Below are 57,671 nucleotides of genomic sequence, written 5' to 3' on the forward strand. Positions count from 1 at the left end.
GGGGTCCGCACCGACGTGCTGCTGGCCCTCCTGGCCCGCGCGCCCCAGGACCGCCCGCTGGTGTGGATCACCCGCCCCGGCGAGCTCGTGACCCAGGACGACGACGCGTGCTGGGTGGCGGCGACCCGGGCGGCCGCCGGCGAGCTGGGCCGCCGCGTCGAGCTGGTGCTGGTCGGCCGGCACGGCTGGCGCGACCCCCGCTCCGGCCTCTCGCGCACCTGGAAGCGGCTGCGGCCGCGCTAGTCCCAGGTGTGCACGGGCTCGTTGGTGTGCATCCGCTCGCGGTACTCCAGCACCGTCGCGCGCAGGGCGTCGTAGCGGTCCTGGTCGCCCCGGCGGCGCATCCGCTGCACGAACCACTCGGCGCCGTTGACACCGGTCAGGCAGCGCTGCTCGATGATGCCGAGCAGCCGGTCGCGCACGTCGGCCTCGACGCCCCACGACTCCAGCCCCTCGTGGGCCATCGGCAGCAGCCGGCGCAGCACCAGCTCGGTAGCCGGGACCTGGCCCACCCCGGGCCAGTAGACCTGGGCGTCGATGCCCTGCTGCGCGGCGACGTGGAGGTTCTCCTCGGCGGCGCTGAAGGACATCTGCGACCACAGCGGGCGCGGCGAGTCGACCAGGGCGCGCACCAGGCCGTAGTAGAAGGCGGCGTTGGCCACCGTGTCGACCACGGTCGGGCCGGCGGCCAGGAGCCGGTTCTCGACCCGCAGGTGGGGCACGTCGTCGACCACGTCGTAGACCGGCCGGTTCCAGCGGTAGACCGTGCCGTTGTGCAGCCGCAGCTCGGACAGCGCCGGGGTGCCACCGGCCTCCAGCACCTCCAGCGGGTCCTCGTCGTCGGTGACCGGCAGCAGCGCCGGGAAGTAGCGCACGTTCTCCTCGAAGAGGTCGAAGACCGAGGTGATCCACCGCTCCCCGAACCACACCCGCGGACGCACGCCCTGGGCCTTGAGCTCCTCGCTGCGGGTCTCGGTGGCCTGCTCGAAGAGCGGGATGCGGGTCTCGCGCCACAGCTCGCGGCCCAGCAGGTACGGCGAGTTGGCCGCCAGCGCCAGCTGCGGCGCCGCGATCGCCTGCGAGGCGTTCCAGTACGCCGCGAACTGGTCGGGCGAGGTCTGCACGTGGAACTGGGTGCTGGTGCACGCCGCCTCGGGCACGATCGAGTCGGCGGTGGTCTCCAGCGACTCCTCCCCCGAGATCGAGATGGAGATGTCCTCCCCGCGGGCGTCGAGGATCTGGTCGCTGAGCAGCGCGTAGCGCGGGTTGGCGCTGAGGGTCTGGCGGGTCATGTGGCCGTCGGCCAGGGTCGGCAGGATGCCGATCATCAACAGGTGCGCGCCGACCTCCGAGGCCTTGGCCTCCGCGTCGTCGAGGTCGCGGCGCAGCTCGTCCTCGAACTGCGTCAGCCCGCCCTCGCGCAGCCGGGCCGGGGGCACGTTGATCTCGATGTTGTACTGGCCCAGCTCGGTCTGGAAGTCGGGGTCGGCGATGCGCTCGAGCACGTCGGCGTTCTTGAGCGCCGGGTCGCCGCGCTCGTCGATGAGGTTGAGCTCGACCTCGAGCCCGGTCATCGGGTCGTCGGTGTCGAACGCCGCCTCGCGCAGCATCCTGGCGAACACGTCGAGGCAGCGCCGCACCTTCGCCCGGTGCCGCGTGCGGTCCGCGCGGCTGAACTCCTGAGCCTCGACCTCTTCACCCATGCCTCGACCCTAGGCCCACCCGCGGCCCCGGGGCACCCTCCCTCAGGCGGGCCCTCAGGCGGGGCGCCCGGCCGGCGCCCACGCCCCCGGCGGCACCGCCCGCTCCAGCAGCTGGGCCACGTAGCCGCCGAGCACGTGGTCGGGGTCGACGGCCAGGCACCGGTCGACGGCGCACCAGGCCAGCGCGCCGCTGCCCGAGAGCCAGGCCGCGAAGCCCAGCACCGCCGCCGCGCCGGGGAGCCGCTCGTCGGGGGTGCGGCGCACCACCTGCGACCACAGGTCGACGTGCAGCACCGCGTCGGCACGCGTCATCGAGAGCCACGCCACGTCGCGCACCCGCGGGTCGACCAGCGCCTGCAGCAGGCCGGCCAGCTCGACGGGCCCGGGCTCGCGCCCGGTCGCCAGGCAGTCGGCCAGCAACGCGGAGACCTCGTCGGCGCCCAGGGCGGGCGTGCGTGCCAGGACCCGCGCCACCTCTGCGCGCCGCCCCGGGTCGGGGTCGAGGCTCGCGGCGAGCTCGTCGCGCGAGCGGTGGGTCACCCGGCCGTCGAGCACCGCCTGCGCGCGCAGCGGGTGGGCGCTGACGTCGTACGGCGTGCCGGTGCCGGGGCCGATGGCCGGCCAGTGCCGGCTGCCGTCGGCGCGGATGGTCTCGAGCACCTCGATGCCCGCGGCACCGAACGCGTCGACGAGGCTGCGCGCGCTGCGCCGCGCGGCATGGGCGTCGTGGGAGTAGAGGACCAGCAGCACCCGCGACACCCGGTGGTGCACGGCGGGCTCGACCAGCAGCCTGCTGATCGCCGCCACCTCGGCGTCGGTGGCGCCCGGCGGCGGCAGGTCCAGCCGGGCCTGGAACTGGTGCTCGGAGCCGAAGGTCAGCATCACCACGCAGTCCTCGGGCTCGAAGCCGAGCACGACCGGCACCAGGGCCAGGACGTCGACGGGGGCGCGGGCCACGAAGGTCCGGGTGGGCATCTCTGGAGTCGTCATGCCACGAGGCTGTCCGCGGAGCCGCGCCTCCGCACGGGCCCGCGGTCCGGCTGGGGACGGTCCGCCCGCAGCCACCGCCTGTGCACGACCGGCGGCCCGGCGCAGGTAGCGTGCCGGAGTGCGTTCCCAGGCCTCGGTCCTCCACCTGGACCTCGACGCCTTCTTCGCCGCCGTCGAGCAGCGCGACAAGCCCTCGCTGCGCGGCAAGCCCGTCGTCGTCGGCGGCGTCGGCGGGCGCGGCGTGGTCGCCACCGCGTCGTACGAGGCGCGGGTGCACGGGGTGCGCTCGGCCATGTCGACGCGCGAGGCCCGCTCGCGCTGCCCCCACGCGGCGTTCCTCTCGGGTCGCTTCCACGCCTACCGCGAGGCCAGCGGCGTGGTGATGGGCCTGCTGCGCGAGGTCTCCCCGCTGGTCGAGCCGCTCTCGCTCGACGAGGCGTTCGTCGACCTCGAGCAGGCCGGGCTGCCCGACCTGGAGGTCGCCACCGTCACCGACTTCGCCCAGGACCTGCGCCGTCGCGTGCACGAGGCCACCGACGGGCTGACCGCCTCGGTGGGGGTGGCCACCAGCAAGCTGCTCGCCAAGATCGCCAGCGACCTCGACAAGCCCGACGGGCTGGTCGTGGTCGCCCCGGGCACCGAGCAGGAGCTGCTGCGCCCGATGCGGGCCACGATCATCCCCGGCGTCGGCCCCGCGACCGCCGAGCGGCTGCGGCGCGCGGGCATCACCACGGTCGCCGACCTCGAGGAGGCCGGTCTCGACGAGCTGGTGCGCCTGCTGGGCCGGGCCCACGGCGGCGGGCTGCACCTGCTCTCCCGCGCCCGCGACGACCGCCCGGTGGTCGCCGAGCGCGAGGCCAAGTCGGTCAGCGTCGAGGGCACCTACGACACCGACCTGTCCGACCTGCGCCTCATCGAGGGGCTGCTGGCGCGCCAAGCCGGCGAGGTGGCCACCCGGCTGCGGGCCGCCGGGCTCTCGGGGCGCACGGTGACCATCAAGGTCCGCTTCCACGACTTCACCACCCTGAGCCGCTCCACGACCCTCGCCTCCCCCACCGACCACGGCCCGACGGTGGCGCGCAGCGCCCGGGCGCTGCTGGCCGAGCTGGTCGCCGGGCCCGACACCGGGCCGCAGGTGCGCGCCGGCGTGCGGCTGCTGGGCGTGGGCGTCTCGGGCCTGGCCGACTGGGTGCAGGAGGACCTCTTCGCCGACGCCGAGGACGACGGCGCCGAGGAGGAGGACGAGGAGCTGCCCGAGCCGCCGCGCGCGCGCCACCTCGGCGCCTGGGCGCCCGGCATGGACGTCGTGCACGCCGAGCTGGGCCGAGGCTGGGTGTGGGGCGCGGGACGGGGCGTGGTGACCGTGCGCTTCGAGACCCGCGAGACACCCGCCGGCCCCGTGCGCTCCTTCCCCGACGACGACCCGGCGCTGAGGGCCTGGACACCACCCGTGCCCGAGGAGCCGGCGCAGGACCCGCTCAGCGGGCCCGCGTGAACCGCACCGGCTCCCCCGGTCGCAGCTGGGCGCACTGCCACAGGTCGGCCGCCTCGACGACCGCCACCACCGGGTAGCCACCCGTCGGCGGGTGGTCGGCCAGGAAGACCACCGGCAGCCCGCTCGGCGGCACCTGCACCGCCCCCAGCACCATCCCCTCGCTGGGCAGCTCGCCCGCACCGGCCAGCCCGAGCGGGGGCCCCTCGAGCCGCAGCCCCACCCGGTTCGACTCCGCGCCGACGACGTACGACGTCGCGCACAGCCCGGCGAGCCCGCGCGGGCCGAGGCGCTCGGGGCGTGGGCCGGGGTGCACCCGCAGCAGGCCGGTGGGCCGCCCGGTCGGGGACGCGGCGGGCGCCTCGAGGGGGGCGGGCGGGGCCGTGGGCGTCCCCAGCGCGAGCACCTGGCCCTCGGCCAGCACCGGCGGCCCGACCCCGGCCAGGGTGTCGGTGGCGCGCGAGCCCAGCACCGGCGTGACGTCGAGGCCGCCGGCGAGCGCGACGTAGCTGCGCACCCCGGCGCCCGGGGCGCCCAGCCGCAGCACCGCTCCCGCGGGCACGAGCTCGGCGCGGCCCAGCCCGACCGCCCGGCCGTCGACGCCCACCGGGGCCGCCGCCCCCGTCACCGCCACCCAGGTGGCGGCGGTCGGACGCAGCGCCAGCCCACCCAGGGTCACCTCGAGCAGGGCGTGGCCGGGCGGGTTGCCGACCAGCCGGTTCGCCAGCGCGGCGGCGGGCCGGTCGAGCGGCCCGGCGCGTGGCACCCCCAGGTGCTCCGACCCCGCGCGCCCCTGGTCCTGCACCGTGCACAGCGGCCCGGTGGCCAGCACCTCGACCGACCGGGCGCTCACGACGGCTCCGCCACGACGAACCGGACCCGGGTGCCGGGGGCGAGCAGCGCGGGCGGGTCGCGCTCGACGTCCCACAGGCGGGCCTCGGTGCGGCCCAGCAGCCGCCACCCGCCCGGGGAGGCACTGGGGTAGACCCCGCACCAGGAGTCGGCCACGGCGACCGAGCCGGCCGGGACCCGCGGTCGCGCCGAGTCCAGGCGCGGCACCGCCCACTCCTCGGGCAGGCCCGAGAGGTAGGCGAAGCCGGGGGCGAAGCCGCAGAAGACGCTGACCAGCTCCAGACCGGTGTGTCGGGCCACCGCCTCGTCGCGCGAGAGCCCCCACCGGGCGGCGACGTCGTCGAGGTCGAGGCCGTCGTAGACGACCGGGACCTCGATGGTCGGGCCGTCCGCCGGGCTCGACGCCGGATCCTCGGGGTCGGGGCGCCACGCCTCGAGCAGCGCCGCTGTGGCGGCGACGTCGGCGGGGTCGAGCCCGTCGAGCAGCACCGTGCGCGCCGCGGGCACCACCTCGACAGCCCGTACGCCGCTCCCCCGCACCCAGGTCGCCAGGGCGAGGGCGGTCGGGGCGTCGGCGACCTCGGCCAGCAGCGCCGTGGGCCCGAAGGGTCGCACCCGTGCCCCGCCCAGCCCGCTCACCACCCGCTCACAGCCCGCTCACAACCCGCGCAGCGTCCAGCCGGCGTCCTCGAGCGCGGCCCGCACCGCCCGGGCGTGCTCGACGGCCCCGGGGCTGTCGCCGTGCACGCACAGCGAGGCCAGCTCGACCACCCCGCCGGGGGGCTCGCGCAGCAGCCGCAGCGCCTGCGCGGCCACCTCCTCGGGGCCCTCCAGCAGCGCCCCCGGCTCGCTGCGGTCGACCAGCCGCCCGTCGGCGGCGTACCCGCGGTCGGGGAAGCCCTCGTGGCGCACCGTGCGGCCCCGGCCGGCGGCGAGGTCGAGCAGGACCCCGGGCATGCCGAGCACCGGGAGGTCGCCGGAGCCCTCGAGCACCGCCTGCGCCTGCTCGGGGTCGTCCATGGTGCGGTGGTAGAGCGCGCCGTGCGGCTTGAGGTAGCGCACCGTCGTCCCCGCGGCCGACGCGATCTCGGCCAGGGTGCCGACCTGGTCGGCGACCTGCTCGCGCAGCAGGTCGGCCGCGACGTCGAGGGGACGACGACCGAAGTGCTCGCGGTCGGCGTACGAGACCTGCGCACCGACCGAGACCCCGCGCCGGGCGGCCTCCTCGCAGACCGCGCGCATGATCGCCGGCGAGCCCGCGTGGTAGCCGCAGGCCAGGTTCGCCGAGGTCACCACGCCCAACAGCACGACGTCGTCGGTGACCTCCTCGCCCAGGTCGGCGTTCAGGTCGACGTACCGCATGTGCGGACGCTATCGCCCCGCCTCTAGGTTGGCAGCCATGTCCTCCTCCACTCCTGAGCACCCGCCGGTCGCCCCGCCCGTCGCCGAGCGCCGCCCGACGCAGCGCGAGATCCACGGCCGCACCCGTCACGACGACTACGAGTGGCTGCGCGAGAAGGACTCCCCCGAGGTCCGCGCCCACCTCGAGGCCGAGAACGCCTGGACCGAGGCGCGCACCGCCCACCTCGCCGACCTGCGCACCCGGATCTTCGAGGAGATCCGGGCCCGCACCCGCGAGACCGACCTGTCGGTGCCCACCCGCAACCGCGACCACTGGTACTACGGGCGCTCCTTCGAGGGCCGCGAGTACGGCGCGACCTGCCGGGTGCCGGTCTCCGGGCCCGACGACTGGACCCCGCCCACCCCCGCCGAGGACTGCGCCCCCGACCAGCCGGCGCTGCCCGGCGAGGAGGTGCTGCTCGACCTCGACGCCCTGGCCGAGGGCCACGAGTTCTTCTCCCTGGGCGGGGCCAGCATCAGCCCCGACGCCACGCTGCTGGCCTACAGCGTCGACGTGGTCGGCGACGAGCGCTACACCGCGCGCATCAAGGACCTCGCCAGCGGCGAGCTGCTGCCCGACGTGATCGAGGGCGTCATCCACGGCACCACCTGGGACCGCGCCGGCGAGAACCTGTACTACGCCACCGTCGACGAGTCGTGGCGCGCCGACAAGATCTGGCGCCACCGGCTCGGCACCGGGCAGTCCGAGGACGAGCTGGTGCACCACGAGCAGGACGGCCGCTTCTTCGTCGGGGTGGGCCGCACCCGCTCCGACCGGTTCCTGGTCGTGGCCTCCGGCAGCAAGACCACCTCGGAGTACCGCTTCCTCGACGCCGACGCCCCCGAGGCCGGCTGGCAGGTCTTCGCCGAGCGGGTCGAGGACGTCGAGTACTCGCTCGAGCACGCCGTCATCGCCGGCGAGGACCGGTTCCTGGTGCTGCACAACGCCACCGGCCCGGACTTCGAGATCGCCAGCGCGCCCGTCGCCCCCACCCCGGCCTCCGGCTGGACGCCCCTGGTGGCGCACGCCCCGAGCGTGCGCCTCGAGGAGGTCGACGCGTTCGCCGGTCACCTGGTGGTCCACCAGCGCAGCCAGGGCCTCACCCAGCTGCGCATCATCGAGCTCGGCCCCGAGGGCGTCGGCGACGACTACCTCGTGCCCTTCGACGCGCCCGTCTACACCGTCGGCGCGGGCGGCAACCTGACCTTCGACCAGCCGACCGTGCGCCTGGGCTTCACCTCGATGGCGGTGCCCTCGTCGGTCTACGACTACGACGTGCGCAGCCGTGAGCTGACGCTGCTGCGCCGCACGCCCGTGCTGGGCGGCTACGACCCGGCCGACTACGAGGAGCACCGGCTGTGGGCCACCGCCGAGGACGGCGAGCAGGTGCCGATCTCGATCGTGGCGCGGCGCGGCTCGCGGGAGGACGACGGCGGCGGCACCCGACCGGTCCCGACGCTGCTCTACGGCTACGGCTCCTACGAGGCCTCGATCGACCCCTACTTCTCTATCGCCCGGCTCTCGCTGCTCGACCGGGGCGCGGCCTTCGCGATCGCGCACGTGCGCGGCGGCGGCGAGATGGGCCGGCGCTGGTACGACGACGGGAAGATGGCCAAGAAGCAGAACACCTTCTCCGACTTCGTCGCCTGCGCGCGCCACCTCGTCGCGACCGGCTGGTCGCGCCCCGAGACGCTGGTCGCCGAGGGCGGCAGCGCCGGCGGGATGTTGATGGGCGCGGTGGCCAACCAGGCCCCCGAGCTGTTCACCGGCATCGTGGCCCAGGTGCCGTTCGTTGACGCGCTCACCACGATGCTCGACGCCAGCCTGCCGCTGACGGTCACCGAGTACGACGAGTGGGGCAACCCCGAGGCCGACCCCGAGGTCTACGACTACATGGCCACCTACGCGCCGTACGACAACGTGACCGAGCAGGACTACCCCGCGATCCTCGCCGAGACCTCGCTCAACGACACCCGGGTGCTCTACGTCGAGCCGGCCAAGTGGGTGGCCCGGCTGCGCGCCACCGCGCCCGACCACCGTCCCGACGTGCTGCTGCGCACCGAGATGTCGGCGGGCCACGGCGGCGTCTCGGGGCGCTACAAGTCCTGGCACGACCGGGCGTTCGCGCTGGCCTGGATGCTCGACCGGATGGGGCTGGCCGACGCCTGAGGTGCGGTGCGGTGTGACCTCGCTCCCCCTCCGGGGTGAGAGCCATCCGTCGCAGGGTGGGCACCGAACAACCAGCGAGGCAGCGAGGCCCTGAGAAGTCCCTGAGAGTTGATGATTCATGCAACTCCGGGGTCGGGCCGGACGTCCTTGATGGTGAAGGCTCCACGGCGGAGCGGGAATCCGCACCGCCGCCGGAGCGTTGAGACGACGTGGGAGCGCGAGAGCGACCACGTGACTGAGGAGGGGTTCCATGGCCACCCGCACCGCCACCCGTACCGCACCCAGCGCCGGACGCGAGATCGAGGGACGCGACAGCGTCGGTCTCTACCTCGACGAGATCGCTCGCAACCCGCTGCTCGACGCGGCGGCCGAGGTCGAGCTCTCGCAGACCATCGAGGCGGGCCTCTACGCCCAGGCCCTCCTCGACGAGGGCCGGGTCGGGCGCCGCAAGGGCGGTGCCCCCGGCCGGGCCACCCAGGAGGAGCTTGAGTGGCTCGCCGAGCAGGGCCAGCAGGCGGTGCAGACGTTCATCACCGCCAACCTGCGCCTCGTCGTCTCCATCGCGCGCAAGTACGGCCGGGCGCAGATGCCGATGCTGGACCTGATCCAGGAGGGCAACACCGGCCTGATCCGTGCGGTCGAGAAGTTCGACTACACCAAGGGCTACAAGTTCTCCACCTACGCCACCTGGTGGGTGCGCCAGGCCATCACCCGCGGCATCGCCCAGCAGGCGCGCGTGGTGCGGCTGCCCGTGCACGTGGTCGAGGAGCTCAACCAGGTCGGCGGCGCCCGCCGCACCCTGGAGCGCCAGCTGGGCCGCGACCCCGAGCCGGCCGAGATCGCCCTCGAGCTCGGCATGGACGTCGACCGGGTGCTCGACCTGCTGTCGTGGGGCCGCGAGCACGTCTCGCTCGACACCCCCGTCGACGAGGACGGCGACACCTCGCTGGGTGACCTGATGGCCCAGGAGACCTCCCCCGGCCCCGACCTCAACGTCATCGACGTCGAGTCCCGCGACCGTCTCAACGCCCTGGTGGGCCACCTCGACGACCGTGCGGCCGACATCATCCGCTCGCGCTACGGCCTCAGCGACGGCCGTCAGCACAAGCTGGCCGACATCGGCGCCAAGCACGGCATCTCCGCCGAGCGGGTGCGCCAGCTCGAGCGCGAGGCGCTGCAGAAGCTGCGCCGCTTCGCCGACCCCGACCTGGCGGCCTGAGCCGCCGGGACGGACCAGCACGACCCGTCGGCCGGGAGGATCGGCCTACGGGGCGGCGTACGCCGCGACCTCCAGCGCCTGGGCGGCCTCAGCCGCCCGGGCGCTGACGTCGTCGGGGACCTGCTCGGCCTCGGCGGTGCGCGCCTGCCACATCTGCAGCGCCACGACGCGGGCGGCGGCCTCCTCGATGCGCTCGGGTGCGACCTCGCCGTCCCTGATCGCCTTCGTGACCCGGGCGTGCGTACGGCGCGTGTCGGCGGGCATCAGCAGCAGGTCGGCGCCGGCGACGAGCGCCTTGACGGCCAGGTCGGGGATGCCGACGACCGCGCCCATGCCCAGCGAGTCCGTGATCGCGACGCCCTCGAAGCCGACCTCCTCGCGCAGGTGCTCGTAGACCTCGGGGGCGATGCTCGAGGGGGTGCCCGGGGCGAGCGCCTCGACGTCGAGGTGGCCCATCATCACCGACGGCGCCCCGGCCTTGGTGGCGGCGCGGAAGGGCATCAGGTCGCGCTTCTCGAGCTCGGCCGCCGGGGTGTCGAGCTCCGGGAGCGTCAGGTGGCTGTCGGCCGTGGCGCCGCCGTGACCGGGGTAGTGCTTGGTCGTCGACACCGTGCCGGAGCGGTCGAACCCGTCGACCGCGGCCGCGGTGGCCTTGGCGGCCAGGCGGGGGTCGCTCGAGGGCGAGCGGCTGCCGATGGTGGGGTCCGCCGCGCCGATCGTGACGTCCGCGACCGGGGCGTAGACCCAGGTGAAGCCGAGGTCGCGCAGCTCGAGACCGGTCGTGTACGCCGCGTCGCGCACCGCCAGCCTGCCGCTGCGCCCGCCGCCGTCGACGGCCTCGCCGGCAGCGCGGAAGGCCGGGAACTCGGTGGCGATCCCACGCAGGTGGGAGACGCTGCCGCCCTCCTGGTCGACGCCGATGACGGCCGGGAAGTCGCGGCCGCTGTCGGCGACGGCCTGCGAGACCGCCGCGGTCGTGGCGCGCACCTGGGCCTCGTCGACGACGTTGTCACCGGTGACGCACACCCCGGAGAGGTGCAGGTCGGAGACCAGCTCGGCCGGGATCGCCGGGTCGGTGCCGGCGTAGCGGCCCACGATCACCTGGCCGGCGAGCTCCTCGGGGCTCATCGCGGTGACGACCTCGCGCGCCTCGGCGAGCTCGCCCTCGGTGGGACCCCAGGTGGTGGGGGTGTCGGGGTCGACCGGCTCGGCGTCCTGCGTCGCCTCGGTCTCGTCGGTGGCGCTGGGCGCGTTCTCGTCGGCGGCCGCCCCGGTGGTCAGCCCGGTGGTCGGTTCGTCGTCGACCCCCGAGCAGCCGGTGACCAGCAGCCCCAGGCTGAGCGCTGCCGCGGCGAGGGCTCCGGGGCGCCTCACGCCCGCACCGCCAGCTCGTCGTGGACGGCGCGCACCCGGGCGCGCAGCTCGTCGAGGGTGCCGGTGTTCTCGATGACGTGGGTCGCCACGGCGAGGCGCTGCTCGCGGGTCGCCTGCGCGGCGATGCGCGACTCGGCGTCCTCGAGGGTCCAGCCGCGCTGCTCGAGCATCCGCTCCACCTGCGTCTCGGTGGGGGCGTCGACCACGATGACGGCGTCGAAGCCGTCGGCGCGTCCCGACTCGGCGAGCAGCGGGATGTCGTGGACCACCAGGGCCCCCTCGGGTGCGGTCGCCTCCAGCTCGGCGTACCGCTCGAAGACCAGCGGGTGCACGATCGCCTCGAGGCGCTTGCGGGCCGACTCGTCGCCGAAGACGAGGCGCCCCATCGCCGGGCGGTCGAGGTCGCCCTCGGGGGTCAGCAGCTCGTCGCCGAACTCCTCGACGACCGCGGCCAGGCCTGGCGTGCCCCGCTCGACGACCTCGCGGGCGAGCGCGTCGGCATCGATCACGACGGCTCCCAGCTCTGCCAGCATGTTCGCGACGGTGCTCTTGCCCGACGCGACTCCCCCCGTGAGACCAACGCGCATGGGCGCCACGGTAGCCGGGGACGCCTCGAGCGCCGCATCTGGCAGGGGCCCACAATTTGCCGAGCCCGCGGGTGCGGGACCTTCCTGCCCCACCGTGCCGTTGGGAGGATCGAGGTCGGACCACCACCAGCCAGGGGGGCGCCATGACCACCACCACGAGCACCAGCACCGCCATCGCCGCACCGCCGGAGCGTGTGTGGCGGCTGCTGACCGACACCGACTGGTGGAACCGCGCCGACAACGGGGTGGTCGACGTCGCCGGCGCCATCGCGCAGGGGCAGAAGATCAAGCTGGTCTCCGAGCTCGACCCGAAGCGGGGCTTCAAGCTCCAGGTCGCCGAGATGGACGAGCCCCACCACATGGTGTGGACGGGCGGGATGCCGCTGGGGCTGTGCACCGGCCGCCGCTCCTTCAGGCTCGAGGCCACCAACGCGGGATGCACCTTCAGCATGGCCGAGGACTTCACCGGCCCGCTGTCGCCGCTCATCGTCCGGGCGCTGCCCGACTTCCAGGGGTCCTTCGACCAGTTCGCCGCTGCGCTGAAGGCCGACAGCGAGGCGTGACCCCGCTCGGTCAGCGCCAGGGGCGGTAGACGACCTCGTAGGTGTCGCCGACCTCGCGCTCGAGCCATGCGACCAGCCCCCGGGCTCTCGCGTCGAGCTCGGCCAGGGCCTCGTCCTCCCCGCGCACGGTCGTGCGGTGGTCGACGACGCGGCCCATCGCCTGCCCCCAGGCCGCCAGGTCGGCGACCAGCGTGCTGCTCAGGCCCAAGGCCCTCCGCAACCACGACTCGTCCTCGGGGAGCAGTCCCTCCTCGTCCCAGAGCGGGACGCCCACCCAGTAGTCCCACATGAAGCGGATGGTGCGGCCCGCGACCTCGACGTCGTCGTACTCGCTCACCGTCGCAGTCTCGCACCGCCCGGCCCCGCACGCTCGGGCCAGCGGTGCCTCGGCAACCAGGCACGGGCGACGGTTGGTTGTTGGGCCACCGCTCGCTCGGCGGCACCGACGTCTGGTCGGCAGCGGGAGGCGCTGATGACCCCAGGAGGAGAGCGGGATTCAGACGTAGGTGTACGTGCCCGGCTCCTCAGGTCGACCGCCGTGCCTCCTACGATGCGCGAACACCCCGGCAGTGGGAGTGCGAAGCGTCTCGCCGCACTCCAGGCAGACGTAGTCGTTGACCCCGACCCGGTGGAGACCTTCGAGGCAACGGTTGGACGGGCAGTCCAGGTTGCTGCACCACTCGACTCGATCGAAGCAACCCCCCTCGTCGGTGGGGAGGCCGTCGGAGTCGTACCGCTCAGGGGCCGCGGGTTCGAGTCCGGAGACGACCTGGCTGCCGCAGGCTTCGCAGGGCCGCGCATCGACGCGCCGGTCCTCTTCCTCGACTGACATGTCGCCGACGATCCCATGGGTCGGTCATGTCGTCGCTAAGCGGCAGGTGCGGACGGTCGTCGGGCGCTCGCGGTCCGTCCTGGTGCTGGCCGGCTGCCTCGGTCCAGCTGCCAGCGCGGACTTCTACCTCAGCGGGGACATGACGCAGCGTTACCCCAGGCCGACCCCCGGGTGCGACGGACCAGTCCCAGGCAAGCGTGTCCGCTTCTGCTGACTACCTGCGGGGGCGTCTCACCTGTCAGTGGTCGAATGAGGACGGTTCATCAGTCGCCAGCACGGAGTTGCCACTCCACGCGCGGGGCTTAACCACGGCAGACCTGTCACCTGCTCGTGCAGCAGTCCCGTGCCCTGCTCGTGGTGTCCCCGCTCTACGGCTCCGCGCGTAATGCATGTGCGGCCAGCGGCCACCAATGGCGGTCACGCAACTCCGCTTCAGCTTCAGCCGCGTCGAGCCACCTTCCCCGTGCGTCTCGACGGGTGGGCGCAGGGTAGTGCCAGACCACGAAGTAGGCGTGCGGCGCAGGCCACGGATAGCCCTCTGGCGCTCCAGCCACGTCGTTGCGCACGTACCCCAGCAACCGCGCGGGGTGGCCAGCGCTGGCCAGTGTCTGGCGCAGCAGGTCGTCGATCTGTTCCTTCCACGCCCCATCGCCGACTGCACGCGTTGGGATGTCAAGCCCTCTGCCGTCGGGGCGCGGCTCCACGAGGATGCTCGTCCCACATGTCACCAGTAGGCGAACCAGACAGATGGGCGAAGGAGGGACGGCGGGCACTCCGGCCAGAACGACGTCCGCTCGACCCTGAACCGGTAGCCATGCAGCCCCCTGATGGCTGACGAGTACCCGCTCCGAGATCGACACCGCGCATACGTAGCGCCCAGTCCGGACGGATCACCGCCAGGCGACCTGAGCTCGGCAGGACCGCGCGCTAGGCGGCAAGAGCGGACGGATGCTCGCGCGTCAGTCCGATAGTGCGTTTCGCGCGGTCACGGTCGGACGAAGACGCCCATGCGTCCGGCGGGGCGGAAGCCGTTCCTTTCGTAGAAGGCTGACGCGTCGCTGTCACGGGCGGTTAGGAGGTACCAGTGCCGAACGCCTTCAAGGTGCTTGGCGAGAGCACCCAGCAGCCGGGTGCCGTGGCCTTCGCGTTGCCTGCTCGGGCGAACGCACATCTCCTTGAGCAGGAAGTGGTCGTCGACTCCCGAACGTTCCAGGTGACCGACCGCGAAGCCGAGCAGTTCCCCGTCGGAGTCTCGCGAAAAGACCCCGTGGGCGCGGGGAGTAGCGAGGAAGTCGCCGAGCCGTTGAGCGGCATCCTCCGCTTTCCACGACTCGTTCCAGGGCGGGGCATTGAAGATGTCGACGTAGAGGGCGACACAAGCGCCAAGCGCGTCGGTCGACAGAGTGGTGATCACGCTGAACCATGTCACGACGCACGGACGGGCCGCATCCGCTCTTCGGCGGGACGGTGCTCTGTCAGCGGCGGAAGCGGTCGCTCGCCGGATGGTGTTTCATGAGCACCATGTCTCGGGAAAGCACTCGGTTGCTGTACCTCGCCCGCCATGCGGAGCCCGATGCGCACGATGCCGGACTGACCTCGATCGGTTCGGTACAGGCACAGCACCTGGGCCAGCGGCTCGCACCGCTGTCGGTGGGCCGCATCACCCACGGACCGCTCCCGCGCGCGGCCGAGACGGCGCGGATCGTGGCGGAACAGTTCGAGCAGAGTCCCGCACTCGTGGACGATGATTGCGTGGGCGACTACTTCCCCCACCTGCCCCGACGTGAAGAGATTCCGGACGCGTGGGCTGACACCGTCATGTCGTTCTTGGGGGAGGTGTCCGAAGATGAGGCATCCCGTGGCGCGGCTCTAGGAGCAGACGCGATTGACCTCTGGGCTGGTCCCGCTGTCGATGGTCGAGCACCTGTGGACGTCGTCATCACGCACGCGTTCACGATCGGGTGGCTCGTGGCACACGCCTTGGCCGCCCCGACCTGGCGCTGGTTCCCTCCGATGCAGTGTCATGCCGGACTAACGGTGATCAGGTACGAGGTCGGTTCCCCGCCGTCCGTCGTTTTCGCTAACGACATGGCGCACCTCCCTGCTGACCTCCAGTGGACCGGGTTCCCCGACCACCTGCGTCTCTGAGGTCCCGCACGCTCATCGGTTGAGCCGCGCACCATCACCGGCATGAGCGGAAGCCTTCCAGAGGCGGGCGCTTGTCCCCGAGTCCGACTCCCCCCGCCCCGCGAGCGGTCCAACACCTGATCCACAGGGTCGAACAAGTGTTCGACAATTCGGCCTCCGCGTGGGAGAATGGTGGCCATGAGGCCGCTCCAGCACCCCACCAGCGACCGGGCCCCCAGCCCGGGTGTCGGGGTGCCCGCCGACCTCTCCTCAGCCCCTGAGCTGGGCCCGGTGGCGCAGGCCGTGCACGCCGCTCGTGCGGCGATGGCGGCGGCACGCGACGGGGATCTGCGTCGGCAGCCGGTCGATGACCTCGCCGTGCTGGTCCAAGCCCTCTCGGGCCTGGAGGCGGAGGCGTCCGCGCTGCTGGGTGAGGTGCTCGGGGAGGCCGAACGACGCCAGGTCGCCGACGCCGAGGCCGCCACCGGCACCGATGCCTGGGCCGCCGCCCTGACCGGCCAGTCCCGCGAGGTCCTCGCCGGTGGCGCCCGGGTCGCGGAGCTGCTCCGCAGCAAGTACCACCACGCCCGTGCGGCGTACGCGACCGGCGCGATCACCACCCGCCAGGTCCGCATCATCGTCGCCGCCGCCGAACAAGCACCCCTCGAAACCACCCCCGAGCAGCTCGCCGCCGCCGAGGAGATCCTGGTCAACAAAGCCACCGGCATCGGCACCCGCACCGGGCGCCCGATGAACCCCAAACGCCTCCGCCAAGCCGCCCGGCGGATGCTCGATGTCGTCGACCGCGACCTCGCCGACAAGCACGAAGCGATCATGCTCGGGCGCGAATCCAGGCGCGCGAAGCACGAGACCTACCTCGCCCTGCACGACAACGGCGACGGCACCTACTCCGGCAAGTTCACCATCCCCGAGCTCCACGGCTCCCTGCTCCGCACCGCCATCGAGACCCTGTCGGCACCCCGCCGCCTCAACAAGGCGCGCACCAGCCCGGAGGGTGAGAACATTTCCGGCTACGACGAGTCCGCTCCCACCGGCCCCGACCACGGCCTGTCCGGCTGGGAGATCCACGGCAACGCCCTGTGCGAGCTCATCGAGCACCTGCCCACCGACGGCTGGAACGGCGCCAACGCCCTCACCCTGCTGGTCACCATGACCGCCGAAGACCTCACCCGCGACCTCGCCGCCACCGGCGACCTCGACCCCGCCACCTGGCCCGACTGGCACGGCCCCCACGAGACCGGCACCGCCCGCCTCGACACCGGCACCCGCACCGCCGCCGGCGACCTGCGCCGCCTGGCCTGCGAAGCAGGACTCGTCCCCGCCGTCCTCAACGCCCAGTCAGTCCCGCTCGACCTTGGCCGCACCCGACGGCTCCACACCCATCATCAACGCAAAGCGTTGTTCCTGCTCTACGACACCTGCGCGATCGGGACCTGCGAGAGACCCTTCGCCTGGACCGAGACCCACCACCTCACCCCCTGGGCCCACCACGGCGACACCGACCTCGACGACGCACTCCCCCTCTGCTCCTGGCACCACCACCGAGCCCACGACCCCCGGTGGCACCTCACCCAGCACCCACTCCGAGGCTGGGAGCTGAAGGCACGCCGGACCAACCGGCACTGAGCCGACCCCGGCGCGCCCGCCTACGATCGGCGCATGCCCACCTCCCTGCCCGAGGGCTCCCGCGTCGCCCTGCTGGTGCCCGGCTCGATGCTGCTGCTCGAGTCGGTGATGGCGCTGCTGGCCCGCGGGGTGCTGCCGGTGCCCCTCGACCCGCGGCTGACGGCGTACGAGCGAGGGCGGATCCTGGCCGGGCTGGAACCCACGCTGGTCGTGGACGAGGAGGACGACCTGGTCGCGCTGCTCGACCAGGTGCGCCCCGAGGGACCGATGAGCGGCTGGCGGCCCCGGGCGCGGCCGGTGCACGTGACCAGTGGCACCACCGGCACGCCCAAGGGCGTCAGCAGCGGGCTGCTCACCCCCGCCGACGCCGCAGCGCTGGTCGAGGAGGAGCGCGACCTGTGGGGCTTCCGCCCCGACGACGTGCACCTGGTCCTCAGCCCGCTGTACCACTCCGCGCCCCTGCGCTTCGCGATGGGGACGGTGCTCGCCGGCGGCCGCGTGGTGCTGCCCGGCCCCTTCGACCCGGCGACGGTCACCGACACGATCCGCACCGAACGGCCGACCACGACCTTCTGCGTGCCCACCCACCTCCAGCGCCTCTTCGCGCACTGGGACGAGGTCGGCACCCCCGACCTGAGCAGCTTCCGGGTCCTCGCCCACGCCGGCGCCCCCTGCCCCGTCGCGACCAAGCAGCGCCTGCTCGAGACCTTCCCACCCGGCAGCACCTGGGAGTTCTACGGCTCCACCGAGGGCCAGTTCACCGCCTGTCGCAGCGAGGAGTGGCTGGAGCGCCCCGGCACCGTAGGACGGGCCCGGCCCGGCCGCACCCTGCACCTCGACGACGACGGGACCATCTGGTGCACCGTGCCGCCCCATGCCCGGTTCGAGTACCTGGGTGCGCCCGACAAGACCGCCGCCGCCTGGCGCGAGGGAGCCGACGGCCCCGCGTTCAGCGTCGGTGACGTCGGGCGGATGGACGCCGACGGCTACCTCTACCTCGACGGGCGGCGCACCGACCTGATCATCACCGGCGGGGTCAACGTCTACCCCCTCGAGGTCGAGCACGCCCTGCGCGAGCACCCCGCCGTCGAGGACGTCGCGGTGTACGGCGTCCCCGACGCCGACTGGGGGCATCGCGTCTGCGCCGCCGTCGTCGGCACCGCCACCCCCGACGAGCTCGACACCTGGGCGCGCGAACGGTTGGCGCCGCCCAAGCGGCCCAAGACCTGGACCAGCGTGACCGACCTGCCGCGCACCGCCACCGGCAAGGTCCGGCGCGACGAGCTGGCGCCTCACCACCAGGGGTGAGCCTGCGTCCCTTTACCCGGGTGTGAGGTGGGCGGAGCACTCTCGGGAGGACAGATGACCAGCACCGTCCAGGACACCACCGACACGCCGACCCGTTCGGCTCAGCACACCTGGGGTGTGCGGGGGTTGGGGGTGTTGATCGCCGCCGCGGTCTACCTCGCCCTCGGCGGCGCCGACCTCTCGCAGGACGGGCGCGTGGTCGCCGCCGTGGGCGCGCTGATGGCGACCTGGTGGATGACCGAGGCCATCCCGCTGGCGGCCACGGCGCTGCTGCCGATCGCGCTGCTGCCGGCGCTCACCGACGACCTGGCCGTGCCCGACGCGACGGCGCCGTACGCCGACCCCATCGTCTTCCTCTTCCTCGGCGGCTTCCTCATCGCCATCGCCATGCAGAAGTGGGACCTGCACCGGCGCATCGCGCTGCTCACGCTGCGCCGGGTCGGCACCCATCCCCGCCGGATCATCCTCGGGATGATGATCGCCACCGCGTTCCTCTCGATGTGGGTCTCCAACACCGCGACCACGCTGATGATGCTGCCGATCGCGCTCTCGGTGCTCGCCCTGGTCGTCGAGAACAGCTCCGGCAGCGACCAGCGCACCGACGAGGCCGAGCTGACCGAACGCCTCGGCGGGCGCGAGACCATGCGCGAGGTCATCGACGACCCCGACGTGCGGCTCTTCGGTGTGGCCCTGCTGCTCTCGGTGGCGTGGGCCGCCTCCATCGGCGGGCTCGGCACTCTGCTCGGTTCCCCGCCCAACGCGATCGTGGCCGGCTACCTCTCCAGCGAGCTCGGCCGCGACATCGGCTTCGCCGAGTGGATGATGCTCGGGCTGCCGTTGGTGGTGGTGTTCCTGGCCATCGCCTGGCTGCTCGTCACCCGGGTCATCTTCCGCTTCCGCCTCGACTCCATCCCCGGCGGTCGCGAGCTCATCGACTCCCAGATCGCCGACCTCGGCCCGGCCAGCCGGGGCGAGAAGGTGGTGCTGGCCGTCTTCGCGACCGCCGCCTTCTTCTGGGTGGTGCCGGGCGTGCTGGCCAGCATCGGCGACCTAGGCGAACGAGCGCCCTGGCTCGACGGCTTCGACGACACCGCCATCGCGATCACCGCCGGCCTGGTCATGTTCCTCATCCCCGGCGACGACCGGGGCCGGATGACCCTGGAGTGGCACGACGCCGAGAAGGGCCTGCCCTGGGGCGTGCTGCTGCTCTTCGGCGGCGGCCTGAGCCTGGCCGGTGCCGTGGCCGCGACCGGCCTGGACGCCTGGTTCGGCGAGCAGGTCGGTGCCCTGGGCGCGCTTCCGATCGTGCTGCTGCTGGCGGCGGTCGTGACCCTGGTGCTGCTGCTGACCGAGGTCACCAGCAACACCGCCACCGCCGCGACCTTCATCCCGGTGCTCGGCGGCGTCGCCGCCGGCCTGGGCGTCGACCCCGTGACCCTGCTGATCCCCGCCGCGCTCGCCGCCACCTGCGCCTTCATGCTGCCGGTCGGCACGCCGCCCAACGCCATCGTCTTCGGCACCGGCGCGGTGCGGATCGCCGACATGGCCCGCGGTGGCGCGGTGCTCAACGTGCTCGGCGTCGTGCTGATCACGCTCTTCACCGTGCTGATCGGCCCGTTCGCCCTGGACCTGGTGCTGTGACCCGCCGGCTCAGCAGGCGAACTGGCGCCGGTACTGCTGCGGGCTGATCCCCCGGACCCGCCCGAACTGCTGGCGCAGGGTCGCGGCGTTGCCGAAGCCCACCCGCGTGGCGATCTGCTCGACGGCCAGGTCGCTGCGCTCGAGCAGCTCCTCGGCCGCCGCGACCCGCTGGTGGGTCACCCAGCTGTGCGGGGTCGTGCCGGTCTCCTCGCGGAAGCGGCGCGCGAACGTGCGCGGCGACATCAGCGCCCGGCGGGCCAGCGCCTCGACACCCAGGTCCTCCTCCAGGTGCTCGACGATCCAGGTCAGCAGCGGACCCAGGGTCTCGGCGTCGCAGTCGGGCACCGCGCGCGCGATGAACTGCGCCTGACCGCCGTCGCGCTGCGGGGGCACCACCATCCGCCGGGCCACCGCCCCGGCCACCCGGGCGCCGTGCTCCTGGCGCCACAGGTGCAGGCAGGCGTCGATTCCGGCCGCGGTGCCCGCACTGGTCACCACCTGGCCCGTGTCGACGTACAGGACCTCGGGGACCACCCGGGCCAGCGGGAAGCGCTGCTCCAGCTCGGCGGTGTGGCGCCAGTGCGTGGTGCACTCGCGACCGTCCAGCAGCCCGGCCTCGCCGAGCGTGAAGGCACCCGAGCAGACCGACAGCACCCTCGCGCCGCGGGCCACCACCCGCTGCAGCGCCTCGGCCACGCCGTCGGGGAGCCCGGGCGTGCGGGGCATCGCCGGCACGCAGACCAGGTCGGCCTGCTCCAGCCGCTCCAGGCCGTGCTCGACCAGCATCGAGAACCCTCCCGAGGTCGCCACCGTCCCAGGCTGGGGGCCGCACACGGCGAAGTCGACCAGCGGGACGCCGTCGTCGCGCCGGTCGATGCCGAACGACTCGCAGACGACACCGAGCTCGAAGGGCGCGACCCCGTCGTAGACGAGGACGGCGACGTCACGGAGCATGCCTCCAGCATGCCACGCTTGGCAGGAAATCGTCGAGGGGTGTCATGACTGCCACTGGTGGCAGGATCAGCCCCGGCGCACGATTGCTGCCATGAGCGAGCTGATCCTCTTCATCACCCTGGTCCTGCTGGTCACGGGCGTCGCTCTGGCGCTCCTCGAGGTCATCGACGCCGACGACCCCTTCTTCCACACCGACTACCGGCCACCGCGCAGCCACCCGGACGACCCCTTCTCCCACTCGGGCTCCTGGTACCACTGAGCCCCGGCGCGGGCGCGGACGCAACGAGGGCCCGGTCACCTCTCGGTGACCGGGCCCTCGTCATGTCAGCGTGACGCCGACCTGCTGGGGATCAGCAGATCAGTTGCCGCCGCCGGTGAGCTTCTCGCGCAGCGCCTGCAGCGCCTCGTCGGAAGCCAGCGAGCCGGAGCCGGTGTCGGCGGACTCGTCGCCCTCGACCTCGTCGTGGCCACCGCTGGAGTACGAGGTGGCCTCGCCGGCCTCGACCTCGGCCACCTTGGCCTCGGCCTGCTGCTTGACGTGGGCCTCCCAGCGAGCGTGCGCCTTGGCGTACTGCTCCTCCCAGACACCACGCTGCTCGTCGAAGCCCTCGAGCCACTCGCCGGTCTCGGGGTCGAAGCCCTCGGGGTAGACGTAGTTGCCCTGCTCGTCGTACGTGGCGGTCATGCCGTAGAGCGTCGGGTCGAACTCCTCGACGTCCGAGGCGGCAGCGGTCTCGTTGGCCTGCTTCAGCGACAGCGAGATGCGGCGACGCTCGAGGTCGATGTCGATGATCTTGACCATGACGTCGTCGTTGACCTGGACGACCTGCTCGGGGATCTCCACGTGGCGCTCGGCCAGCTCGGAGATGTGCACCAGGCCCTCGATGCCCTCCTCGACGCGGACGAACGAGCCGAAGGGCACCAGCTTGGTGACCTTGCCGGGCACGATCTGACCGATCTGGTGGGTGCGGGCGAAGTGCTGCCAGGGGTCCTCCTGCGTCGCCTTGAGCGACAGCGAGACCCGCTCGCGGTCCATGTCGACGTCGAGGACCTCGACGGTGACCTCGTCGCCCACGGCCACGACCTCGGAGGGGTGGTCGATGTGCTTCCAGGACAGCTCCGAGACGTGCACGAGGCCGTCGACGCCACCGAGGTCCACGAAGGCACCGAAGTTGACGATCGAGGACACGACACCCTTGCGGATCTGGCCCTTCTGCAGCTGGGTGAGGAAGCCGTGGCGGACCTCGGACTGGGTCTGCTCGAGCCAGGCACGGCGCGACAGGACCACGTTGTTGCGGTTCTTGTCGAGCTCGATGATCTTGGCCTCGAGGGTCTGACCGACGTAGGGCTGCAGGTCGCGGACGCGACGCATCTCCACCAGCGAGGCGGGCAGGAAGCCGCGCAGGCCGATGTCGAGGATGAGGCCGCCCTTGACGACCTCGATGACGGTGCCCTCGACGACGCCGTCCTCCTCCTTGACCTGCTCGATGGTGCCCCAGGCGCGCTCGTACTGGGCGCGCTTCTTGGACAGGATCAGCCGGCCTTCCTTGTCCTCCTTCTGGAGGACGAGGGCCTCGACCTTGTCGCCGACGGCGACGACCTCGTTGGGGTCGACGTCGTGCTTGATCGACAGCTCGCGCGAGGGGATGACGCCCTCGGTCTTGTAGCCGATGTCGAGCAGGACCTCGTCGCGGTCCACCTTGACGATGGTGCCGTCGACGATGTCGCCGTCGTTGAAGTACTTGATGGTCGCGTCGATAGCCGCGAGGAAGTCCTCTTCCGACCCGATGTCGTTGATCGCGATCTGCGGCGCGTCGTAGTCAGGAAGAGTGGAGATGGTGCTCGTCATAAGGGAAGTGGAACCTTCACGTGGTCAGGAATCGTGCGGACGTGCGCCAGGAGTCCTCGTCCACCGCCGGACAGCGGTGAGCCCGGTCCGCTCCGTATGGGACACAGGCAGACTCCAGGCGCTGTAACAGACTACGCCGCGCGTCGTCCGAGCGTCCAACCAGGACGCGACCCCACTGGTCCAGACCACTAAGGAGTCGTCTGCATACCGACGGTACCCCTGGGTACGGTCCGGTCACGACGAGGTCGCGCCGGTCCTCCACGAGACCGCCCGGCGCGCCCCCGGACGCCGCAGACGACCAGGGTCCGACCCCCATCCCCCCCACCGGTCCCCGCTCCTGCTGCGGCAGCCCCGCCACCTTCTCAGGAGACCCCCCCCATGACGTCCTCCCCCCGGACGCGGCTACGCCGTCCACTGACCCTCGGCGTCGGCCTGTCGACCGCCGCTCTCTACTCCCTGGTCGCGGTCCCCGCGGCCCAGGCCGACCCGCTGCCCGTCCCCGTGACCGCGACCTCCTCGGCCACGGGCGAGGTCGCCCACGTCACGGCGCTCTCGGTGCCGCTCGCCGGCGTCTCGGCCGTCGACGCCGGCGTCGCGCAGGTCACCGGCACGGTCAGCGCCAGCGCGCCCCGGGCCGTCGCCGACGCACGCAACATCGACGGCTCGCTGCTCACGGCGCTGCCGCTCGGTGAGCTCGACGCGGTGCTGGCCGACGCCCACCAGGAGGCGCCGCCCTCCAACGACGCGCCCACCACCGACTCGCTGATCCCTCCGGACCTGCTCGGCCCGCTGGGCGTCGGCGTCTCCAACGCCTCGGCCCACGCCCGCTTCCTCGACAGCGGGCTGTGCCTGCCCGGCACCGTGCCCCTGACCACCTCGACGGTCTCCACCGCCGACGTCGACCTCCTCGGTCTGGTGCAGCTGCCCGGCGTGGCCGCCACCTCGCAGTCGACCAAGCTGGTCGCCAACGGCCGGCCCGACGGCGGGCGCACCGTGGTCAGCCGCGTCGTCGGCAGCACCGTCGACCTCTCGATCGGCGGCCAGCAGGTCGTCGAGGTGCTCACCGCCCCCGAGCTCGTCGTCGAGAGCGACGGCACGGCGGAGGGCACGAAGGCGACGTACACCGCCCCGCTGGTCGCCATCGGCGGCGAGGTGGTCGACCTCGCCGACGGCTCCGCCAGCCTGCCCCCCGAGGCCGGCATGCTCCTCGAGCTCTCGGCCGGCGAGCTCGTCGTGAGCGAGAAGACCGCCACCAATGTCGTCGCAGAGGCCACCGCGCTGCACCTCAAGGTGACCCTGGGCGGCCTCATCGACGTCGCCGAGATCGACCTCTTCCCGATGGCCGCCCAGGTCACCGCCCCTGCCGGCGGCGTCACCTGCGGCACCGCGCCCGACTCCGACGGCGACGGCCTGACCGACGACGTCGAGGAGGTCATCGGCACCGACCCCGGCAACCCCGACTCCGACGGTGACGGGACCCCCGACGGCGACGAGGACGCCGACGCCGACGGCCTGACCAACCTCGAGGAGGTCACCGGCTCGGAGAACGACGGCTACGGCAACGAGCCCACCGACCCCACCGACGCCGACAGCGACGACGACGGGCTCACCGACGGCCAGGAGGTCGACCAGACCGGCACCGACCCCAACGACCCCGACACCGACGGCGACGGCACCAACGACTTCGACGAGGACGCCGACGCCGACGGGCTCAGCAACGGCGAGGAGGTCACCGGTTCCGAGAACGGTGCGTTCGGCGACGAGCCGACCGACCCCGCCGACGCCGACAGCGACGACGACGGGCTCACCGACGGCCAGGAGACCAGCGGCTCGGAGAACGACGCCTTCGGCAACGAGCCCACCGACCCCAACGACGCCGACACCGACGACGGCGGCTCGAGCGACGGCGAGGAGACGGGGGCCGACCCGGCCACCGACCCCAACGACGCCGGTGACGACACCTCCGACCCCGACGGCGACTCCGACGGTGACGGCCTCACCAACGGCGAGGAGACCAGCGGCTCGGAGAACGACGGCTACGGCAACGAGCCCACCGACCCCGACGACGCCGACTCCGACGACGACGGGCTCACCGACGGCCAGGAGATCAACGAGACCGGCACCGACCCCAACGACCCCGACACCGACGGCGACGGCACCTCCGACTTCGACGAGGACGCCGACGCCGACGGGCTCACCAACGGCGAGGAGGTCACCGGTTCGGAGAACGACGCCCACGGCAACGAGCCCACCGACCCCACCGACCCCGACAGCGACGACGGTGGCGTCAACGACGGTGACGAGGTCGCGGCCGGCACCGACCCCAACGACGCCGGGGACGACGACACCGGCAGCGGTGGACCGCTCGACACCGACCAGGACGGCCTGACCGACGCCGAGGAGCTGCTGCTCGGCACCGACCCGACCAACCCCGACACCGACGGCGACAAGCTGCTCGACGGCGAGGAGGTCAACGACCACAGCACCGACCCGCTCGACCCCGACACCGACGGCGACCAGCTCGACGACGGCGACGAGGTCAACGCGTTCTCGACCGACCCGCTCGACCCCGACACCGACGACGACGGGCTCAAGGACGGCTTCGAGGTCTTCGAGACCAAGGCCGACCCGCTGAAGAAGGACACCGACGGCGACGGCCTCAACGACGGGCGCGAGGTCAAGCGGTTCAAGACCAAGCCGCACAAGGCCGACACCGACAAGGACGGTCTCAACGACCGTCGCGAGATCAAGGGCCTGGCCAACAAGCGCTACGACAAGTGCCCCACCAACCCGCGCAAGAAGGACACCGACAAGGACGGCCTGACCGACAAGCGCGAGATCAAGAAGTACAAGACCAACCCCTGTGACAAGGACACCGACGGCGGCGGCGCCAACGACGGCAAGGAGGTCGCTGCCGGCAGCGACCCCCTCGACCCCGGGAGCACGCCAAACTACCCGCGCGGCACTGCCGCGCGAGGGGTGACCGGCTGAGACCGGTCCCCCTTCCAGACCGCACCATGGCGGGGCGGGACGGGCACGTGGCGCTCAGCGCCACGTGCCCGTTTGGGCGTCCAGGTCGCCGCTGGCGACCACCGCGCCCAGCTGCGCCGCGGCACGGTCGCTGACCGGGTTCTGCCCGGCCCGGGAGGCCAGCTCGACCAGGGCCGCCAGGTCGGCGGCCCGGGCCAGCTCGAGCGCCCGGTCGGCCTCGACCCCGCGCAGGGCGGCGTACGTCGTCACCACGGCGTCGTGGAACGCGGGGCGCCGCTCGAAGCGCAGCAGGTTGCCCAGGTCGGTGAAGGGGTTCCCCGCGTGCGCGAACTCCCAGTCGAGGACGCCGGTCACCTCGACCGGGGCGTCCTGCTCGTCGGGCACGCGCAGCAGCAGGTTCTTGGGGTTGAGGTCGCTGTGCACCAGGCAGTGCTGCGGCACCTCGTCGAGCAGGTCCTGCGCGTCCCGGGCGAGCCCGGCCAGGCGGTCGAGCCCCGCGGCCCCGAGCGCCGGCAGCCACGACCCCGGGGCCGCCACCAGCACCTCGACCAGCTCGACCAGGCCGTCGACGTCGTACGGCGCCGGGTGGGGGCCGATGGTGAGCGCGGCGTCGACGAAGGCGCCCCCGCGCGGCAGCACGGCGCCGGCCAGGGCGACGAGCACCCGACCCAGCGCCTCACCCGCGGACGCCGCGCCGGCGTCGTCGAGCCGGGGCAGCACCAGGTCGCCCCGCTCGCCGGGCAGGAACCCGGTCACCAGCAGCCCGGGGAGGCCCTGGTCGGGGTCGGCTCGCCGGACCTCGAGCACCGGGGGCACCCCCGGCACCACACCGGCCGCGTGCGCCAGCACCGCCGCGTCGACCGCGGGGGCGTCGGGTCCACGGCGCCCGGAGTAGATGCGCACGACGGTGCGCTCGCCGCCCGCCTCGGCCACGAACGTCTCCCCCGACCAGCCGCCCTCGAGGGGTCGCAGCGAGGCGAAGGCCGGGTCGCCGGGAGAGTCGGGGTGGTCCACGCCGTGGATGCTGCCACGTCGACGCCCCAGCGGGCGCCGGGGACCGTACCGTTGCCCCATGCCACTGCCCTCCGTCCTCCTCGACGCCGCGCTGCTGCCGTGGCGTGTCGGGGTCGCCGCCACCCGCACCACCCTCGCCCTGGGCGTCCTCGCCTCGCCGGAGGGGCCGCTGCGCCGCCCGGGCGGGTACGCCGACCTGCTGCTGCGGGTGATCGGTGAGCGCGGCTACGCCGAGCAGCTGACCGACCTGCTCACCGACGAGCAGGGGCCGATGCGCCTGGCCGGTGCCGTCAACGAGCTGGTCGCCCCCGACCGCCCGCTGGGCCGGATGCTCCAGCGCGACGGGGTCGTCGACGCGCTGCTCGCTGAGGGCGGCCCCGTCGACCGGCTGCTGGCACCCGGCGGGGCGCTGGACCGGCTGCTCGCCGAGGACGGCGCCCTGGAGAGGGTCGTGGCCGCCGACGGCGTCCTCGACCGGGTGCTGCGACCGGGCGGCCTGGCCGACCGGCTGCTCACCGACGACTCCTTCATCGAGAAGCTCCTCGACGAGGGCGGCACGCTCGACCAGCTGGTGCAGCTCGGCGCCACCCTCGAGGCCATCCAGCCGCGGCTGGCCGAGCTGGCCGCGGTGGTGCCGACCCTCTCGGCCTCCGCCGACGCGCTGGGCCGTGCGGTGGGTCCCCTGGGCGACCTGGCCGGGCGGCTGCCGATGTCGCGGCGCAAGCCCACCCCGCTGGGCCCGTGACGAGCCCGGCCCCGGGACGCCCCCCGGTCTCCCCCGACTCCCGCGACCACCCGCCGCAGGCACCGGTGCGCGCCGAGCGCCGCGCCGTGACCGAGCAGGAGTCACGCCGCGCCAACGGACCCGACTGGGACCGCTACGCCGACGACTACCAGGCCACGCACGGCGAGTTCCTCGGTGACGTCGGGTTCGTCTGGGGCCCCGAGGGGCTGACCGAGGCCGAGGCCGGGGTGCTCGGCGACCTGCACGGACGCGACGTGCTCGAGGTCGGCTCGGGCGCCGGGCAGTGCTCGCGCTGGGTGCGGGCGGCCGGTGGGCGCTCCTACGGCCTCGACCTGTCGCACCGCCAGCTGCAGCACTCGCGCCGCATCGACGTCGCCACCGACGTCGCGGTGCCCTCGGTCCTGGCGACCGCGACCGCGCTGCCCTTCCGCGACGCCTCGTTCGACGTCGTCTTCAGCTCCTTCGGCGCGCTGCAGTTCGTGGCCGACATCGGCGTGGCCGTCGACGAGGCGGCGCGCGTGCTGCGCCCCGGCGGTCGCTTCGCCTTCTCGATCACCCACCCGACGCGGTGGATGTTCCCCGACGACCCCGGCGAGGCGGGCCTGGTGGCCTCGCAGTCCTACTGGGACCGCACGCCGTACGTCGAGGTGGACGACGCCTCCGGCGAGGTGTCCTACGTCGAGCACCACCGGACGCTGGGCGACTGGGTGGGCCTGCTGTCGGGCGCGGGCTTCGCCCTGACCCGGCTCCTGGAGCCGGAGTGGCCCGAGCACCACGAGCGGGTGTGGGGCGGCTGGTCGGGCGTGCGGGGTCGCTACACCCCTGGAACAGCGATCCTGGTCGCCGACCTGAGGTAGGCCCCCCAGCGCAGGGGCCCCGCACCGTGTCGACGGTGCGGGGCCCCTGTGACGTGCTGGGTCAGACGAAGCGGCGGCGTGCGGCCAGGACCCCGGCGCCGGTGCCCAGGACCACGAGACCACCCAGACCCCGGACCAGGTTGCGGCCACCCTCACCGTCCTCGCCCTCGACGACGAAGCTGTACGCCGCCAGCCCGACGGCACCGTCCGGCGCACCGAAGACCATCTCCTCGGCGTCGGCACGCTCGGCGCCGGCGTTCATCACGGCCACCAGCTCGCCGTAGTCCTGCGAGGTGGCCTCACCGGCCGCGACGAGCTTCTTGGTGCCCTCGTCGGAGAGCCGTTGGGCGCCGTCGACGAGCGCCGGTGCGCCGTCCGCCGCCTGCTCGAGACCCTCGGCGAGCCGGCCGGAACCGTCGGCCGCACCCCGGAGCCCGTTGGCGAGCTCGTCGGCACCGGAGGCCAGCTGCTGCGAGCCCGCGGCGGCGTCACCCGCGCCCTGGGCCAGCTGTCCGGCGCCGTCGTCCAGCTGACGCGCCCCGGCGACGAGGTCACCGGCGCCGGCATCGAGCTGCCCGAGGCCGTACGACAGCTCCCGGCCGCCTGCCGCGGCGTCGAGAGCCCCGCTGTCGAGGGCCTGGATGCCGCCGACGGCGCTCTGCACACCCTCGGCGAGGTCGACCAGGCCCTGCCGGACCTCGCCCAAGCCGGCCTTCAGCTCCTGGCTTCCCGCCAGCAGCTTGCCCGCACCGGCCTCGGCCTCGGCGACGCCGGTGGCCAGCTTCTCGCTGCCGGGCGCCAGCAGGCTGACACCGTCGATGGCGGACTTGAGCCCGCCGGACACGGCGGTGAGACCCGCCACCGCCTGACCGAGGCTCGTGCTGAGCGTGCCGCCCAGGCTGGTGAGCGCCGCGAGGGCCTCGCTCAGCTGGGTCGCGCAGACAGGCTCGGCCTGGCAGCCGGCCGTCTGCAGCGCTGCGCCGACCTTCTGGCCGATCCCGGTGAGGGCGGCCGTCGTGCTGCCCGACCCGCCCTGCAGACCGGCCAGGACCTGGTCGACCCCGCCCTTGGCGACCGGCAGACCGGCCGCGAGCGACGCGATGCCGTCGCGCACCTGGGCCGACCCGTCCTTGGCGGTGCCGAGCCCGGTATCGAGGGCGGCCAGCCCACCGACCAGGGTGTCGGCCTGGGTCGTGGTGCCGACCTTGACGAGGATGGTGTCCACGCCCGCCTTGAGGGCCTGGATTCCGGCGGCCGCGGCCGGCAGACCCGACTGGGCATCCGCCAGCTGGCCGAGCCCGTCGCTGATCTGCGACAGCCCGGCGCTGAGGTCCTTGCTGCCCTCGAGGGCCGAACCCGTACCGGCGCCGAGACGAGCCGCCCCCGCCGAGAGGTCGCCGGTGCCGCCCGCGAGCTGACGCGCACCGTCGTCGAGCCGGCCGAGCCCGTCCTGCAGGTCGCTGGCGCCGTCGGCCAGGCGACCGGCTCCTGGAGCGGCCTCGTCGACGAGGCCTGCGCGCAGCTGATCGGCGCCGTCGTTGAGCTGGATGAGCCCGCTCAGGAGGTCGGCCGCACCGTCCCGCAGCTGGAGGAGGTTGCTGTCGATCGTGGTGGCGCCCTCCGTCAGCTCGATGCCGGTGTCGGCGCCGCCCTGGTAGCTCTCGGCCGCCGACGCGAAGGTCGGTACGTTGAGCGGGTTGACCGGCAGCGCCGAGATGTCGGCACGGGGGACCACGCCCTCGGTGATGTCGGCCGAGTAGCCGAACGTCGCGGTCGTCGACCCGATCGGCGGGAACAGCGTCATCGTGAACGAGAGCTTGGTGCCGCCCTGACCGTCACCGGCGAGGTTGGCCTGGTCCGAGCTGACGTTCTTGAAGTTCGGGGGTGCGACGGTGGTCAACGAGCCGACAACCGGGATCGCGACGTCGACCGTCTTGGTGACGGTGCCACCGTTCCCATCGTCGTAGCTGACCTCCTGCGGGGCCGAAGTGGTGTTCTCGACCGTGTAGGTGACGTCCAGGCGACCGGACTCCCCCACGACGTCGCCGGGCTGCACGGACTCGCCGTCGAGCTGGTAGTCCACCGAGATCGTCAGCGGCAGGTCACCCTGGAAGTCGCTCACCGAGCGGAGCTCCTGCTCGCCATCGACGGTGGTCTCGAGCGTCTGCACGCCGTCCTCGACGTCCCACCCGCCGAAGCCGTCGAGGTTGCGCACCCCGTCAGGGGCCACGGGGTTGGACAGCTGCACGTCACCTGACCCGGTGAGCGAGAGCTGCTCGTAGATCCGCTTCGTCTCCACCTCGCCGGTCGGCGAGAGGTAGACCTGAACGGTCTCGGTGTTGACGACGCGGACCTCGGCGTCGGTGCCGGCGGCTGTGGCCGGCATCGCCGAGGCCAGGACCCCGACCGCCAGCACGGCGGTGCCGGCGAGGACCTTCGTGGGAAAACGGTTCATGGGGCTCACAGGGTCTTCTCCGTCATCAGCTCACCCAGGCGGGTGGTCGGCGTGGTGTCCGTCGTGGCCGTCGAGGCCGTGGTGGCGTGGCGCCGAGGCGGGTGGCCGGGCGCGACGAACGCGGCCGCGGTGAACCCGATGGCGATGTTGAGCAGCAACGTGGTCGCCGTCGAGACCGACGTCGTGGCCATCTCGGGGACGGCGGCGGCGAAGGTGAACTCGTAGCCACCGGCCACTGCCGCGGCTCCCAGCAGCGTGGACCACAGGGGCAGGCGCTCCAGGCTGGCCGCGGTGACCGCGACGCACAGGAGCACGACGAGCACCACGACGACGGCGCGGCCGGCCGTGGAGTCCGGCAGCGCCAGGGCGCGGACGGCGTAGCCGACGAAGGCGACGACGAAGCCGGCGACGAAGCCGCCCAGCCGTGCCAACGGCGTGCGATCAGGGACGAGCGCGACGACCGCGCCCAGCGCTGCGCCCAGCAGCGCAGCCGACTCGAGCTCGAGGCCGAAGGCCCCGCTCAGGACCACCACGAGTCCCGCGACGAGCGCCAAGGACGCTCCGGTCATAAATGTTGTGCGCATGCGAGCGCCGCCCTCCCAGACGATGATGAGCCGGGGCAGCTCAAGCGCGGCCCGGCGTCCTCGGTCCCTCCCACAGTCACGAGAACCGGCACAATGTACGACACGTCACAGTCGTTCACGCAACTTCCCAGTAACAAGTTGTGATCTTGTGCACACCGACTCTCGACCGTCGGTCCGGGCCGATGGGGCGTATGCACCCCGTAGGCTCGGCCAGTGCCGATCAGTGAGCTCTCCCGCCGCGTGAGCCCCGCGTCGACGCGTGCGCGTGCGTTGCTGCGCGGCAGCGCCGGCATCGCGGTGGCCATGGGCGTGATGAACGTGGCCACCTACGCGTTCCAGATGATCTCGGCCCGCCTGCTCGGCCCGGCCGACTACGGCGTGCTCGCCCCGCTGATGGCGCTCCTGATGGTGGTCGCGGTACTCCAGCTGGGGCTGCAGGCCACCGGCGCCCGCCGCATCTCAGCCGACCCGGAGCACGTCGCCCAGATTGAGCGGGTCGTCCTGGGTGTTACGTACCGCGCGGCGCTCGGCCTCGGCGCGTTGATGCTGCTGCTCTCCCCCGTCGTCATGGTCATGCTCCGCCTCGACGACATCGTGCCAGCGCTGCTCCTCGCCGTCGCCGCCGTCCCGCTCACGGTGATGGGTGGCCAGGCCGGCATCCTGCAGGGCGAGCGCCGCTGGCTGCCCCTGGGAATGGTCTACCTCGGCATGGGCGTGCCGCGGGTCGTCGTCGGCACGCTGTGCCTGCTCGTCTCCCCCACCGAGACCGCCGCCATGCTGGGGGTGATGCTGGCGATGTTCGTGCCGGCCGTCATCGGCTACGTCGCGCTGCGCCGCCCGCGCGACGAGGCGGCCCACAGCGAGGTCCACGCGCCGCGGCCGGTCGCGGGCGAGGCGGTCACCGCCTCGCTGGCCCTGCTGGCCTTCTTCGTGCTCTCCAACGCCGACATCGTGGTCGCGCGCAACGTGCTCGACGACCACGACGCCGGCCTCTACGCCGCCGGGCTGATCCTCACCAAGGCGGTGCTGTTCCTGCCCCAGTTCGTCGTGGTGGTGGCCTTCCCGTCGATGTCGACGGTCGAGGAGCGCCGCCTCGCGCTGCTGCGCAGCCTCGCGCTGGTGGCCGTCCTCGGCGTCGTCGCCACGCTCGGCGCGTGGCTGCTCAGCGGCCTGGCCATGGTCTTCGTCGGCGGCCAGGAGTACGTCGACGTGCAGTCGCGCCTGTGGCTCTTCGCCGTCGTCGGCACCCTGCTGGCGATGCTCCAGCTGCTGGTCTACTCGGTGCTGGCCCGCCAGGGCACCCGCTCGGCGTACCTGGTCTGGCTGGCGGTGCTGGTGCTGGTGGCGCTCGCGGCCTCCACCAGCGCGCTGAGCTCGCTGGTGCTGGTGGTGATCGCGGTCGACGCGACCCTCTTCACCGCCCTGCTGGCGCTGAGCCTGCACCGCCTGCGCGACCCGGCCTGAATCTCACGCCGACCCGGCCCGAATCTCACGCTGAGCCGGCCCGAACCGGCGGGGCCGGCCCGCCCGGCGCGCCCGGCACGGCTCATGCGCGGCCTCGTGCCAGCTGCGCCCGGTGCCCACCGAGACGTCGAGCGGCACGGTGAGGTCGGCGGCGGCGCCCATCTCCCGGCGCACGAGGGCCTCGAGCGCCTCCCGCTCGCCGGGGGCCACCTCGAGGACGAGCTCGTCGTGGACCTGCAGCAGCATCCGCGAGGCCAGCCCCGTCTCGTCGATGGCCCGCTGCACACGCAGCATCGCGATCTTGATCAGGTCGGCCGCCGAGCCCTGGATCGGGGCGTTGAGCGCCATCCGCTCCGCCATCTCGCGGCGCTGGCGGTTGTCGCTGGTCAGGTCGGGCAGGTAGCGGCGCCGGCCCTCGATGGTCTCGGTGTAACCGGTGCGCCGCGCCTCGTCGACGATCCCCCCGAGGTAGTCGCGGATGCCGCCGAAGGTCTCGAAGTACTCGTCCATGAGCCCGCGGGCCTCGGCCGGCTCGATGCCGAGCTGCTGGCCCAGGCCGAAGGCCGAGAGCCCGTAGGCCAGGCCGTAGTTCATCGCCTTGATCTTGGCGCGCTCCTCCGTGCCGACCTCCTCGGCGGGGATGTCGAAGACCCGCGCCGCGGTGATCGAGTGGAAGTCGCGACCCGAGCGGAACGCCTCGATCAGCAGGGCGTCCTCGGAGAGGTGCGCCATGATCCGCATCTCGATCTGGCTGTAGTCGGCCGTCATCAGCGACTCGTGGCCCTCGCCGACGACGAAGGCCTCGCGGATGCGGCGCCCCTCCTCGGTGCGCACCGGGATGTTCTGCAGGTTCGGGTCGGTGCTGGAGAGCCGACCCGTGGCCGCGATGGTCTGGTTGAAGGTCGTGTGGATGCGCCCGTCTGAGGCGACGGTCTTGAGCAGCCCCTCGATGGTCTGGCGCAGCCGGATCACGTCGCGGTGGCGCAGCAGGTGCAGCAGGAACGGGTGCTCGGTCTTGACGTAGAGCGACTGCAGCGCGTCGGCGTCGGTGGTGTAGCCGGTCTTGGTGCGCTTGGTCTTGGGCATCGCCAGCTCGTCGAAGAGCACCACCTGCAGCTGCTTGGGCGAGCCGAGGTTGATCTCCTTGCCGATGACGGCGTACGCCGCCTCCGCGGCCGCGCGCACCTCGCCGGCGAAGTGCGACTCCAGCGACTCGAGGTGCTCGCTGTCCACGGCGATGCCGGTGGCCTCCATGCGGGCCAGCAGGTGCACCAGCGGCAGCTCGACCTTGGCCAGCAGCTCGGTGCCGCCGTGCTCGGCGACCGCGCCGTCGAGCGCCTCGGCGAGGTCGAGCACGGCGCGCGCGTGCAGCATCGCGGTGTGCGCGGCCGAGTCGCCGGCGCCCTCCAGACCGGAGTCGAGCCCGGCGTCGAGGGTGTCGAGGCTCAGCTGGCCGTCGTCGGCGCCGCCCTGCTTGAGCTCGCGCTTGAGGTAGCGCAGGACCAGGTCGGCGAGGTCGTAGGAGCGCTGGTCGGGGCGCACCAGGTAGGCCGCGAGCGCCGTGTCGGACTGCAGGCCCTCCAGCGCCCACCCGCGTGCGGCGAGCGCCAGCATCGGCCCCTTCGCGTCGTGCAGCACCTTGGGCCGCGCGGGGTCGGCGAGCCAGGCCGCGACGGCCGCGTCGTCGTCGGGCGTGACCTCCGCGGCATCGAACCAGGCCGCCGTGCCGTCGTCGGCTGCGAGGGCCAGTGAGTGCACCTCGCCGCTGCCGGCCCGCCAGGTGCCCTGCACCGTGACCCCGACCCGCTCGACGGCGTGCTCGGCCAGCCAGGCCGCCACCTCGCCCGGGGCCAGTCGCGCGCCCTCGAGCTCGAAGCCGTCGCCCTCGACGACCTCCTCGGAGCTGAGGGTCTCGAAGAGCCGGTCTCGCAGCACCCGGAACTCCAGGCCGTCGAAGAGCGTGTGCACCTCCTGGCGGTCCCACGGCCGCAGCGCCAGGTCGCCGGGACCCAGGTCGAGGTCGAGGTCGCGCACCAGCGCGTTGAGCCGCCGGTTGCGCAGCACGTCGCCGAGGTGCTCGCGCAGCGCCTCGCCCTTCTTGCCGGTGATCTTGTCGGCGTGGGTGATGACGTTGTCGAGGCCGTCGTAGGTGTTGATCCACCGGGCCGCGAAGCCCTGGCCGACGCCCGGCACGCCGGGCAGGTTGTCGGAGGTCTCCCCCACGATCGCGGCCAGCTCGGGGTAGCGCTCGGGCGGCACGCCGTACTTGGTCTCGACCGCCTCGGGCGTCATCCGCGCCAGGTCGGAGACGCCGCGCATCGGGTAGAGCACCGTGGAGCGCTCGGTGACCAGCTGGAGGGAGTCGCGGTCGCCGGTGAGGATCAGCACCTCCATGTCGGGGTCCTGGGCCAGGGCCTGGGTGACGAGGGTGGCGATGATGTCGTCGGCCTCGTAGCCGTCCTTCTTCAGGAACGGGATGCGCAGCGCGTCGAGCACCTCCTCGATCAGCGGCAGCTGGCTGGAGAACTCGCCGGGGGTCTTGGCCCGCTTGGCCTTGTACTCGGAGTACTCCGCCATCCGGAAGGTCTGGCGCGAGACGTCGAAGGCGACGCCCACGTGCGTGGGCTGCTCGTCGCGCAGCACGTTGATGAGCATCGAGGTGAAGCCGTACACCGCGTTGGTGTGCTGACCGGTCGAGGTCGAGAAGTTCTCCACCGGGAGCGCGAAGAAGGCCCGGTAGGCCAGGGAGTGGCCGTCCAGGAGGAGCAGCCGCGGGCGGGCGGGCGAGGTCGTCTCGGGCACGGGGCGACCCTAGCCGCTGCCGCCGACGCCGCCTCGATAGGTTGTGGCCATGAGCGAGACGGGTGCCGGCGCCGGTGCGCAGATGGACGTGGAGCAGTACGTCGCGATGATGCCCCAGGGCATGGGCGGGCTGAACGAGAAGATGGGCGTCGAGCTCGTCGAGGTCTCCACCGAGCGGGTCGTGGCGACGATGCCGGTCGAGGGCAACACCCAGCCCTACGGCCTGCTGCACGGCGGCGCCTCGGTGGTGCTGGCCGAGACGCTCGGCTCGATCGGCTCCGCGCTGCACGCCCACCCCGACCGGGTCGCGGTCGGTGTCGACATCAACGCCACCCACCACCGCTCGGCCACCAGCGGCACCGTCACCGGTGTCGCCACCCCGGCCCACCTCGGGCGCACCAGCGCCACGTGGGACGTCGTCATCACCGACGAGCGCGGCAAGCGCGTGTGCACCTCGCGGATCACCTGCTCGCTGGTGCCGCGCGAGCGCGTCGGTCTCTAGCCGGCACCCTGCTGGCGGCGCAGGGAGCGCCGCGCGGCCAGCATCTGCCCGCGCGCCGAGCGGCTGCGGTCGCAGGCCGGCGCTGCGCCTCGACCTTGGCACGCATCGCCGGCGTCGCGGCCACGCGCAGCACGGCCTGCGGACGCAGCGCCAGGCGGGCCATGAACCGGTTGGCGTCGCGCGAGCCCGCCGACGCGGCGGTCACCACATGGGGGATGCCCAGGTCCTCGGCCCAGGCGACAGCGGCCTCGACCAGGGTGCGGCCCACGCCGTGGCGGCGCAGGTGGGCCACGACCGTGGGCGTCCAGCACTGCACCACGGGCTCGAGGTTGGTCGGGCTCAGCGTGGCCACGCGCAGCAGCACCGCACCCGCGGGGCGGCCGTCGTGCTCGGCGACCAGCAGCCGCTGCTCGGGCGAGGCGGCGGCCTCCTTGATGACCCGCTCGAGGTCGGCGACCTGCTCCTCGCGGTCGCCACGCCGCAGGTGCTCGGCCCACAGCTCGGCCAGGAACAGCGCGTCCTGCTCGCTCGCAGAACGCAGGGTGATCGAGCTCCGACTCATCCCGCACGCCCCTCCGGACCGCCGCACACCTGTGGCGCCCACGTGGGCGCCCCCGACCGGGCGAGACTACGCTCCTGCAGGCCGTGCTGTCGCATGGACGAGACCACTTTTAATCCCGCCCGGACGCCGGGCCGACGTCCGCCCGAGGATCGCGTTGAACCCGTTGCTGCTCCTGCCGCTCCCGCTGCTGGTCCCAGGAGTGGGCACGGCCGTCAACGTCGTCACAGTGCTGATCGGCTGCGTGCTCGGCGTGCTGCTGGGCCACCGGCTGCCCGAACGCACCCGTGAGCTGGTCACCGACGGGCTCGGTCTCGTCACGCTGCTGATCGCCGCGACGGCCGCGGTCGAGGTCCTCTCCCCCGCGCTGGCCGCCGAGGTGGGCGACAGCGCGCCCATGCTGATCGTGCTCGGCTCGGTCCTGCTGGGCGGGATCGCGGGGTCGCTGCTGCGCCTCGAGCAGCGCATCGAGGGGCTGGGCCGGTGGCTGCAGCGACGGATGGCCGGCGGCGCCGGCTCCGTGGACCGGCAGCGCTTCGTCGAGGGTTTCGTCATCGCCTCCCTGGTCTTCTGCACCGGGCCTCTGACGATCCTGGGCTCCCTCAACGACGGGCTCGGCAACGGCGCGGACCAGCTCTTCCTCAAGTCGGTGCTCGACGGCTTCGCCGCGATCGCGTTCGCTGCCTCCTTCGGCTGGGGGGTCGCGGCCTCGGTGCTCACCATCGTGGTCGTGCAGGGCGGGCTGACCCTGGCGGGGCTGGGGCTGGGCGACCTGCTCCCCGACGCCCACCTGGCAGCGGTCACCGCGGTGGGCGGCCTGGTGCTCGTCGGCGTGGCGCTGCGCCTGCTGCGCATCCGCGAGGTGGCGGTCTCGGACCTGCTGCCGGCCCTGCTGGTGGCTCCCCTGCTGGTGCAGGTGGCGGCGGCCGTCCGGTGACGGTGTTCCCCCGATCACGTCACGATTCGGCAACGCTCCTCCGGTGTGCCACGACTCACACCCTGCTGGGTCTACCGTGACCGTGCTGCGCCCAACCTCCGGGGGTCGGGCACCGGTGAAGGCACTCACACCTGAGGAAAGGGTTCACCACGTGAATCGATCGACGACATCCCACTGGGTCAAGCTCATGGCCGGCACCGCCGCCCTCGGCCTGGTGCTGACCGCCTGCGGTTCGGAGGACTCCGACACGGAGGCCACCGAGACCGAGACCACCAGCGAGGCGAGCGACTCGGCGGCTCCTGCTGACGACGAGTTCACCAACGACGAGTGCGCCGACGGCTCCTCGAACGCTGACACCTTCAAGGCCGGCGGCATCCTGCCGCTGACCGGCAACCTCGCGTTCCTCGGCCCGCCCGAGGTCGCCGGCGTCGGGATGGCCGTCTCCGACATCAACGCCGCCGGTGGCGTCAACGGCGCGCCGGCCTGCCACCAGATCGAGGACTCCGGTGACACCACCGACCTGTCCATCAGCACCGCCTCGGCGCGCAAGCTGATCCAGGACGAGGCCTCGGTCGTCATCGGCGCGGCCTCCTCCAGCGTCTCGCTGAACTTCGTGGACCGCCTCACCGCCGCCAAGGTCACCCAGGTCTCCCCCGCGAACACCGCGGTCGACCTGAGCGGCTACAGCGACTTCTACTTCCGCACCGCCCCGCCGGACGGCATCCAGGGCAACGCCCTCGGTTCGCTGATCTCCTCCGACGGCTTCCAGAAGATCGCCTTCATCGTCTTCTCCGACACCTACGGCACGGGTCTGCGTGACGTGGTCCAGGAGACCGTCGAGGCCGGCGGTGGCGAGTGCACCTACGGCTGCAAGGGCGACGGCGACGAGTTCCCGGCCGGTCAGACGACCTTCTCCTCGGAGGTCTCCGCGGCCGTCAACTCCAACCCCGACGCGATCGTGATCCTCGCCTTCGACGAGACCAAGGCCATCGTGCCCGAGCTCGCCTCGACCGGTTGGGACATGTCGGCGACCTACTTCTCCGACGGCAACACCGCCGACTACTCGGAGGACTTCGAGGAGGGCACCCTCACCGGCGCCCAGGGCACCATCCCCGGTGCCGACGCGGCCCAGGACTTCAAGGACCGCCTGGTCGCCTGGAACGAGTTCGCCTTCGGTGACGGCCTGACCGACTTCGCGTACGCCGCCGAGTCCTACGACGCCACCATCCTCGCGGCCCTCGCGGCCTACAAGGGCGGTGCGACCGACTCCGAGACCGTGCAGCAGAACTTCGCTGCCGTGTCGGGCGCCACCGACGGCGAGGAGTGCACCTCCTACGCCGAGTGCACCGAGATGCTCGACGAGGGCAACGAGATCCGCTACGTCGGCCCCTCGGGCATCGGCCCGATCGACGAGGAGAACGACCCGTCCTCCGCGTTCGTCGGCATCTACACCTTCAACGACCAGAACAAGAACGAGCTGACCGCCACGGTCGAGGGCCAGAAGCAGTCCTGACCCCCTGACGCTCGTACGACGAGGGCCCCGCACCGAACCTGGTGCGGGGCCCTTCGTCGTCCCCAGCGGTGCTCCAGCAACCGTTCCTCACCCCTCCTCGGTTGCTGGCGCACCGCTGACCCGGCGGCACGTACCCAGCGGTGCGCTGACAACCGAACCCGTCAGCAGGACGGTTGCCGACGCACCGCCCTCGTGCCCGCGGCTCGCTGCCCGCTGCGGTGCACGGGAGCGCCGCCTGCCGCCGCCGGTGCGGCCCGGGAACAGGAACGGGGGGCGTGCCCGGGTGCGGACGTGCGAACGGCCCCGGACCAGTGGTCCGGGGCCGTCCGACGTACGTCGTGCGGTGCGCGAGGGCGCTACTCCTTGCCGACCTCCTTGGCCAACGTGCCCAGGTAGAGCTCGATGACCTTGGGGTCGTTGGCCAGCTCGCGGCCGCCGCCGGTGTAGGCGTCACGGCCCTGGTCGAGCACGTAGCCGCGGTCGCAGACCTGCAGGCAGCGGCGTGCGTTCTGCTCGACCATGACCACGCACACGCCGGTCTTGTTGATCTGGCGGGTGCGGATGAACGTCTCGTCCTGGCGCACCGGCGAGAGGCCGGCGGAGGGCTCGTCGAGCAGCAGCACCGACGGCTCCATCATCAGGGCGCGGGCCATGGCCAGGGACTGCCGCTCGCCACCCGACAGGGCGCCGGCGCTGCGGTCCTTGCGCTCGTGCAGGTTGGGGAACAGGTCCCACATCGCGTCGAGGCGCTCGCGGAGCTTCTTGGGGCGCAGGAAGATCCCCATCCGCAGGTTCTCCTGGATGGTCAGCGACGGGAAGACGTTCTCCGTCTGCGGCACGAAGCCGACGCCCATCTGCACCAGCTGGTTGGCGCGCATGTTGGTGATGTCGCGCTCGCCGAGGTGCACGGTGCCGGAGTGGATCTTCACCAGCCCGAACATCGCCTTGAGCAGGGTCGACTTGCCGGCACCGTTGGGGCCGATGATGCCGATCATCTCGCCGGGGTAGGCGGTGAGGCTGCACCCGTTGAGGATGTTGACGCCGGGCAGGTACCCGGCGACCAGGTCCTTGGCCTCGACCACGGGCCGCGAGCCGGCAGGCACGCCCGGCGGCAGCTCGGCGTTCGTCTGGGTGGTCATCGCTTCCCCTTGTCCGCGTCCCGTCGGGCCGCCTCTTCCTCGTCGGCCTCGTGGTGCAGCTCCTTGACGACCTCGTCGCTGAGCAGGTCGTCGTCGCCCAGGTCGGTGTCGTGGTGCGCGCCGAGGTAGGCGTCGATCACCGCGGGGTTGGCCATCACCGTGTCGGCCGGCCCCTCGGCGACGATGCGGCCCTCGGCCATCACCACGACCCAGTCGGAGATGTGCTGCACGACGTGCATGTCGTGCTCGACGAACAGCACGGTCATGCCCTCGTCGCGCAGGCTCTGGATGTGGCCGAGCAGCGACTGGGTCAGGGCCGGGTTCACGCCGGCCATCGGCTCGTCGAGCATGATCATGGTCGGGTCGGTCATCAGCGCCCGGGCCATCTCGAGGAGCTTGCGCTGACCGCCGGAGAGGCTGCCCGCGTAGTCGTCCTTCTTCTCCAGCAGCTTGAAGCGGGCCAGCAGCTCCTCGGCCTTGGCCCGCACCTCGCCCTCCTGGGAGTGCCACAGCGGCTTGAACATGGCCTTGGCCAGGCTCTCGCCGGTCTGGTCCTTGGCCCCCAGCATCATGTTGTCCATCACCGTCATCCGGCTCAGCGCCTTGGTGAGCTGGAAGGTGCGCACCATGCCCGCCTTGGCCACCTTGGGCGCCGAGGTCTTGTCGAGCTTGGCCCCGTTGAAGGACCAGTGGGCGCCCTTGCCGGCCGACGAGGGCTTGTCGAAGCCGGTGATGAGGTTGAAGAACGTCGTCTTGCCGGCGCCGTTGGGGCCGATCAGCGCGGTGATCAGGCCGCGCTGGACCTCGAGGTGCTCGACGTCGACGGCGGTGATGCCACCGAAGTGCCGGGTGATGCGGTCGACGGTCAGGATCGGGTCGGGCTTGGCCGCGCCCGGCTCCTGGACGACGCCGCTCATCAGGGCCCGACGCTCGGCCGGGTCCGCGAGGCCTCCAGGGCCGGTGGCCGTGGCGGTCGCGTGCGGGTTGGTCGTGGGCTCAGACATGGAAGCGCAGCTCTCTCTTGTTACCAAGGATGCCTTGTGGTCGGAAGATCACCAGCAGCACCAACGCCACACCGACGACGACGTAGGAGAACTGCTCGGTCTGCTGGGTGCTCATGATGCTGTTGGGCACGTAGGCGCCCGACAGCTCGCGCACCAGGATGCGGGCGGAGAAGAAGATGATCGAGCCCAGGACCGGGCCGAAGATCGTCGCGGCGCCACCGAGCAGCAGTGCGGTGTAGGCGAAGAACGTCAGCTGGCGACCCATCGAGTCGGCCTGCACCGAACCGGTCAGCACGTAGACCATGCCGCCGAGCGCACCGAACATGCCGCCGATGATGAGCGCCTGCATCTTGATCGCGAACACGTTCTTGCCGAGGCTGCGCATGGCCTCCTCGTCCTCGCGGATGCCGCGCAGGAGGCGGCCCCAGGGGCTGCGCACCAGCAGGAAGACGATGAGGCACGAGACGCCGACCAGCGACCAGGCGACGACGCGCACCCACCAGCCGTCCACGCTGGTGCGGGGCTCGGTCTGCGGGAAGGAGAAGAACAGCGCCAGGAACAGCACCACGCCGAGGGCGGCCATGATGAGCTTCGGGGTGGCGGTGGTGCCCACCTTGGGGGCCTCGCCGTCAGCCGCCTTCATCCGCTTGGCGATCACCACGATGCCGGCGATCGCGGCCACGGCCACCAGCAGGCCCACGACCCGGAGGGCCGCGCCGCCGCCGGCGTCGCGGTAGTTCAGGGGCAGCAGGTCGAAGCTGCCGCTGCCGAAGAAGGACAGGTCCATGAAGGGACCCTGGTAGTCCTTGCCGAAGATGCCCTGCGAACCACCGGTGAAGTCCTCGAACGCGGCCAGCCGGCCGGTGTAGCGGATGATCTCCGCCGCCGAGATCGTCACGATGGCCAGGTAGTCGCCTCGTAGCTTCAACGTGGGCAGACCCAGGATCAGCGAGAACAGCACCGAGACGACCAGCCCGATCAGCACGGCGACGGCCAGCGGGATGTCGTAGGTGATCGAGATGGCCATGCCGTAGGCACCGAGCAGCATGTAGCCGGCCTGGCCGATGTTGAGCAGGCCGGTGAAGCCGAAGTGGATGTTCAGGCCGATGACGGCGATGGCGACCGCCGCGGTGTCGGGCGAGATGGCCTCGCCGACCACGGCATCGAGGATTCCGAGGAACTCGTTCATCTGCAGGCTCCTTCTCAGCCGACTCGGACGGCGCGTCCGAGCAGGCCCTGGGGCCTGACCATCAGCAGCAGGATGAGGATGACCAGCGCCACCGCGTACTTGAGGTCACCGGGCGCGCCCAGCGGCCCGGCGAGCTCCACGACGAGACCGATGATGATGGCGCCGACGAAGGCGCCGAAGGCGGTGCCGAGACCGCCCAGCGTCACCGCGGCGAAGAGCAGCAGCAGGATCTGCATGCCGGTGTCCCAGCGGATGCCGTTGCTGACCACGAGCGCGTAGAAGACGCCGCCGAGGCCGGCGAGGCCGGTGGCGGCGATCCACACGAGGCGGATGATCCGGTCGACGTCGATGCCGGAGGCCGCGGCGAGCGCGGGGTTGTCGGAGACCGCGCGGGTGGCCTGGCCGATGCGGGTGCGCAGCAGCACGAAGCCGACGATCGCGATCGCGACGAGCGAGACGCCCATGGCCACGAAGGACATGTCGGTCATCCGCACCGGGCCGATCTCGACCACGTCGAAGGTGCGCACCACGACCTTCTGCTGCGAGGCGCCGACGAAGAACTGGAAGGCGTACTGGGCCGCGAGCGCCAGACCGATCGTCACGATCATCATCTGGGTCAGGCCGAGCCCGCGCCGTCGTAGTGGTTGCCACATCAGGCGGTCCTGCACGTAGCCGGTGCTGCCGCAGATGAGCGTGGTCAGCAGGATGCCCAGCCACAGGTTCAGGCCGGCGACGTTGACCAGGCCGTAGGCCACCATGCCGCCCAGCGTCACCTGCTCGGCGTGCGAGAAGCTGGACAGGCCGGTCGTCCCGTAGATCAGCGACAGACCGACCGAGGCCAGGGCGAGCAGCAGCCCCAGGCGCAGGCCCTGGGCGATGCTCTGCACGATCTGGTCGCCGAAGCCGGCGCCGTCGGCGTCGTAGTCGACCGAGCGGACCTCGAGGTCGGGAGCGGTGGTGCGACCCAGCTTCACCGGGACGCGGATGCTGCCGTCGTCCTCCTGGAAGCGCGGGGCCGGCGGGATGATCTCGACGTCGTCGGGCAGCGACTCGGGGTCGACGAAGAGGAAGTAGTCGCCCGCCTCGGTGACCTGGAAGCTGTACTTGCCGTCGGCGGCGGTCGTGATCGAGTCGACCTCCGTGCCGGCCTCGTCGCGCAGCACCACCTCGGCGCCCTCGACGGGGTTGGTGCGGTTGCCGACCGTGCCGCTGACGCAGGCGCTCTGGCCGGGCTGGGCCAGGCACAGGGTCGCCACGCCGGCGTGGGCCGACGAGGCACCCAGGCCCAGCACGAGCAGGGGGGCCAGCAGCATGCCCAGAAGGGCACCGACCACGGACGTTCGTCGTCGTAGGCCAGGTGGCCTGGGGCAAGCCTTCACGTGCGGTCTCCTCTCGCGCGCCCGGCTGGGCGCCGCCCGGCAGTCTAGGGGCACAGTGAGATCCACCTCACCACAACGCGCGCAACTTCTGGGCGATGCGCGGTGGGATTTACCGCGTCGTGACCGAGCCGAGACCAAGCGCCGTCCTCACTCGGGCTGCTGGTCCTCCTGCGGCACGACCCCGTGCTCGACCACGCCGTCGGCGACCTGGCGCATCGATAGGCGCAGGTCCATCGCCGTCTTCTGGATCCACCGGAAGGCCTCGGGCTCGGAGACGCCGAGCTCGCGCTGGAGCACTCCCTTGGCACGGTCGACGCTCTTGCGGGTCTCGAGCCGGTCGGTCAGCCCCGCGACCTCGGTCTCGAGCGCCTGGACCTCCGCGAAGCGGCTCAGCGCCATCTCGATGGCCGGCACCAGGTCGGTGTGGCTGAACGGCTTGACCAGGTAGGCCATCGCGCCCGCGTCGCGCGCCCGCTCGACGAGCTCGCGCTGCGAGAACGCGGTCAGCACGATCACCGGCGCGATCCGCTGGCGCGCGATCGCCTCGGCGGCCGCGATGCCGTCGAGGACCGGCATCTTGACGTCGAGGATCACCAGGTCGGGGCGGTGCTCCTCGGCGAGCCGGATCGCGGTCTCACCGTCGCCGGCCTGCCCGACGACGTCGAAGCCCTCCTCGGCCAGCATCTCGGCCAGGTCCATGCGGATCAGGACCTCGTCCTCGGCGATGACGACGGTGCGGGAGGTCTCGGTGGGTTCGGGCGATGCGGTGCTGCTCACCCGAGCAGGCTATCCGCGCCGGCCGGTCCGCGCTCCTCAAGGGTGCGGGCGGCACCGCTGTGCGCGGGCGGGGCGGGTTCTAGTAGCGTCACGACGGCGACGCGCCCCGGTAGTCCAAGGGCAGAGACACGGTGCTCAAACCACCGCCAGTGTGGGTTCGAATCCCACCCGGGGCACGCGACCGCCTCCGTCCGGCCGGGTGTCGGTGCCGGGGCCGATGCTGGGGGCGTGCACCCCGCCACCGTCCGCCAGGCAGCCGAGACGCTGCTCGCGAGAGGCCTGGGCCCCTCGGAGGTGGCCCGGCTGCTGGGGGTGCCCCGCACGACCGTGCGCGACTGGTCCCGACCGCGCACGCACGCACCCCGCGGCGAGTGCCCCCGGTGCACCTCGGCTCCCCTGGCATCCACGTACGCCGCGCTGCTGGGGTTCTACCTCGGGGACGGCCACGTCTCGAGGGCTGCGCGGTACCACGCCCTGCGCATCTCCTGCGACGCCGGCTACCCCGGCATCGTCGACGACGTCGCGGGCCTGCTCGTCGACGTGCGACCCGGCGCCCGGGTGTTCCGCGTGGCCGCACCCGGCGTGGTCGTGGTGCAGGCCCACTGGCAGCACTGGCCCTGCCTCCTCCCCCAGCACGGACCGGGACGCAAGCACGAGCGTCCGATCCGGCTGCAGCGCTGGCAGGAGGAGGCGGTGCGCCGCGACCCCGGCGGCTTCCTCCGGGGCCTCCTGCACTCCGACGGCTGCCGGGTCCACAACTGGACCCGCAAGCAGGTCCGGGGGGAAACGAGGCGCTACGACTACCCGCGCTGGCAGTTCAGCAACCGGTCCGAGGACATCCTGGCGCTGTGCTGCTGGGCGCTCGACCTGGTCGGGGTGGCGTGGCGGCGCTCGAGCCCGACCGTCGTCAGCGTCTCGACCCGTGCCGGGGTGGCCCGGGTGGACGCCCTGGTGGGACCCAAGACCTGAGCCGACCGGTCAGGTCGGGGCTCAGCGCCGCTGGTAGGCCGGTGCGACCTCGTTGATCGCGTCGCCCATCTGGTGGATGCGCAGCGCGTTGGTCGAGCCCGGGATGCCCGGGGGCGCACCGGCGATGATGACGACCAGGTCGCCCTCCTGCACGCGCCCGATCTTGAGCAGCTGCTCGTCGACCTGGCGGACCATCTCGTCGGTGTGCTCGACCTGCTGGGTGCGGAAGGTCTCGACGCCCCAGGTCAGCGAGAGCTGCGAGCGCACGATGTTCTCGGGCGTGAAGGCCAGCAGCGGCACCCGGCCGCGCAGCCGCGCCATCCGGCGCGCGGTGTCGCCGCTGGTGGTGAAGGCGACGACGTACTTCGCGCCGACCCGCTCGGCGACCTCGGCGGCCGCCTTGGCGATGACGCCGGAGCGGGTGTGGGGGTCCCAGTCGATGGTGGCGACGCCCGAGCCGTTGCTGGCCAGGGCGTGGGTCTCGGTCGAGGTGATGATGCGCGCCATCGTCTCGACGGCCGTGACGGCGTGGTCACCGACGCTGGTCTCGCCCGAGAGCATCACCGCGTCGGCCCCGTCGAGGACGGCGTTGGCGACGTCGGAGGCCTCGGCACGGGTCGGCGAGGGCGAGCTGATCATCGACTCCAGCATCTGGGTGGCCACGATGACCGGCTTCGCGTTGAGGCGGGCCTGCTCGATGATCCGCTTCTGCAGGAACGGCACGTGCTCGAGCGGGCACTCCACGCCCAGGTCGCCGCGGGCGACCATGAAGCCGTCGAAGGCGGCGATGATCTCGTCGAGGTTGTCCATCGCCTGGGGCTTCTCGATCTTGGCGATGACCGGCACCAGGACGCCCTCCTCGCGCATGATCGCGCGCACGTCCTCGGCGTCGGCGGCGTTGCGCACGAAGGACAGCGCCACGAAGTCGACGCTGAGGTGCAGCGCGAAGCGGAGGTCCTCGATGTCCTTCTCCGACAGCGCCGGCACGGACACGGCGACACCGGGCAGGTTGATGCCCTTGTTGTTGCTGACCTTCCCGCCCACGACGACCTCGCAGCGCACGTCGGTCTCACCGACCTCGAGCACGCGCAGGCGGATCCGCCCGTCGTCGATCAGCAGCGGGTCGCCCTCGGCGACGTCACCGGGCAGGCCCTTGTACGTCGTGCCGCAGATCGTGTCGTCACCAGGGACGTCGCGGGTGGTGATCGTCCACTCCGCGCCGGCCTCCAGGTGCGCCGAGCCCTCGGCGAAGGTCTCGAGACGGATCTTGGGGCCCTGGAGGTCGGCGACGATGCCGACCCCGTGGCCGAGCTCGTCGGCGGCCTCGCGCACCAGCCGGTAGGTCGCGGCGTGGTCGGCGTGGCTGCCGTGGCTCATGTTCAACCGGGCGACGTCCATGCCGGCGCCGACGAGGGCACGGATGCTCTCGCGCGAGGAGGTCACGGGGCCGAGGGTGCAGACGATCTTGGCTCTACGCACGTCCCTCACCCTACCGGGCTGTTGGATCGTTCCAACACCGGTGTCGCGGGTGTGTCCCGCCGGGCCGCCGCAGCGGCCCGACGGGACCCGCGCTCAGACCGTCAGCGGACGGTCGGTCGGCTTGACCGGCGCCGGCAGCGCGGTCTCGCCGGTGAGGAACGCGTCGACGTACGACGCCGCGGCGCGGCCCTCGGCGATCGCCCACACGATGAGCGACTGCCCACGACCGCAGTCGCCGGCCACGTAGACGCCCGGGCGCGACGAGGCGTACGACGCGTCGCGGCGCACGTTGCCGCGCTCGTCGAGCTCGAGGCCCAGCTGCTCGACCAGGCCGCCCTGCTCGGGGCCGGTGAAGCCCATCGCGAAGAGCACCAGGTCGGCCGGGATCTCGCGGCTGGTGCCCTCGACCTCGGTGAGGCGCCCGTCCTCGAACACCACGTCGACCAGCTCGAGGGCGCGCACGTTGCCCTCGTCATCACCGATGAAGCGCTTGGTGGAGACCGCGTAGACGCGCTCCCCCGCCTCCTCGTGGGCCGAGGAGACGCGGAACGTCATCGGGTACGTCGGCCACGGCTGGCCCGCGGGCCGGGCCTCGGGCGGCTCCGGCATGATCTCGAGCTGGGTGATCGAGGCGGCCTTCTGGCGTGTCGAGGTGCCCAGGCAGTCGGCGCCGGTGTCGCCGCCGCCGATGATCACCACGTGCTTGCCGTCGGCGCGGATCTGGTCGTCGACCGACTCCCCCAGCGCGACCCGGTTGGCCTGCGGGAGGAACTCCATCGCCTGGTGGATGCCCCCGAGCTCGCGGCCCTCGACGTCGAGGTCGCGGGCCACGGTCGACCCGGTGGCCAGCACGACGGCGTCGTAGCGGTCGGCGAGCCGGGCCCCGGTCAGGTCGCCGCCGACGTCGACGCCGGCCCGGAAGACGGTGCCCTCGCGGCGCATCTGGTCCAGGCGCCGGTCGAGGTGCTTCTTCTCCATCTTGAACTCGGGGATGCCGTAGCGCAGCAGCCCGCCGATCTTGTCGGCGCGCTCGTAGACGGCCACGGTGTGCCCGGCGCGGGTCAGCTGCTGGGCGGCGGCCAGCCCGGCCGGACCGGAGCCGATGACGGCCACGGTGCGGCCCGAGAGCCACTCCGGCGGCTGGGGCCGCACGGAGCCGGACTCCCAGGCGCGGTCGATGATCGAGACCTCGACGTTCTTGATCGTCACCGGGTCCTGGTTGATGCCCAGCACGCAGGCGGTCTCGCAGGGGGCCGGGCAGAGGCGACCGGTGAACTCCGGGAAGTTGTTGGTCGCGTGCAGCCGCTCGATGGCCCCCTCCCAGTCGTCGCGCCAGACCAGGTCGTTCCACTCGGGGATGATGTTGCCGAGCGGGCAGCCCTGGTGGCAGAAGGGGATGCCGCAGTCCATGCAGCGTCCGGCCTGCGGGGTGATGATCGGCAGCAGGGCGCGGCCGACACCGTCGGGGTAGACCTCGTTCCAGTCCTCCACCCGCTCCTCGACAGGTCGACGGGTCGCGACCTTGCGACCCTCCTTGAGAAAGCCCTTGGGGTCAGCCATGGAGCGCCTCCATCATCGCGTGTGCGGTCTCGTTCTCGTCGAGCCCGTCGGCCTCGGCCTTGGCCTTGGCCTCCAGGGAGATGCGGTAGTCGCGCGGCATCACCTCGGTGAAGCGGGCCAGCGACTGCGACCAGTCGGCCAGCAGCTCCTCGGCGACCTCCGAACCGGTCTCCTCCAGGTGGGTGCGCACGAGCGCCTCGAGCTCGGTGGCGGCCTCGCCCTCGACGGGGGCCAGCTCGACGAGCTCGCGGTTGACCCGCGCCTCGTCGAGGTCCAGCACCCAGGCGACACCGCCGGACATGCCGGCCGCGACGTTGCGGCCGGTGGGGCCCAGCACGACCAGGCGACCGCCGGTCATGTACTCGGCGGCGTGGTCGCCCACGCCCTCGACGACCACCTGCGCGCCGGAGTTGCGCACGCAGCAGCGCTCGCCCACCCCGCCGCGGATGAACACCTGGCCCGAGGTGGCGCCGTAGGCGATCGTGTTGCCGGCGATGATCTGCTCGGAGGCGGTGAAGGTCGCCGCGCGGTCGGGCCGCACCACGACCCGTCCGCCCGAGAGGCCCTTGCCGACGTAGTCGTTGGCGTCGCCCTCGAGGCGCAGGGTGATGCCGCGCGGCACGAACGCGCCGAACGACTGCCCGGCCGAGCCGAGGAACGTCAGGTCGATCGTGCCGTCGGGCAGACCCTCGCCGCCGTAGCGCTTGGTCACCTCGTGGCCCAGGATCGTGCCGACGGTGCGGTGCACGTTGCGCACCGCGACCTGGGCGCGCACGGGCTCGCCGTTCTCCAGCGCCGCCTGGGCCAGCGGCACCAGCTCGGTGACGTCGAGCGACTTCTCCAGACCGTGGTCCTGCGTCTTGGTGCAGCGCGGGTCCTGGTCGGGGAAGGCAGCGCCGTCGGGCACGTGCAGGATCGGGCTCAGGTCGAGCCCGGCCGCCTTCCAGTGGTCGACGGCCGGCGCCACGTCGAGCGCGCCGACCTGGCCGATGGCCTCGTCGAGGCTGCGGAACCCGAGCTCGGCGAGGAGCTCGCGCACCTCCTCGGCGATGTAGGTGAAGAAGTTGACGATGTACTCGGCCTTGCCCGAGAACCGCTCGCGCAGCACCGGGTTCTGCGTCGCCACGCCCACCGGGCAGGTGTCGAGGTGGCAGACCCGCATCATGATGCAGCCCGAGACCACCAGCGGGGCGGTGGCGAAGCCGTACTCCTCCGCGCCGAGCAGCGCCGCGACGACGACGTCGCGACCGGTCTTGAGCTGGCCGTCGGTCTGCACCACGATCCGGTCGCGCAGGCCGTTGAGCAGCAGGGTCTGCTGGGTCTCGGCCAGACCGAGCTCCCACGGACCGCCGGCGTGCTTCAGCGAGGTCAGCGGCGAGGCGCCGGTACCGCCGTCGTGGCCCGAGATCAGCACCACGTCGGCGTGCGCCTTCGAGACGCCGGTCGCGACCGTGCCGACGCCGACCTCGGAGACCAGCTTGACGTGCACGCGGGCCGAGGGGTTGGCGTTCTTGAGGTCGTGGATCAGCTGGGCCAGGTCCTCGATCGAGTAGATGTCGTGGTGCGGCGGCGGGCTGATCAGGCCCACACCCGGCGTGCTGTGGCGCGTCTTGGCCACCCACGGGTAGACCTTGTGGCCGGGCAGCTGCCCGCCCTCGCCGGGCTTGGCGCCCTGCGCCATCTTGATCTGGATGTCGTCGGCGTTGGTGAGGTACTCCGACGTCACGCCGAACCGGCCGCTGGCGACCTGCTTGATCGAGCTGCGGCGCTCGGGGTCGTAGAGCCGCTCGGAGTCCTCGCCACCCTCACCGGTGTTCGACTTCGCGCCCAGCCGGTTCATCGCGATGGCCAGCGTCTCGTGGGCCTCGCCGCTGATCGAGCCGTAGGACATCGCGCCGGTGGAGAAGCGCTTGACGATCTCGGAGACCGGCTCGACCTCCTCGATCGGCACGGGCGCGCGGCCGCTCTCGGTGGCGTCCTTGAAGCGGAACAGCCCGCGCAGCGTCATCAGCCGCTCGGCCTGCTCGTCGACGCGCTGGGTGTACTGCTTGAAGACGTCGTAGCGACCGGCACGCGTGGAGTGCTGGAGGCGGAAGACGGTCTCGGGGTCGAAGAGGTGCGGCTCGCCCTCGCGGCGCCACTGGTACTCGCCGCCGATCTCGAGCTCGCGGTGCGCCGGCATGATGCCCCCGCGCGGGTACGCCGTGCGGTGGCGGCGCGCGACCTCCTCGGCGATGGTGTCGAGCTCGATGCCCCCGAGCTTGGAGGTGGTGCCGGTGAAGTACTTGTCGACCACCGACTGCGAGAGGCCGAGGGCCTCGAAGATCTGCGCACCGGTGTAGGAGGCGACCGTGGAGACGCCCATCTTCGACATCACCTTGAGCACGCCCTTGCCCAGCGCTTTGACCAGGTTGGCCACGGCCTGCTCGGGCTCGGTGGTGACGTAGTAGCCCTCGCGGGCCAGGTCCTCGGCCGACTCCATGGCCAGGTAGGGGTTGACCGCGGCGGCGCCGTAGCCGACCAGCAGCGCCACGTGGTGGGTCTCGCGCACGTCGCCGGCCTCGACCAGCAGACCCACCTGGGTGCGGGTCTTCTCGCGCACCAGGTGGTGGTGGACCGCGGCGGTGAGCAGCAGCGACGGGATCGGCGCCAGCTCGGCGGTGGAGTGGCGGTCCGAGAGCACGATGATGCGTGCGCCCTCGGCGATCGCGGCGCTGACCTCGGCGCACACCTCGTCGATGCGCGCGGCCAGGGCGGCCCCGCCGCCCTCGACCTCGTACAGGCCGCGGGAGACGTGGGTGATGAAGCCCGGCATGTCGCCGTCGCGGTTGACGTGGCGGATCTTGGCCAGGTCGTCGTTGGAGATCACCGGGAACGGCAGCACCACCTGGCGGCAGGAGGCCGGGGTGGGCTCGAGCAGGTTCGCCTCGGGGCCGATGGTGCCGTTGAGCGAGGTGACGAGCTCCTCGCGGATGGCGTCGAGCGGCGGGTTGGTGACCTGCGCGAAGAGCTGGGCGAAGTAGTCGAACAGCAGGCGCGGCTTCTCCGAGAGCGCCGCGATCGGCGTGTCGGTGCCCATCGAGCCGATCGGCTCGGCGCCGGTGTTGGCCATCGGCGTCACGATGACGCGCAGCTCCTCCTCGGTGTAGCCGAAGACCTGCTGGCGGCGGGTGACGCTGGCGTGGGTGTGCACGATGTGCTCGCGCTCGGGGATGTCGTCGAGGTGGATGAGCCCGGCGTGCAGCCACTCCTCGTAGGGGTGCTCGGCCGCGAGGCCCGACTTCACCTCCTCGTCCTCGATGATGCGGTGCTCCTCGGTGTCGACGAGGAACATCCGGCCCGGCTGCAGCCGGCCCTTGCGCACGATCGTGGCCGGGTCGAGGTCGAGGACGCCGACCTCGGAGGCCAGCACGACCAGGCCGTCGTCGGTGACCCAGTAGCGCGAGGGGCGCAGGCCGTTGCGGTCGAGGACCGCGCCGATCTGGTCGCCGTCGGTGAAGACCACGCAGGCGGGCCCGTCCCAGGGCTCCATCATGCTGGCGTGGAACTCGTAGAAGGCGCGGCGGGCCGCGTCCATCTCGGTGTTGTTCTCCCACGCCTCGGGGATCATCATCAGCACCGAGTGGGGCAGCGAGCGCCCACCCATGTGCAGCAGCTCGAGGACCTCGTCGAAGGACGCGGAGTCCGAGGCGCCGTCGGTGACGATCGGGTAGAGCCGCTCGAGGTCGCCGGGGATCAGGTCGGAGTCGAGCAGCGCCTCGCGGGCCCGCATCCAGTTGCGGTTGCCCATCACGGTGTTGATCTCGCCGTTGTGTGCGATGTAGCGGAACGGGTGCGAGAGCGGCCAGCTCGGGAAGGTGTTGGTCGAGAACCGCGAGTGCACCACGGCCAGGGCCGAGGCGACCCGCTCGTCGACCAGGTCGGGGTAGAACTGGTCGAGCTGCTCGGTGGTGAGCATGCCCTTGTAGGCCAGCGTGCGCGAGGACAGCGACGGGAAGTACACGTCGCTCTCGCGCTCGGCGCGCTTGCGCAGGCAGAAGGCCATCCGCTCCAGCGACATGCCGGTGACCCGCTGGGTCGCGCCGGCCACGAAGAGCTGGCGGAAGGTCGGCATCACGCCGAGGGCGGTGGCGCCCAGCATGCTGGGGTCGATCGGGACCTCGCGCCAGCCGAGGACCGCGAGGCCCTCCTCGGCGGCGATCTCCTCGATGCGGGCCACGGTGGCGGCCACGTGCTCGTCGTCGCCGGGCAGGAACGCCGTGCCGACGGCGTACGCGCGCTGCGGCGGCAGCTCGACGCCGATCTCGGCGCACGCCTCGCGCAGGAACGCGTCGGGCACCTGCATCAGGATGCCGGCACCGTCACCGGAGTCCGGCTCGGCGCCCGCGGCACCGCGGTGCTCGAGGTTGCGCAGGGCGGTGAGTGCCTGGGCCACGATGTCGTGGCTGGCGACGCCGGTCAGGGTCGCGACGAAGGCCACACCGCACGCGTCGTGCTCGTGGCGGGGGTCGTAGAGCCCTTGGGGCGGCGGGAATGCGTGCTGGTAGGGCACCGGGGTCTCCCGTCGTCGTCGCCGCCGGGGCAGGACCCTGGTCGAGCTGGTCCGAGAACCGGCGACTGCGGTGGAGCGGAACATGAGTCGAGCGCAGGGGACGACATTGGCCCACGCGAAGGATCAGGCTAGCACCGAGGCACCCGCACCCCTGTCCGCACGGTCCTGGGCGCCGCCAGGTGAGACGGCTCAGGCGGTCGGCTCGTCGGCGGGCTCGCGGCCGGGCTCGTAGACCTGGCTCTCGCGCTCGGGGTGGCGACGGCGCGACCACACCAGGAAGGCGACGGCCACCACGAGCAGCACGATCGAGGTCCACACGTTGAAGCGCAGCCCACCCACGTCGGAGAGCTCCACGTCGTCGATGCGCAGGGTCTCGATCCAGCCGCGGCCCAGCGAGTAGAGCGCGACGTACGCCGCGAGCACCTGGCCGTGGCCGAGCCGGAAGCGCCGGTCGGCCCAGACCAGCACGGCGAAGGCGGCCAGCGCCCACAGCGACTCGTAGAGGAAGGTGGGGTGGAAGGTGGTGCCGGGCTCGAAGCTGCGCCCCGGTGGCCAGCTCGCCGGGTCGATCTCCAGGCCCCAGGGCAGGTCGGTGGGCCGGCCGTAGAGCTCCTGGTTGAACCAGTTGCCCCAGCGCCCCAGCGCCTGGGCCACCAGCACGCCGGGGGCCATCGCGTCGAGCACCGGCAGCAGCCGGATGCCCTTGCGCCGGGCCCCGAGCACGACGCCCACCGCGCCCAGCGCGATGCCGCCCCAGATGCCCAGGCCGCCCTTCCAGATGTAGAGCGCCTGCCAGGGGTCGCCGTCCGCGCCGAAGTAGCGCCCGGCATCGGTGGCCACGTGGTAGGCCCGCGCCCCGACGAGCCCGAAGGGCACCGCCCAGATCGCGAGGTCCTGGATGTCGCCGGCGCGCCCGCCCCGGGCCACCCAGCGCCGCTCGCCGATCCAGATCGCGGCCACGATGCCCAGGATGATGCACAGCGCGTAGCCGCGCAGCGGCAGCGGACCGAGGTACCAGATCCCCTCCGAGGGGCTCGGGATCGAGAGCGGCAGCATCTGCAGCACCGGCCAGGACGTCATCGTCAGCTCCTCGCGAGCAGGGTGTGGATGTCGGCGGCGAACTGCGCCGACGACGTCTCCTGGCCCCAGTAGAGCGGCGCGTCGTCGCCGCCGTCGATGGCCACCACCTGGGTGCTGTGGGTGTTGGGGTCGTAGCCGCCGCTGGGCAGGCGGGTGCCGTCGGTGACACCGATGGCGATCGACTCCCCCACCTCCTCGATGTCGTCGAGGTCGCCGGTCAGGCCGGTGAAGTCGGGGTCGATCCGGTCGAGGTAGGCGCGCACCGTCTCGGCGTCGTCGCGGGCGGGGTCGCTGGTCACGAAGACCACCTCGACCTGCTCGCGGTCGGCCTCTTCGAGCCGGGTCATCGCGCTCGCCAGGTTCGTCAGCACGGCCGGGCAGATGTCGGGGCAGCGGGTGTAGCCGAAGAACACCAGGGTCAGGCGGGCGTCGGTGTCCTCGGTCAGCGAGTAGGGCTCGCCGTCGGTGTCGGTCAGCGGCGTCGAGGACACGTCGAAGGGCGGGTCGACGACCTGGGCGCTCAGCGCCCCGCCCGTCGCCTCGCTGCCGCCGCCGCAGGCGCTGAGCAGCAGGGAGGCGGTGAGCAGCGCCGGGGCCAGCAGCCGGCGGGTGGCGCGCGGGCGCTCAGCCACGTCGTACCCCCTCGGCCAGGTCGCGGGTCAGCGCGCGCAGGGCCTCGAGGCCCGCGGCGCGGTCGTCGGGGTGGTCGAGCAGCGTGCGCACGAACGCCGAGCCGACGATCACCGCGTCGGCGTACGACGCCACCTCGGCCGCCTGGTCCCCGTTGCCGACCCCGAGCCCGACGCCGACCGGCAGGTCGAGGCCCGCCTCGGCCACGGCCTTCTTGGTGCGGGCCACGAGCGGGCCGGCGAGGTCGCTGGTGGTGGTGCGGGCCCCGGTCACGCCCATGACGGCCGTCGCGTAGACGAAGCCGCGGCTGGCGCGCACCGTCATCGCGACCCGCTCGGGGGTCGAGGAGGGCGCGACGAGGAAGATCTTGTCGAGGCCGTGCCGGTCGGCGGCGGCGATCCACTCCGGGGCGAAGTCGGGGGTCAGGTCGGGGGTGATCAGGCCTGCTCCCCCGGCGTCGGCCAGGCCGGCGGCGAACCGCTCGACGCCGTAGCGCTCGACCGGGTTCCAGTAGGTCATCACGACGGTGGGGGTGCCGGTGGCGGCGACCGCCTCGACGGTGCGCAGCACGTCGTCGGTGCGGGTGCCGCCCTCGAGCGCCTGCTGCGCGGCGGCCTGGATGGTGGGGCCGTCCATCACCGGGTCGGAGTAGGGCAGCCCGACCTCGATGACGTCGCAGCCGGCCTCGACCATGGCCAGCATCGCGTCGATGCCGCCCTGGACGTCGGGGAAGCCGGCCGGCAGGTAGCCGACCAGGGCGGCCCGGCCCTCGGCGCGGGTCCGCTCGAAGACGGACTGCATGGGGGTCGTCGCGCTCATCCGACGGGCTCCTCGGTCACCTTGTCGGGGTCGCCGAGCCCGAAGTACTCGATGGCGGTGCCCATGTCCTTGTCGCCGCGCCCCGAGAGGCTGATCAGCACGGTGGCCTCCGGGCCCTTCTCCACGGCCAGCCGCTCGGCCACCCGCAGCGCGCCGGCGACCGCGTGGGCGGTCTCGATGGCGGGGATGATGCCCTCGGCCCGGCTGAGCAGCGACATCGCGCTCATCGCCTCGTCGTCGGTCACCGGCAGGTACGTCGCGCGGCCGGTGGCGGCGAGGTGGGCGTGCTGGGGCCCGACGCCGGGGTAGTCGAGACCGGCGCTGATCGAGTGGGACTCCAGCGTCTGGCCGTCGGCGTCCTGCAGCACGTAGGTGCGCGCGCCGTGGAGCACGCCCCGGTCGGCGGCGTGGATGGTGGCCGCGTGGCGCGGGGTGTCGACGCCCTCCCCCCCGGGCTCGAAGCCGTAGATCGCGACGTCGTCGTCCTCGAGGAACGCGCTGAAGAGACCGATCGCGTTGGACCCGCCGCCCACGCAGGCGGCGATCGCGTCGGGCAGCACGCCGTACTGCTCGAGGCACTGGGCGCGGGCCTCGTCGCCGATGCCGCGGGTGAAGTCGCGCACCATGCTCGGGAACGGGTGCGGACCGGCGGCGGTGCCGAAGAGGTAGGCGGTGTGGTCGACCGAGGCGACCCAGTCGCGCAGCGCCTCGTTGATGGCGTCCTTGAGCGTGGCGCTGCCGGACTCGACCGGCACCACCTTGGCGCCCAGCAGGTGCATGCGCGCCACGTTGAGCGCCTGGCGACGGGTGTCGACGGCGCCCATGTAGACGGTGCAGTCGAGCCCGAAGTACGCCGCGGCCGTCGCGCTGGCCACGCCGTGCTGGCCCGCCCCGGTCTCGGCGATGACGCGGGTCTTGCCCATCCGCTTCGTCAGCAGCGCCTGGCCCAGCACGTTGCGGATCTTGTGGGCGCCGGTGTGGTTGAGGTCCTCGCGCTTGAGGAGCACCCGGCAGCCGACCTGCTCGCTGAGCCGGGTGGCGTGGAACAGCGGGCTGGGCAGGCCGGCGTAGTCGCGCAGCACGTGCTCGAACTCGCCCACGAAGGCGGGGTCGGCCATCGCGTCGGTCCAGGCCTCGGTGAGCTCGTCGAGAGCGGCGATCAGCGCCTCGGGCATGAAGCGGCCGCCCCAGCCCTGCTCGGGCCCGCCGAACCAGCCCTGGGCGTCGGCGTCGAAGCGCCCCGACGGGGAGGGGGTGGACGGCGGCGGGGCGGGGCTGCTGGTGCTGCTCATGCCTGGACTCCTGTCATGGCGGTGACGGCGGCCCGGGGGTCGCCGTCCTTGACGAGGGCCTCGCCGACGAGGACCGCGCGGGCGCCCTCGCCGACGTGGCGGCGCACGTCGTCGGGGCCGAGGACGCCCGACTCGGCGACCTTGACCACGTCGTCGGGGATCTGCGGGGCCAGCCGGCCGAAGGTGGCCTGGTCGATCTCGAGGGTCTTGAGGTTGCGGGCGTTGACGCCCACCAGCGGCGCGCCGAGCGCGACCGCGCGCTCGGTCTCGGCCTCGTCGTGCACCTCGACCAGGGCCGTGAGCCCGAGCTCGCCGGCCAGGTCGTGCAGGCGGCGCAGCTCGTCGTCGTCGAGCGCGGCCACGATCAGCAGCGCCAGGTCGGCGCCGGCGGCGCGGGCCTCCCACAGCTGGTAGTCGGTGACGATGAAGTCCTTGCGCAGCAGCGGGGTGTCGACCGCGGCGCGCACCGCGCGCAGGTCGGCCAGCGACCCGCCGAAGCGGCGCTGCTCGGTCAGCACGCTGATCGCGGCCGCCCCGCCGGCGGCGTACTCGCGCGCCAGCACGGTGGGGTCGGGGATGTCGGCGAGCGCGCCCTTGCTGGGGCTGCGCCGCTTGACCTCGGCGATCACGCTCGAGCCGGGGGCGCGCAGGTGCGGCATCGGGTCGCGCG

47 protein-coding genes and 1 tRNA gene (2 of these 48 only partly in view) are annotated in these 57,671 nt (G+C 72.6%); 19 read left to right on the forward strand and 29 right to left on the reverse strand.

Translation table 11 applies throughout. The annotated features are described in order from the left end of the window. A protein-coding gene (locus H0S66_RS19280; RefSeq protein WP_258017004.1) for a hypothetical protein crosses the window boundary here: on the forward strand, window positions 1-243 show its 3' portion. 207 nt of this gene lie to the left of the window's left edge; the window shows 243 of its 450 coding nt (coding positions 208-450); the start codon falls outside the window, past its left edge; its stop codon occupies window positions 241-243. Here the strand turns inward: H0S66_RS19280 and H0S66_RS19285 are convergent. After that, window positions 240-1,703 (reverse strand): glutamate-cysteine ligase family protein, encoded by a 1,464-nt coding sequence (locus tag H0S66_RS19285; protein ID WP_179616800.1) that lies wholly within the window; start codon window positions 1,701-1,703, stop codon window positions 240-242. The genes H0S66_RS19280 and H0S66_RS19285 overlap by 4 nt on opposite strands. Before the next feature lie 54 nt (window positions 1,704-1,757). Then, window positions 1,758-2,693 carry a DUF4192 domain-containing protein gene (locus H0S66_RS19290; protein ID WP_179616801.1) on the reverse strand — a complete coding sequence of 312 codons (936 nt, stop codon included), beginning with the start codon at window positions 2,691-2,693 and terminating at the stop codon, window positions 1,758-1,760. Window positions 2,694-2,811: 118 nt separating this feature from the next. Here H0S66_RS19290 and H0S66_RS19295 point away from each other — a divergent pair, with 118 nt between their 5' ends. Beyond that, a complete protein-coding gene (locus H0S66_RS19295; RefSeq protein WP_179616802.1) occupies window positions 2,812-4,188 on the forward strand; it encodes a DNA polymerase IV in 1,377 nt (458 codons plus the stop codon). Here H0S66_RS19295 and H0S66_RS19300 read toward each other — a convergent pair. Genes H0S66_RS19300 through H0S66_RS19310 form a run of 3 tightly spaced genes read right to left on the reverse strand, consistent with a single transcriptional unit; the run spans window position 4,172 to window position 6,399 of the window. Next, window positions 4,172-5,038, reverse strand: a complete 867-nt coding sequence (locus H0S66_RS19300; protein WP_179616803.1) for a 5-oxoprolinase subunit C family protein — start codon at window positions 5,036-5,038, stop codon at window positions 4,172-4,174. The two genes, H0S66_RS19295 and H0S66_RS19300, sit on opposite strands and share 17 nt — an antisense overlap. Further along, entirely contained in the window at window positions 5,035-5,676 is a 642-nt protein-coding gene (locus H0S66_RS19305; protein ID WP_219633594.1) for a 5-oxoprolinase subunit B family protein, read from the reverse strand. Before H0S66_RS19305 ends, H0S66_RS19300 begins: the two co-directional genes overlap by 4 nt. A gap of 18 nt (window positions 5,677-5,694) precedes the next feature. Beyond that, window positions 5,695-6,399, reverse strand: coding sequence for a LamB/YcsF family protein (locus tag H0S66_RS19310; RefSeq protein ID WP_179616804.1), 705 nt, complete (start codon window positions 6,397-6,399; stop codon window positions 5,695-5,697). A gap of 37 nt (window positions 6,400-6,436) precedes the next feature. Between H0S66_RS19310 and H0S66_RS19315 the strand changes: the two genes are divergently transcribed. Then, complete coding sequence (locus H0S66_RS19315; RefSeq protein WP_179616805.1) at window positions 6,437-8,608, forward strand: S9 family peptidase; 2,172 nt, start codon at window positions 6,437-6,439, stop codon at window positions 8,606-8,608. A 250-nt stretch (window positions 8,609-8,858) separates the two neighbouring features. Further along, window positions 8,859-9,827, forward strand: coding sequence for a sigma-70 family RNA polymerase sigma factor (locus H0S66_RS19320; protein ID WP_179616806.1), 969 nt, complete (start codon window positions 8,859-8,861; stop codon window positions 9,825-9,827). Window positions 9,828-9,872: 45 nt separating this feature from the next. On the opposite strand, the gene H0S66_RS19325 is transcribed toward H0S66_RS19320, so the two are convergent. Together H0S66_RS19325 and coaE are read right to left on the reverse strand one after the other, a co-directional pair. Next, the gene (locus H0S66_RS19325; protein WP_179616807.1) at window positions 9,873-11,201 is read right to left on the reverse strand and encodes a glycoside hydrolase family 3 N-terminal domain-containing protein; all 1,329 of its coding nucleotides are present in this window, start codon (window positions 11,199-11,201) and stop codon (window positions 9,873-9,875) included. Next, window positions 11,198-11,788: a dephospho-CoA kinase gene (gene coaE / locus H0S66_RS19330; RefSeq protein ID WP_179616808.1), complete on the reverse strand. Its 591-nt coding sequence runs from the start codon at window positions 11,786-11,788 to the stop codon at window positions 11,198-11,200. The genes H0S66_RS19325 and coaE overlap by 4 nt, the downstream gene beginning before the upstream one ends. A gap of 143 nt (window positions 11,789-11,931) precedes the next feature. Here coaE and H0S66_RS19335 point away from each other — a divergent pair, with 143 nt between their 5' ends. Next, window positions 11,932-12,351 (forward strand): SRPBCC domain-containing protein, encoded by a 420-nt coding sequence (locus H0S66_RS19335; protein ID WP_179616809.1) that lies wholly within the window; start codon window positions 11,932-11,934, stop codon window positions 12,349-12,351. 10 nt (window positions 12,352-12,361) lie between these two features. Here the strand turns inward: H0S66_RS19335 and H0S66_RS19340 are convergent, their stop codons facing one another. Next, entirely contained in the window at window positions 12,362-12,688 is a 327-nt protein-coding gene (locus H0S66_RS19340) for a hypothetical protein (protein ID WP_179616810.1), read from the reverse strand. A 1,480-nt stretch (window positions 12,689-14,168) separates the two neighbouring features. Continuing rightward, on the reverse strand, window positions 14,169-14,597 hold the full coding sequence (locus tag H0S66_RS19345) for a GNAT family N-acetyltransferase (protein ID WP_179616811.1): 429 nt from the start codon (window positions 14,595-14,597) through the stop codon (window positions 14,169-14,171). Between the two features lie 98 nt (window positions 14,598-14,695). Between H0S66_RS19345 and H0S66_RS19350 the strand changes: the two genes are divergently transcribed. The 4 genes from H0S66_RS19350 (at window position 14,696) to H0S66_RS19365 (ending at window position 19,906) form a co-directional block, all read left to right on the forward strand. Further along, window positions 14,696-15,331 (forward strand): histidine phosphatase family protein, encoded by a 636-nt coding sequence (locus H0S66_RS19350; RefSeq protein ID WP_218876380.1) that lies wholly within the window; start codon window positions 14,696-14,698, stop codon window positions 15,329-15,331. Window positions 15,332-15,508: 177 nt separating this feature from the next. Continuing rightward, window positions 15,509-16,957, forward strand: a complete 1,449-nt coding sequence (locus H0S66_RS19355; RefSeq protein ID WP_179616812.1) for an HNH endonuclease signature motif containing protein — start codon at window positions 15,509-15,511, stop codon at window positions 16,955-16,957. Window positions 16,958-16,990: 33 nt separating this feature from the next. Beyond that, window positions 16,991-18,265 (forward strand): class I adenylate-forming enzyme family protein, encoded by a 1,275-nt coding sequence (locus tag H0S66_RS19360; protein ID WP_179616813.1) that lies wholly within the window; start codon window positions 16,991-16,993, stop codon window positions 18,263-18,265. A gap of 54 nt (window positions 18,266-18,319) precedes the next feature. Continuing rightward, on the forward strand, window positions 18,320-19,906 hold the full coding sequence (locus H0S66_RS19365; RefSeq protein ID WP_179616814.1) for an SLC13 family permease: 1,587 nt from the start codon (window positions 18,320-18,322) through the stop codon (window positions 19,904-19,906). A 9-nt stretch (window positions 19,907-19,915) separates the two neighbouring features. Here the strand turns inward: H0S66_RS19365 and H0S66_RS19370 are convergent, their stop codons facing one another. Next, a complete protein-coding gene (locus tag H0S66_RS19370) occupies window positions 19,916-20,860 on the reverse strand; it encodes a GlxA family transcriptional regulator (protein WP_179616815.1) in 945 nt (314 codons plus the stop codon). A gap of 91 nt (window positions 20,861-20,951) precedes the next feature. On the opposite strand from H0S66_RS19370, the gene H0S66_RS19375 reads away from it, so the two are divergent. Further along, complete coding sequence (locus tag H0S66_RS19375) at window positions 20,952-21,119, forward strand: hypothetical protein (protein ID WP_179616816.1); 168 nt, start codon at window positions 20,952-20,954, stop codon at window positions 21,117-21,119. 99 nt (window positions 21,120-21,218) lie between these two features. On the opposite strand, the gene rpsA is transcribed toward H0S66_RS19375, so the two are convergent. Beyond that, window positions 21,219-22,709, reverse strand: a complete 1,491-nt coding sequence (gene rpsA / locus H0S66_RS19380) for a 30S ribosomal protein S1 (protein WP_179616817.1) — start codon at window positions 22,707-22,709, stop codon at window positions 21,219-21,221. 378 nt (window positions 22,710-23,087) lie between these two features. Between rpsA and H0S66_RS20795 the strand changes: the two genes are divergently transcribed. Next, window positions 23,088-25,700: a hypothetical protein gene (locus H0S66_RS20795; RefSeq protein WP_179616818.1), complete on the forward strand. Its 2,613-nt coding sequence runs from the start codon at window positions 23,088-23,090 to the stop codon at window positions 25,698-25,700. A gap of 54 nt (window positions 25,701-25,754) precedes the next feature. On the opposite strand, the gene H0S66_RS19390 is transcribed toward H0S66_RS20795, so the two are convergent. Beyond that, window positions 25,755-26,714: a phosphotransferase family protein gene (locus tag H0S66_RS19390; protein ID WP_179616819.1), complete on the reverse strand. Its 960-nt coding sequence runs from the start codon at window positions 26,712-26,714 to the stop codon at window positions 25,755-25,757. 58 nt (window positions 26,715-26,772) lie between these two features. On the opposite strand from H0S66_RS19390, the gene H0S66_RS19395 reads away from it, so the two are divergent. Both H0S66_RS19395 and H0S66_RS19400 read left to right on the forward strand, forming a co-directional pair. Beyond that, window positions 26,773-27,459, forward strand: a complete 687-nt coding sequence (locus tag H0S66_RS19395) for an ABC transporter (RefSeq protein WP_179616820.1) — start codon at window positions 26,773-26,775, stop codon at window positions 27,457-27,459. Further along, window positions 27,456-28,316 (forward strand): class I SAM-dependent methyltransferase, encoded by an 861-nt coding sequence (locus tag H0S66_RS19400; protein WP_338037223.1) that lies wholly within the window; start codon window positions 27,456-27,458, stop codon window positions 28,314-28,316. The genes H0S66_RS19395 and H0S66_RS19400 overlap by 4 nt, the downstream gene beginning before the upstream one ends. 61 nt (window positions 28,317-28,377) lie before the next feature. Here H0S66_RS19400 and H0S66_RS19405 read toward each other — a convergent pair whose 3' ends face one another. Both H0S66_RS19405 and H0S66_RS19410 read right to left on the reverse strand, forming a co-directional pair. Beyond that, window positions 28,378-30,771 (reverse strand): YhgE/Pip domain-containing protein, encoded by a 2,394-nt coding sequence (locus tag H0S66_RS19405; protein ID WP_179616821.1) that lies wholly within the window; start codon window positions 30,769-30,771, stop codon window positions 28,378-28,380. Window positions 30,772-30,776: 5 nt separating this feature from the next. After that, window positions 30,777-31,340, reverse strand: a complete 564-nt coding sequence (locus tag H0S66_RS19410) for a hypothetical protein (protein ID WP_179616822.1) — start codon at window positions 31,338-31,340, stop codon at window positions 30,777-30,779. Window positions 31,341-31,568: 228 nt separating this feature from the next. Here H0S66_RS19410 and H0S66_RS19415 point away from each other — a divergent pair, with 228 nt between their 5' ends. Further along, the gene (locus tag H0S66_RS19415; protein ID WP_258017005.1) at window positions 31,569-32,819 is read left to right on the forward strand and encodes a lipopolysaccharide biosynthesis protein; all 1,251 of its coding nucleotides are present in this window, start codon (window positions 31,569-31,571) and stop codon (window positions 32,817-32,819) included. A gap of 3 nt (window positions 32,820-32,822) precedes the next feature. Here the strand turns inward: H0S66_RS19415 and polA are convergent, their stop codons facing one another. Next, window positions 32,823-35,621: a DNA polymerase I gene (gene polA, locus H0S66_RS19420; RefSeq protein WP_180923694.1), complete on the reverse strand. Its 2,799-nt coding sequence runs from the start codon at window positions 35,619-35,621 to the stop codon at window positions 32,823-32,825. A gap of 49 nt (window positions 35,622-35,670) precedes the next feature. On the opposite strand from polA, the gene H0S66_RS19425 reads away from it, so the two are divergent. Next, complete coding sequence (locus tag H0S66_RS19425) at window positions 35,671-36,123, forward strand: hotdog fold thioesterase (protein WP_179616824.1); 453 nt, start codon at window positions 35,671-35,673, stop codon at window positions 36,121-36,123. Here the strand turns inward: H0S66_RS19425 and H0S66_RS19430 are convergent. Then, window positions 36,083-36,685 (reverse strand): GNAT family N-acetyltransferase, encoded by a 603-nt coding sequence (locus H0S66_RS19430; RefSeq protein WP_258017006.1) that lies wholly within the window; start codon window positions 36,683-36,685, stop codon window positions 36,083-36,085. The genes H0S66_RS19425 and H0S66_RS19430 overlap by 41 nt on opposite strands. Before the next feature lie 154 nt (window positions 36,686-36,839). Here H0S66_RS19430 and H0S66_RS19435 point away from each other — a divergent pair, with 154 nt between their 5' ends. Next, complete coding sequence (locus H0S66_RS19435; protein ID WP_246305185.1) at window positions 36,840-37,619, forward strand: DUF554 domain-containing protein; 780 nt, start codon at window positions 36,840-36,842, stop codon at window positions 37,617-37,619. Window positions 37,620-37,770: 151 nt separating this feature from the next. After that, window positions 37,771-39,132, forward strand: coding sequence for an ABC transporter substrate-binding protein (locus H0S66_RS19440; protein ID WP_218876381.1), 1,362 nt, complete (start codon window positions 37,771-37,773; stop codon window positions 39,130-39,132). Between the two features lie 356 nt (window positions 39,133-39,488). Here the strand turns inward: H0S66_RS19440 and H0S66_RS19445 are convergent, their stop codons facing one another. From H0S66_RS19445 to H0S66_RS19465, 5 genes are all read right to left on the reverse strand, one after another. Beyond that, window positions 39,489-40,271, reverse strand: a complete 783-nt coding sequence (locus H0S66_RS19445; protein WP_179616826.1) for an ABC transporter ATP-binding protein — start codon at window positions 40,269-40,271, stop codon at window positions 39,489-39,491. After that, complete coding sequence (locus H0S66_RS19450; protein WP_179616827.1) at window positions 40,268-41,275, reverse strand: ABC transporter ATP-binding protein; 1,008 nt, start codon at window positions 41,273-41,275, stop codon at window positions 40,268-40,270. The genes H0S66_RS19445 and H0S66_RS19450 overlap by 4 nt, the downstream gene beginning before the upstream one ends. After that, a complete protein-coding gene (locus H0S66_RS19455; protein WP_179616828.1) occupies window positions 41,268-42,464 on the reverse strand; it encodes a branched-chain amino acid ABC transporter permease in 1,197 nt (398 codons plus the stop codon). The genes H0S66_RS19450 and H0S66_RS19455 overlap by 8 nt, the downstream gene beginning before the upstream one ends. 14 nt (window positions 42,465-42,478) lie before the next feature. Continuing rightward, the gene (locus H0S66_RS19460) at window positions 42,479-43,777 is read right to left on the reverse strand and encodes an ABC transporter permease subunit (protein WP_179616829.1); all 1,299 of its coding nucleotides are present in this window, start codon (window positions 43,775-43,777) and stop codon (window positions 42,479-42,481) included. Between the two features lie 213 nt (window positions 43,778-43,990). Beyond that, complete coding sequence (locus tag H0S66_RS19465) at window positions 43,991-44,542, reverse strand: ANTAR domain-containing response regulator (protein WP_218877319.1); 552 nt, start codon at window positions 44,540-44,542, stop codon at window positions 43,991-43,993. Between the two features lie 181 nt (window positions 44,543-44,723). Between H0S66_RS19465 and H0S66_RS19470 the strand changes: the two genes are divergently transcribed. Both H0S66_RS19470 and H0S66_RS19475 read left to right on the forward strand, forming a co-directional pair. After that, window positions 44,724-44,796: transfer RNA gene (locus H0S66_RS19470), tRNA-Leu, on the forward strand. 52 nt (window positions 44,797-44,848) lie between these two features. Then, a complete protein-coding gene (locus H0S66_RS19475) occupies window positions 44,849-45,589 on the forward strand; it encodes a transcriptional regulator (RefSeq protein WP_179616831.1) in 741 nt (246 codons plus the stop codon). Window positions 45,590-45,610: 21 nt separating this feature from the next. Here the strand turns inward: H0S66_RS19475 and pyk are convergent, their stop codons facing one another. The 8 genes from pyk to trpC form a co-directional block, all read right to left on the reverse strand. Beyond that, window positions 45,611-47,068 carry a pyruvate kinase gene (pyk, locus tag H0S66_RS19480; protein WP_179616832.1) on the reverse strand — a complete coding sequence of 486 codons (1,458 nt, stop codon included), beginning with the start codon at window positions 47,066-47,068 and terminating at the stop codon, window positions 45,611-45,613. Window positions 47,069-47,161: 93 nt separating this feature from the next. Continuing rightward, entirely contained in the window at window positions 47,162-48,628 is a 1,467-nt protein-coding gene (locus H0S66_RS19485; RefSeq protein ID WP_179616833.1) for a glutamate synthase subunit beta, read from the reverse strand. Then, window positions 48,621-53,180 (reverse strand): glutamate synthase large subunit, encoded by a 4,560-nt coding sequence (gltB, locus tag H0S66_RS19490; RefSeq protein WP_258017007.1) that lies wholly within the window; start codon window positions 53,178-53,180, stop codon window positions 48,621-48,623. Before gltB ends, H0S66_RS19485 begins: the two co-directional genes overlap by 8 nt. A 189-nt stretch (window positions 53,181-53,369) precedes the next feature. Further along, window positions 53,370-54,260 (reverse strand): prolipoprotein diacylglyceryl transferase, encoded by an 891-nt coding sequence (gene lgt, locus H0S66_RS19495; RefSeq protein ID WP_246305186.1) that lies wholly within the window; start codon window positions 54,258-54,260, stop codon window positions 53,370-53,372. A 2-nt stretch (window positions 54,261-54,262) separates the two neighbouring features. Then, complete coding sequence (locus tag H0S66_RS19500) at window positions 54,263-54,892, reverse strand: SCO family protein (RefSeq protein WP_179616835.1); 630 nt, start codon at window positions 54,890-54,892, stop codon at window positions 54,263-54,265. Next, window positions 54,885-55,709 carry a tryptophan synthase subunit alpha gene (gene trpA, locus H0S66_RS19505; protein ID WP_179616836.1) on the reverse strand — a complete coding sequence of 275 codons (825 nt, stop codon included), beginning with the start codon at window positions 55,707-55,709 and terminating at the stop codon, window positions 54,885-54,887. The genes H0S66_RS19500 and trpA overlap by 8 nt, the downstream gene beginning before the upstream one ends. After that, window positions 55,706-57,001, reverse strand: a complete 1,296-nt coding sequence (gene trpB, locus H0S66_RS19510) for a tryptophan synthase subunit beta (RefSeq protein ID WP_179616837.1) — start codon at window positions 56,999-57,001, stop codon at window positions 55,706-55,708. The genes trpA and trpB overlap by 4 nt, the downstream gene beginning before the upstream one ends. After that, window positions 56,998-57,671 carry the 3' portion of an indole-3-glycerol phosphate synthase TrpC gene (gene trpC, locus H0S66_RS19515; protein WP_179616838.1) on the reverse strand. It continues 109 nt past the right edge of the window, so only the last 674 of its 783 coding nucleotides appear in the window; its start codon lies off the right edge, out of view — the gene reads right to left on this strand; its stop codon occupies window positions 56,998-57,000. The genes trpB and trpC overlap by 4 nt, the downstream gene beginning before the upstream one ends.

The organism is Nocardioides marinisabuli (assembly GCF_013466785.1).
GTDB classification, from domain to species: Bacteria; Actinomycetota; Actinomycetes; order Propionibacteriales; family Nocardioidaceae; genus Nocardioides; species Nocardioides marinisabuli.

Bases quoted from the DNA above. Each gene is read 5' to 3' on its own strand.
- H0S66_RS19395 (WP_179616820.1), top strand. From the start codon at position 26,773: ATGCCACTGCCCTCCGTCCTCCTCGACGCCGCGCTGCTGCCGTGGCGT.
- H0S66_RS19370 (WP_179616815.1), bottom strand. From the start codon at position 20,860: ATGCTCCGTGACGTCGCCGTCCTCGTCTACGACGGGGTCGCGCCCTTC.
- H0S66_RS19355 (WP_179616812.1), top strand. From the start codon at position 15,509: ATGAGGCCGCTCCAGCACCCCACCAGCGACCGGGCCCCCAGCCCGGGT.
- lgt (WP_246305186.1), bottom strand. From the start codon at position 54,260: ATGACGTCCTGGCCGGTGCTGCAGATGCTGCCGCTCTCGATCCCGAGC.
- H0S66_RS19350 (WP_218876380.1), top strand. From the start codon at position 14,696: ATGAGCACCATGTCTCGGGAAAGCACTCGGTTGCTGTACCTCGCCCGC.
- trpA (WP_179616836.1), bottom strand. From the start codon at position 55,709: ATGAGCGCGACGACCCCCATGCAGTCCGTCTTCGAGCGGACCCGCGCC.
- rpsA (WP_179616817.1), bottom strand. From the start codon at position 22,709: ATGACGAGCACCATCTCCACTCTTCCTGACTACGACGCGCCGCAGATC.
- coaE (WP_179616808.1), bottom strand. From the start codon at position 11,788: ATGCGCGTTGGTCTCACGGGGGGAGTCGCGTCGGGCAAGAGCACCGTC.
- H0S66_RS19315 (WP_179616805.1), top strand. From the start codon at position 6,437: ATGTCCTCCTCCACTCCTGAGCACCCGCCGGTCGCCCCGCCCGTCGCC.
- trpB (WP_179616837.1), bottom strand. From the start codon at position 57,001: ATGAGCAGCACCAGCAGCCCCGCCCCGCCGCCGTCCACCCCCTCCCCG.
- H0S66_RS19455 (WP_179616828.1), bottom strand. From the start codon at position 42,464: ATGAACGAGTTCCTCGGAATCCTCGATGCCGTGGTCGGCGAGGCCATC.
- H0S66_RS19465 (WP_218877319.1), bottom strand. From the start codon at position 44,542: ATGGACCTGGCCGAGATGCTGGCCGAGGAGGGCTTCGACGTCGTCGGG.
- H0S66_RS19335 (WP_179616809.1), top strand. From the start codon at position 11,932: ATGACCACCACCACGAGCACCAGCACCGCCATCGCCGCACCGCCGGAG.
- H0S66_RS19460 (WP_179616829.1), bottom strand. From the start codon at position 43,777: ATGCTGCTGGCCCCCCTGCTCGTGCTGGGCCTGGGTGCCTCGTCGGCC.
- H0S66_RS19285 (WP_179616800.1), bottom strand. From the start codon at position 1,703: ATGGGTGAAGAGGTCGAGGCTCAGGAGTTCAGCCGCGCGGACCGCACG.
- H0S66_RS19290 (WP_179616801.1), bottom strand. From the start codon at position 2,693: ATGACGACTCCAGAGATGCCCACCCGGACCTTCGTGGCCCGCGCCCCC.
- H0S66_RS20795 (WP_179616818.1), top strand. From the start codon at position 23,088: ATGACGTCCTCCCCCCGGACGCGGCTACGCCGTCCACTGACCCTCGGC.
- H0S66_RS19405 (WP_179616821.1), bottom strand. From the start codon at position 30,771: ATGAACCGTTTTCCCACGAAGGTCCTCGCCGGCACCGCCGTGCTGGCG.
- H0S66_RS19430 (WP_258017006.1), bottom strand. From the start codon at position 36,685: ATGAGTCGGAGCTCGATCACCCTGCGTTCTGCGAGCGAGCAGGACGCG.
- H0S66_RS19425 (WP_179616824.1), top strand. From the start codon at position 35,671: ATGAGCGAGACGGGTGCCGGCGCCGGTGCGCAGATGGACGTGGAGCAG.
- H0S66_RS19310 (WP_179616804.1), bottom strand. From the start codon at position 6,399: ATGCGGTACGTCGACCTGAACGCCGACCTGGGCGAGGAGGTCACCGAC.
- H0S66_RS19375 (WP_179616816.1), top strand. From the start codon at position 20,952: ATGAGCGAGCTGATCCTCTTCATCACCCTGGTCCTGCTGGTCACGGGC.
- H0S66_RS19320 (WP_179616806.1), top strand. From the start codon at position 8,859: ATGGCCACCCGCACCGCCACCCGTACCGCACCCAGCGCCGGACGCGAG.
- H0S66_RS19485 (WP_179616833.1), bottom strand. From the start codon at position 48,628: ATGGCTGACCCCAAGGGCTTTCTCAAGGAGGGTCGCAAGGTCGCGACC.
- H0S66_RS19410 (WP_179616822.1), bottom strand. From the start codon at position 31,340: ATGACCGGAGCGTCCTTGGCGCTCGTCGCGGGACTCGTGGTGGTCCTG.
- H0S66_RS19360 (WP_179616813.1), top strand. From the start codon at position 16,991: ATGCCCACCTCCCTGCCCGAGGGCTCCCGCGTCGCCCTGCTGGTGCCC.
- H0S66_RS19365 (WP_179616814.1), top strand. From the start codon at position 18,320: ATGACCAGCACCGTCCAGGACACCACCGACACGCCGACCCGTTCGGCT.
- H0S66_RS19450 (WP_179616827.1), bottom strand. From the start codon at position 41,275: ATGTCTGAGCCCACGACCAACCCGCACGCGACCGCCACGGCCACCGGC.
- H0S66_RS19445 (WP_179616826.1), bottom strand. From the start codon at position 40,271: ATGACCACCCAGACGAACGCCGAGCTGCCGCCGGGCGTGCCTGCCGGC.